Source organism: Massilia brevitalea (assembly GCF_030711405.1).
GTDB classification, from domain to species: domain Bacteria; phylum Pseudomonadota; class Gammaproteobacteria; order Burkholderiales; family Burkholderiaceae_D; genus Telluria; species Telluria brevitalea.
Window position 1 is genome coordinate 55666 of the sequence record NZ_JAULSI010000007.1, and the last position, 57305, is coordinate 112970.

Sequence of the window (57305 nt, forward strand, 5' to 3'; positions counted from 1 at the left end):
GTATTGATCTAACAAGCTGTTCGTGTAGAATCAATCCTCTTATGCGGTCGGCGCCTGCGTTGTGCAGCGTCGATGGCGGATCGAACACGGTAACTGGCATGTCACGCATTCAGCACGATCAGTCGTTCAATATCTCGTTCCAACACGGCGCGGCGCCTGCCCTTGCCGTTGCTGCTTTCCGCCTCGCGGCCACACGCTGTCGATTTTCTCCCAGCGCCGCCTGCGCCCGTATTTCCGAGCATCTCGCCCGGCTTGCCTGAGCTCGGCAGACAGCATCGCTGTCACGCCGGGCCTGCATCCACACCCTGTAGCCGGCCACGCCGGCCGGCATTATCAATCTTCGGCAGTGACTATCGGAGTCGCCAATGGATATCGTAGAGATGAACACGGAACCTAACATGCAACAAGAAAAAGCCACATCGGAACGAGGCGGATTCCGTCCGCGCCGCCGTATCGCCAAGCAGGTGGTCGAACGCGGCCAGCGCCTGCGCAACCGCGCCGGCGTGATCATCGGCGTGGCGCTGGGCTTGCTGGCCCTGGTCAGCGTGCTGGAATAACGCTTACTCTGGCAGGGGCATCGCCATCTGCGGGCTGTTGACGCCGGCGCGGTTGACTTCCGGCGTCACCTTGAACCACTCGAAGGCCTCGGGCGGCAGGGCGGCGTTGCGCGCCAGTTCGATAGCTGCGTCGGGCGCCAGGCCAGGGTCCAGCCACAAGGCGGCGTCGGCCGCCTCGAGCACGACCGGACGGCGGTCGTGGATGTCGAGCATGCCTTCGGCGGCATCGTCGGTAACGATCACGAAGCCGGCCTCGGCGCGGTTCTCCGTAAAGCTGCCGAAGTTGGCGATGGCCAGCATGAACAGCGGCGCACGGTCCTTGCGGTGGATGTGCCAGGGCTGCTTTTTCCCTTTTTCGCCGGTCCATTCGTACCAGCCTTCGGCCGGCACCACGGCGCGCCCGTTCTTCAGCAGCCGGCTCCAGTAGCGGTTCGTGAGCTTGTCCAGGCGGGCGTTGATGGTGATTGGCACCTTGCCTTCAGCCCATTTCGCGCGGTAACTCCAGAATACGTCGTCGACACGGCGCTCGCCGTCCTGCAGGTGCATGACAGGGCGGTAGCTGCCGGGCGAGACGTTGTAGGCTGGCGCCGATTCGCTGTCGTACACCGCGTCGGCCCAGCCGAATACGCTCGCGTAATAACGCGCCGTTTGGCTTTGGTCAAATCGTCCACACATGGGATGATGGTACTGCATAAACGCGGCCGCACGATTGCACACCTGACCCGGCTGTCGGGGCAGGGAGCCGAGGTGCTATGCTTTATCCCATTCGATTTGGAGGAAAGAATATGGCCGTAGCCTGGCTGAAGGTGTTGAAGGCGGTTCCGTGGAGCGAGGTCATCGCTGCCGCGCCGCAAGTGGCGAACGGCGCCCGCAAGCTGTGGGATACGGTCGGGCGCAAGGGCGGGCCGCCAGCCGGCATCGACGACGTGGCGATGGCGCCCATGCCCCGGGGCGAGGATGGCATGGCCTTGCTGGCCGCGCACATCGAGCAGCAGGACGCCGCCATCGCCCAGATGCACGGGCAATTGCGCGAAGCCTCGAAGCTGATCACCGAACTGGCCGACCAGAACGCCCAGCTGATCGCCAGGATGGAAGCGGCGCGCGGCAAGATCCAGGTGGTGGGCCTGATTGCAGCGGCATCGGGCGTACTGGGGCTGGTGTCGCTGGCCCTGGTGCTGGCGCGGACCTGAGACAGTAAGGATCATGATGAAATTTGTCCTGCTGCTGTTTTTCCTGTTTATTTTCGTGGCGATGCTGCTCAACTCCGGCCGCAAGCGCGGCATGCTGAGCAAGGATGCCGACAGGGCCGTTGCCGGCCTGGCGAGTGCGATGCGCTGGTTCCTGTTCGGCTTGCTGGCCCTGGGCGCGGCGGTGTGCGGCGTGCTGATCTACCAGGGCGCCTGATCCGGGCTGGCGCCCCATCATTCAAACCGTCAGGCCGTCAGTGCATCCGCGTGCCCCGGCAAGGCGGCAGGCGCCGGACGCACGCTTGCATCCATGCTGTCGAGCAGCCGGTGCAATTCGTCGATTGTGCGCCGGCGCCCTTGCGGCGGCCCGCGCCGGTAAAACACCTGGTCGCAATCGTCGCCCGCGCCGCGCATGCCGAGTTCGATAAATCCCATCTTTTCCAGGCCGCGCCGCGAGCGCAGGTTGTAGTCGAAGGCCTTGGCATAGCAGCCGCGCAGCCCATAGGCGCGTTCGCCCAGCTCCAGCAATAGCTCGCCGGCACGTGGCCCGAAGCCCTGCCCCTGGAAATCCTTCCCCAGCCAGTAGTAGAAGAAGCCGAGGCCGTGGTCCAGCGTCAGGCTGACGCAGCCGATGAATCCCCATTCGCGGTGCAGCACCGCAAATAGCAGCCGCCGGCCTTCGCGCCAGCGTTCGGCCAGCCAGCCGTGCCAGTCGAGCGCGTCGGCGAAGACCGGCAGGCAGCAGAGTTCGGCGATTGCAGGATCGCCGTATTGCCACGCAAAGTCGCGTGCGTGATGGTGGGCCAGCGGCTCGAGGCTGAGCGGGCCGCCGCCGGCCGAGAGGGGGAAGTGCCGGCGCCAGGCCAGCCAGGCGCGCAGTTCGGCGACGAGTTCGGCAAGCTGCGGCTGCTCGCGCGTCAGGGCCAGCGCTTCGCCGCCCTTGCCGAGTGCGCGGCAGGCGTCGATCAGGTGCAAGGTTTCGGCTGTGTCGAGCCTGGTGCTGGCGGCCAGGCGCGTGCCGGCAGCATGCACCAGCGGCCAGGCGCTCCATGCGGCAGCGTGCCCGAGCAGGCCGCGCAAGGCATTCTGCGGCAGGACACTTCCCTTGTCGCGCCAGATCCTGTGCAGCTCCGCAAGCCGGGCGTGGCGGTCGACAGGATGCAGCATACCGCCTCCGCTTCACGAATGATGGCAATCTATCGTAACGCCATGGCCCCTGGCTTGCGGCGGACGCCCGCTGCTGCTTGCCGCTTCCTTGCGCTTGCGCAGACGGGGTGACGCGGCGCCGAGACATTCCCGACCAACGTTGCCATCCCTGAATGCCAGCTTTGACACGGTGTTGCGCGGATCACGCAGACGACGAAAAAAGCGATGTTCATCCTGGCATCAAATCGCTGTGCGCGCGAAAAACCCCTCTAGAATTCGTTCATCCCATTGCCGCACGGCACTATCCAGAACCCGCCGCCGCGCTGCATTCACCCCAGTTTCGCGTCCAACCTTTGCCCTCAACAGAATGACTCATTCCGCTTCGCGGCTGATGCCGCTCGTCTGTCTTGCGCTGTTCTCGATGCATGTTTCCGCCCTCGCTACGGCGCCAGGCCCCGCCGAGGCGGTGTTTGCCGCGGCCGGCGAGGCCGCGTTTACGGCGAATGCCGGCGTCGCCAGCCAGTACGTGTGGCGCGGCCTGCGCCAGAGCGACGGCAAGCCCGCCGCCCAGGCCGGCGTCGATGTGGTGCACCCGAGCGGCTGGTCGGCCGGTACCCGCGTGGTCAACGTGGGCGACCGCACCATCGCCAAGGGATCGGTCGAGTGGGACTTGTATGGCGGCTACAGCGGCAAGGCAGACGCAATCGGCTACAGCCTGATCGGGCATTACGCCAGGTATCCAGGCGCCGCGCGCGGCCCGAACGGCGGGCGCTTCGACTATGGCGAGCTCTCGGCCGGCGTCAGCTACAAGGCGCTGTACGCCAAGTACAATTACACCGTCACCCGCAATTTCTTCGGCATCGCCAATGCGCGCGGCACCGGCTACCTCGACGGCGGCGCCAACGTCGACCTGGGCGCGGCTACCATGCTGAACCTGCACGCCGGTGAGGGCCGGGTGGCCGGGGCCGGCAACGATTACTGGAACTGGCGCGACGTGAAAGTCGGCCTGACGCATCGCCTGAACGGCGGCTGGAAGGTGGCCGGCGCCTACACCCGTGCCTTCGGCGCCACCCATGCCTGCGATCCCGGCACGAGCGGCATGCTGAATCGGAGCGAGCGGATCGGCTATACCGATCCGGGCAAGAATACGCTGGTGGTGTCGTTGAGTAAGACTTTCTGACGCAGCGGTGGCGAGCGGTCAGACGTTTCCTGCAGTCTGTCGGAATACGCCTAGGTCAAGACAGGGCGAATTTTCCTGGTGCGGCCCTTGTATGCCGGCGCGACGCCCTTATCATAAGCACTGTCTCCAACTCAGACCAACTGAGCGTTTGCCGCCGACGCACCCGATGCGACGGCGGCATTTTTTTGTCCAGTACCAGCCTTGCTTCGCCGCAGGCCGCGCCACATCGGATCATGGAAACGTCCATTTCTGCCACCTCCAGCGTCAAGCAAAGCCCGAGCATCGCATGCATGCCTGGTGGCAATTCTGTTCAGGCATAAACCAGCGGAATAGGGCGCGGCCCCGTGGCCGGAACCTTGTAGCTGGCTCAACAACTCACACTGAAGTTGCTGCACGGTGTACAATTCCCGCCGGCGCGGGCATGGCGGAACTGGTAGACGCATCAGACTTAAAATCTGCCGCCGTGAGGCGTGCCGGTTCGATTCCGGCTGCCCGCACCAACTCTTTTCGCATCTCCTGCAAAATCGGCCAGCCAGCTTTGGCTCAGCCATCGAATGGTCTAGAATGCTTCCCGGCGCCATGACGGCGCAACCAGAAGCCTAGGACCATACATTGAACATCACCATCAACGACGAGCTGCGTGCCTTCGTCGACCCGCTGACCGATATCGAATACGCCGCGCTGGAGCGCAGCCTGCTTGCCGAGGGCTGCCGCGACGCGCTGGTATTGTGGGGCGACGTCCTGATCGACGGCCATAACCGCTACGAAATCTGCCGCAAGCACCACATCGACTTCCGTACCGTCCAGAACAACAGCTTCGCGTCCATCGAGGACGTGATGCTGTGGATGATCGACAACCACCTGGCGCGCCGCAGCGTGTCGGACTTCCAGCGCGGCCTGCTGGCCCTGCGCAAGAAGGAAATCGTCAGCGCGCGCATGGCCCAGCGCATGGCCGAGGAGCCGCCCGAGCCGACTCCCGACGACATGGATTCGCGCCCGCCGCCGCCATGGAACACGCGCGAAGAGGTAGCGAAAGCGGCGCGCGTGTCGAGCAACACCATCAGCCAGATCGAACGCATCCAGAAGGCGGCCACGCCGCAACTGGTGGAGGCCGTGCGCGCCGGCACCATCTCGATCAATGCCGCCGCGAATGTGGCGCAATTGCCGCAAGAAGCGCAGATCGCGGCCGTGGCCGGCGGACGCAAGGAACTGCAGCAGGCCGCGCGTTCGGTGCGCGAGCAGAAGCAGGCCACCAAGCCGAAGAAAACCGGCCCGGACGGTGAGCCGGTCGACGAAAAGGCCGCCCTCAAGGCCGAGATCGCCGCGCTGAAGGACCGCATGGCCACCTTGCTGACCGAGAACGAGATCCTCAAGCAGAAACTGGTCCACGCCGGGCTGTAGCCAGCCAATCGAACAACAAGGAGACCTGCATGATCCTGTCGCGCCGCTTTGCCTCGACTTTTGCCTCGACCTTTGCCCTCTCTGCCTGCGCTGCCGCCTTCGCAGGCGTTGCCCCGGCCGTCGATGCCGCACCCGCGGCAAGCGTCAGCGAAAAGGCTGGCCATGCCGACCTGGCGCGCTGGCAGGGCACGGCGCAGCGCGTGACGATCATGCGCGACAAATGGGGCATTCCCCACGTGTTCGGCAAGAGCGACGCCGATGCGGTGTTCGGGATGATCTACGCCCAGGCCGAGGACGATTTCAACCGCGTCGAACTGAACTACATCAATTCGATGGGGCGCCTGGCCGAGGTCGAGGGCGAACGGGAAATCTGGCGCGACCTGCGCATGAAGCTCTACATCCAGCCCGCCGACATGCAGGCCAAGTTCGCGGCCAGCCCGGCCTGGCTGCAGGGGCTGATGGTTGCCTGGGCCGACGGCCTGAATTTTTACCTGCACACGCACCCCGAAGTGAAGCCGAAGCTGATCACCCGCTTCGAGCCCTGGATGGCGCTGTCGTTCAGCGAGGGCAGCATCGGCGGCGACATCGAATCGATCGAGCTGAAGGACCTGGAAGCCTTCTACGGCAAGCCGCAGCCCGCCGTCGCGATTAAAGTGGCGGACAATCGCAACGCCCTTGATGCCGAGCCGCGCGGCTCGAACGGCTTCGCCATCGCGCCCAAGCTTACGCAGGCAGGCCATCCGCTCCTGATGATCAACCCGCACACCTCGTTCTACTTCCGCCCGGAAGTGCACATGGTCAGCGAGGAGGGCCTGAACGCCTATGGCGCCGTGACCTGGGGCCAGTTCTTCATCTACCAGGGGTTCAACGAGCGCGCCGGCTGGATGCACACCTCGGGCGGCGGCGACGTCATCGACGAGTACCTGGAAACCGTGACCAAGCGCGGCGGCAAGTTCTACTACAAGTACGGGAACGAAGAACGCGCCCTGCGCGCGGTGCCGATCACGCTGCCGTACAAGACGGCCGGCGGCAAGCTGGCCAGCCGCACGGTGACGGCCTACTTCAGCCACCATGGCCCCATCGTGCGCGCGGAAAACGGCAAATGGGTGGCGGTGAAAATGATGGACGAGCCGATCAAGGCCCTGACCCAGTCGTATTCGCGTACCAAGGCGAAGAACTACGACGCCTTCTACCAGGCGATGCAGCTGCGCACGAATTCCTCGAACAACACGGTGTATGCCGACGCCGATGGCAACATCGCCTACTTCCACGGCAATTTCATTCCAAAGCGCGACACCCGCTTCGACTGGAGCAAGCCGGTCGACGGCAGCAACCCGGCCACCGAATGGCAGGGTCTGCACGACATCGAGGACACGATCACGCTGTTCAACCCGGCCAGCGGCTACATCAGCAATACCAACAACTGGCCGTTCAGCGCCTCGGGCGCGAACAGCCCGAAGCAGGCCGACTACCCGGCCTACATGTGGTCGCTTCCGGAAAACGCGCGCGGCATCCATGCCGAACGCGTGCTGCGCGATGCGAAAGCCATGACGCTCGACAGCCTGATCGCCGCCTCCTACGACAGCTACCTCACCGCCTTCGAGCCGCTGGTGCCGCAGCTGCTGAAGGATTACGAGGCCTTGCCGGCAAACGACGCTCGCAAGGCGGCGCTGAAGGAGCAGGTTGCCGCGCTGCGCGGCTGGAACCTGCGCTTCGGCGCCGACTCGGTGCCGACCTCGCTGGCCGTGTACTGGGGCCAGGAAATGGTGGCCGCGGCGACGCCGAAGGCGCGCGCCGCCGGCCTGCCGTCGGTCGACTACATCACTACCCGCCTGGGCCGGCAGGAACGCCTCGACGCCCTGGCGCGCGCCAGCGACAAGCTGGCCAAGGACTTCGGCACCTGGCAAACGCCCTGGGGCGAGATCAACCGCTTCCAGCGCATCAGCGGCGACGTCGACCAGCAGTACGACGACAGCAAGCCGAGCTGGCCGGTGGCGTTCACCTCGGCACATTGGGGTTCGCTGGCCTCGTTCGGCATGGTGGCCAAGCAAAAGACCAAGCGCATCTACGGTGACCGCGGCAACAGTTTCGTTGCTGCCGTCGAGTTCGGTCCGCGCGTGCGCGCGAAGAGCATCCTGGCCGGCGGCCAGAGCGGCAACCCGGCCTCGAAGCACTTTGCCGACCAGGCCGAGATGTACAGCCGCGGCGAGTTCAAGGACGTGCTCTTCTACCCTGACGACATCCGGAAAGCACTGGAACGCCAGTATCATCCAGGGCAATGAGGGGCACGGCGATGACACGCAGCGACAAGGACAAGATGCTGGCCGGCGAGCTGTACCACCCCAGCGCGCCCGAACTGCAGGTCGAGCTAGCCGCCTGCGCGGCCTGGCTGGCGCGCTACAACGCGGCCATGGGCGAAGCGGCTGACGTCTGGCGCGCTTTGCTGCGCGAACGGGCGGGATCGGTGGGCGAGGGCGCCATGCTGCGTCCGCCGTTCTACTGCGGCTACGGCTTCAACCTGCATATCGGCAAGCACGTCTTCCTGAACTACAACTGCGTGATCCTCGACACCGCGCGCGTGACCATCGGCGACGACACCCGTATCGGCCCGGCGGTGCAGATCTACACCGCCGACCATCCGCGCGACCCGGCAATCCGCCGCAGCGGGCTGGAGTGCGGCAAGCCGGTGACCATCGGCGCGAACGTCTGGATCGGCGGCGGCGCCATCGTGCTGCCGGGCGTGACGATTGGCGACAACGCCATCGTCGGCGCGGGCAGCGTGGTCAGCCGCGATGTGCCGGCCGGCGCCACGGTAGTCGGGAACCCGGCGCGGATTGTCTCGAAAAACTAGCACGGCAATCGACCACTGCTGAGCCAGATCAACATGCCATAATTTTAAGATTAATCGGATTGCAACACTTGCGGGAACGCGGTGTACTGGACCCTGGCACAGCCAGATCCCAGCACATCCATCCCTCAAGGAGAGCCATCATGCACAGCAAACCGCTTGCCCTGAAGAGCCTGGTCGCCGCCATGCTCTTGTGCGGCGCCGTCAACGCCAGCGCCCAGATCACGGTCTACACCGACCGCAACGCCTTCCTCGCCGCCGTCGGCGGCTACGGGGTCGACAGCTACGACGACCTCGACATCGACCTCTACGACAGCCCGCTCGGGCGCAGCGCCGGCGCCTACGGCTACACCGCCACCGCCCCGGGCGGCCTGTACGGCGCGGGCAGCGGCAGCGACGGCTGGCTGTCGACCAACGTCGACGGCGACGGCATCGTGTTCTCGAATTTCGCCCCCGGCGTCACCGGCTTCGGCGGCTACTTCTTCGGCTCCGACGTGCTCGGCAGCTTCCTGCCCGGCGGCTCCCTGCTGTTCACGGCCGCCAACGGCGGCACCCTGAACTACACGCTGAGCAATGCCACCACCTCGAGCTTCCTCGGTTTTGTTTCCAGCTCACCGCTGAGTTCGGTCACCATGACGGGCGGCGGCGACTACTGGGTGACGGCCAACGACGTCACCCTGGCCATGCCGGTGCCCGAGCCGGAAACCTATGCCATGATGCTGATGGGGCTGGGCCTGGTCGGCTGGATGCGCCGCCGCCGCGGCTAAGCGCGTTTACTTTCAGGCTGGTCCATGGGCAGCCAGCCCGGGTTCTGGCCCCGGCTGCCTGCCCACGCTATAATTGCCGCCATTTCAAATCCGGCAAGCAGGGCAGGGCAGTGGCAAAACTCTATTTCAGGTACTCGGCGATGAACGCCGGCAAATCGACTGCCTTGCTGCAGGTGGCGCACAACTACGAGGAGCAGGGCCAGCAGGTCAAGCTCTACACCGCCGCCATCGACGACCGCTACGGCGTGGGCCTGATCACCTCGCGCCTGGGTCCGCAGCGCCAGGTCGGCCTGTTCGATGCCGAGACCGATTTCCTCGCCGATGCGCCGCGCGTGGCCTGCATGCTGGTCGACGAGGCCCAGTTCCTCACGACCGCCCAGGTGCAGCAACTGCACCAGCTGGCGCAAGTACGCGGCGTGCCCGTTATCTGCTACGGCCTGCGCAGCGATTTCCGCGGCGAACCCTTCCCCGGTTCGGCCTATTTGCTGGCCCTGGCCGACGATATCGAGGAAATCAAAAACATCTGCACCTGCGGCAAGAAGGCGACCATGAACATCCGTGTCGACGAAGCGGGACGCCGCATCCGCGAAGGCGAACAGGTCAGTATCGGCGGCAACGAAAGCTACCGCCAGGCCTGCGGGCGCTGCTTCTACAGCAACTAAGCACGGCTGATCCGGCATGGACCTGCCCGCCGCCTGTGGGAGCCTTGCGCCGGTATTCCTGTGCACCCATGCCGACATCCTGGTCTACCTGCTGCCCTCGCTGGCGCTGGCCTTCCTGTTCTGGATGCTCTCCAGCGCCCATCCGGGCTTCTTTGTCCTCACCGCGGCCGGCACCCTGTGCCACGAGCTGGCCCATTTCGGCGTTGGCCTGCTGACCAATGCCGAGCCGGTCGGCCTGAACCTGATCCCGCGCCGCAAGGGGAAAGTCTGGGAGCTCGGTTCCGTCACCTTTGCCAACCTGCGCTGGTACAACGCTGCCCCGGCCGCGCTGGCGCCCTTGCTGGTCCTGCTCCTGCCGCTGCTGGTGGCGGCCTGGCGCACCCGGCCCGGCTGGCATTTCGAACCGCTCGATCTGCTGCTGGCGGTATTCCTGGCGCCGCAGTACCTGTCGTTCTGGCCGTCCCCGGTGGACTGGAAACTGGCCGCGCGCTCCTGGCCCTGGCTGGTGCTGGGCGCGCTGGCGCTGGCCGCGTGGGTCTGGCGCGCGCAACTGCCTGGACTCCTGCCGGCGTTCTAGCCGCGCATCAGCTCGTCCAGCACGGCGCCGGCCGTGGCGACCCGCGCATATTCGCCGTCCAGGTTCGCCAGCGCCATCAGGTGCACGTCCTCGGCGCTGCGCAGGGTGCCGCCATAGTCGCGCTTCTCGAAGGCAAAGCAGGCGTCGGCCACGACCGTAGCCATGAAGCCCAGGTTGCCGGCGCTGCGCGCACTGGCCTCGACCGAATTATTGGTGCTGACGCCGGCAAGCACGAGCCGGCGGATACCGCGCACATGCAGCCAGCGTGGTTCCCTGATCGCGATTCGGGAGCTTGAGATTTTGCAGCTCAGCCTAACATTCCTGACGACGGCGCGAGAAATTAACTGCTGTTTCAATTTGTAAAAATTTGCTCACACCCGCTTAAGGCGACCTTAAGCTGGCCCGCTCATCCTCGTTAAGCCAACTCTGCGCGCTTGCGCTATCCTGTAGAATGTTCTGCGCGGCCGGGATAAGCCTTGCACAGGTGTGCGGCGCGCTGGCAGACACCCAAGTACACGTTCGGAGAACGCATAAATGAAGAAGCAGATGTTGATGGTTGCGCTGGCCTTTGCCATGTCGACGCATGCGGTGACCGCACAGCCCGAAAAGGCAAACGCCGTCCAGATGAAGCCGGTCGCGGCCCAGGCCCAGGCTGCCCTGTGGGCCTCGCGCGTCCTGGCGCGCTACCACTACAAGGCGATGCCCCTGGACGATGCGATGTCCGAGAAGATCTTCGACAACTACTTCGAAGCGCTCGACGGCGAAAAGCTGTACTTCACCCAGGTCGATCTCGACCGCTACGCGCCGCTGCGCACCAGGCTCGACGATGCGATCAACAACGAAGACCTGAGCCAGCCCTTCGCCATCTACAACCTGTACCAGCAGCGCTTCGCCGAGCGCATGGCCTATGCGCGCAGCCTGCTGAAAACCAAATTCGATTTCACTGCCGACGAGAGCCTGCAGCTCGACCGCGAAAAAGCCCCGTGGGCGAAGAACGAAGACGAAGTCCGCGACCTGTGGCGCAAACGCGTCAAGAACGACTGGCTGCGCCTGAAGCTCGCCGGCAAGGACGACAAAGGCATCCGCGAAACGCTCGACAAGCGCTACGAGAACTACGTCTCGCGCATGAAAAAGCTGAACAACGAAGACGTGTTCCAGATGTTCATGAACGCGTATGCCACCGCGATCGAGCCGCACACCAATTACCTCGGCCCGCGCTCGGCCGACAACTTCGACATCTCCATGCGCCTGTCGCTGGAAGGCATCGGCGCCGTGCTGCAGACGCGCGACGACTACACCATCATCCGCGAAATCGTCCCCGGCAGCCCGGCCGACAAATCCGGCAAGCTGAAGGTCGGCGACCGCGTGGTCGGCGTGGCCCAGGGCAATGGCGCCTTCACCGACGTGCTCGGCTGGCGCATCGACGATGTGGTGCAACTGATCCGCGGCGAGAAGGGCTCGACCGTGCGCCTCGACGTGATCCCGGCCGACGCCGGCGTCGACGCCAAGCACATCACGGTGGCCATGGTGCGCAAGAAGATCAGCATGGAAGAGCAGGCCGCCAAGAAATCGATCATCGAGGTCAAGGAAAACGGCGTGAACCGCCGCATCGGCGTGATTTCGCTGCCGACCTTCTACCAGGACTTCGAGGCGCGCCGCAAGGGCGACAAGGACTTCAAGAGCGCCACCCGCGACGTCGAGCGCATCCTCGGCGAACTCAAGAAGGACCGTGTCGACAACGTCCTGATCGACCTGCGCAACAACGGCGGCGGCTCGCTGGTGGAGGCGGTGGAACTGACCGGCCTGTTCATCGACAAGGGCCCGGTGGTGCAGCAGCGCACGGCCGAAGGCCGCATCGAGGTCGAGGGCGACGTCAAGCCCGGCCTGGCCTGGGATGGCCCGATGGGCGTGCTGATCAATCGCGGCTCGGCCTCGGCCTCGGAAATCTTTGCCGCCGCGATCCAGGACTACGGCCGCGGCCTGGTGATCGGCGAACCGAGCTTCGGCAAGGGCACGGTCCAGACCCTGCTCGACCTCGACCGCTTCTCGCAGTCCGACAAGGTGCGCTACGGCGAACTGAAGATGACCATCGCCCAGTTCTTCCGCATCAACGGCGGCACCACCCAGCTGCGCGGCGTGACGCCGGACATCAAGCTGCCGGTGCTGTCGGATACCGAGCACTTCGGTGAATCTTCGTTCGGCAATGCGCTGCCATGGGTCTCGATCAAGCCGGCGACCTATGTCCCGCTGGGTAACCTGAAGGAACTGGTCGACCCCTTGCAGAAACGCCACGAAGCGCGCATCGCGAAGGACAAGGATTTCGCCGACCTGCGCGAAGACATGGCTGAAGTCATGAAGATCCGCAAGGAAAACGCGATCTCGCTGAACGAAGCCGTGCGCCGCAAGGAGCGCGATGCCCAGGATGTCCGTTCCAAGGCCCGTGAAGCGCGCCTGGCGGCAGGCAAGGATGCGAACCTGGACGAGCCGGCGGCAGCGCCGGGCGGCAAGGAGGCGCGCAGCAAGGTGCCGACCCCGACCAAGCCGGCCAAGGCCGTCGTTGCGGCGCGCAACACGCCGCAGCAGGACGACGGCCTGCAAGGCGACGAGCGTGCGCTCTCGGCCGAGCTGGCGGCGGAGAAGGCAGCCAAGGATGCGAAGGACGTGCTGCTCCAGGAAGCGGCCCACATCCTGGCCGACGAAGCCGGCATGCTGAAGACCGATACCCGCATGGCTTCGCGCGTCATGCCGTACATGGCGCCGGTCAAGCCATAAAACACAGGCGCCGCAGACTGGCGCCTTTCGTAGCTAAAACGCTATGCAGCAACGCCGCTCCGGAACGATCCGGACGGCGTTTTTTATTTCCTGGCAAACGGTAAAGCGAGGAAATAGGTATTGCCTCAGAAGCAATTTTCAGATCGGTCTATGTTAGCTAGCGCACATTCCAAAAGGAAAAAATTCCAATTGGAAAGGATTTTTTGTCATGCTCATTTCTTTTTGGAATGAATTTCAATTGAGACAAGCCCTTTTTATGGTTGTGATAGCATGATCTTGCTGTTGTAATATTTATCACAGTCACTCTCAATAAGAAGGAGCAATCATGCAAGTTCGTCACCTCGTCATTGCCGCCCTGCTCGTCAGCGCCGGTGCAGCACAAGCCCAAACCGCCCGCCATCCAGGCACCCTGACCGGCTGGGCAGTCACCGGCGGCGCCGTTGCCGCCTCGTCCAGCGTTGCTGCACCAAGCGTCACCGCGCCAAGCGTTACCGCACCAAGCGCTGCCATCGAAGTGCCAGTGCCAGCCGTGATCGCTCCGGTTGCAGCCGAGCCAGTCCAGGCGCCGGTCGCAGCCGATCCGGTCGTTACCGCACCGGTCGCTGCCGAAGTCCCGGAGCCATCGAGCATTGCCCTGCTGCTGGCAGGCGCAATGGGTGTTGGCGCACTGCGTCGCCGCCGCGCGAAGTAATCCGTTTTTACTGCAACAGCAAAAAGGGCGTTCCCCATCGGGAGCGCCCTTTTGTTGTTTTAACTGCCAGCGTTTCAGGTACAATCCTCTGTGAACGGTCGTGCTTTTTTGCGTCCGCGCGACAATAACAAGGAGACAGAATGGACCTGCATTACTCTGATGAAGACCTGACCTTCCGCAGCGAAGTACGGGCCTTCCTGGCCGCGAAGCTGCCGCCGGACCTGCAGCACAAGGTGCGCAGCCACCTGCGCCTGGGCAAGGAAGACAGCGTGCGCTGGCACAAGATCCTGGCCGCGCAAGGCTGGGTAGCACCGGGCTGGCCGGTCGAGTTCGGCGGCCCCGGCTGGACGCCGACCCAGCGCCACATTTTCGAGGAAGAATGCGCGCGCGCCGGCACGCCGCAGATCATGCCCTTCGGCGTGAACATGGTGGCGCCGGTGATCATGGCCTTCGGCAGCCCCGAACAGAAAGCCTATTACCTGCCGCGTATCCTGTCCTGCGAGGACTGGTGGTGCCAGGGCTATTCCGAGCCGGGCGCCGGCTCCGACCTGGCCTCGCTGAAGACCACGGCCGTGCGCGGCACGGACAGCGAGGGCGAACACTACATCGTGAATGGCCAGAAGACCTGGACCACGCTGGCCCAGCACGCCGACATGATCTTTTGCCTGGTGCGCACCGACACCGGGGTGCGCAAGCAGGAGGGCATTTCCTTCCTGCTGATCGACATGCACAGCCCCGGCATCACGGTGCGCCCGATCATCATGCTCGACGAAGACCACGAGGTGAACGAAGTCTTCTTCGACAACGTGCGCGTGCCGGTTGCCAACCTGGTGGGCCAGGAAAACCGCGGCTGGACCTATGCCAAGTACCTGCTTGGCCACGAACGCACCGGGATTGCCGCCGTCGGCCGCTCGAAGCGCGAACTGGCCTTCCTGAAGGGCCTGGCCAGGCGCGAAAGCAAGAACGGCAAGCCGCTGATCGCGGATCCGCTGTTCGCCGCCAAGCTCGCCAACCTGGAAATCGAACTGATGGCGCTGGAAATGACCGTGCTGCGCGTGCTGTCAAAAGCCGACAAGGCGCCGGGACCGGAAGCCTCGGTGCTGAAGGTGCGCGGCACCGAGATCCAGCAGATGCTCACCGAACTGATGGTGGAGGCCGTCGGCCCGATGGCCTTGCCGTTCGACCCGGCCTACCTCGAAGGCGCGAGCGAGCACAGCGTGTTCCGCGACGACGACGCGGCGCCGCTGGCCTCGTACTACTTCAACTACCGCAAGACCTCGATCTACGGCGGTTCGAACGAAATCCAACGCAACATCATCACCCAGATGATCCTGGGCCTGTAAGGAGAGAAGAACATGGACTTCAATTTCAATCCCGAACAGACCCAGTTCGCGGACGCCCTGAAGCGCTGGATCGCGCGCGACTACAGCTTCGAGGCGCGCCGCGCCATCGTCCACTCCGAGGCCGGCGTATCGAGCGCCGCCTGGGCCACGCTGGCCGAACTCGGCATGACGGCGCTGCCGGTGCCGGAAGCGCAGGGCGGCTTTTCCGGCAGCGCGGTCGACATGCTCGTGGTGATGCAGGAGCTGGGCCGCGGCCTGGTGGTCGAACCGTATTTCGCCACCGTGCTCGGCGCCGAGTTCCTGCGCCTGGGCGGGCAGCATGCCGGCCTGCTGGAGCAGGTGGCGAGCGGCGAGCTGACACTGGCCTGCGCACTGGGCGAGCGCCAGTCGCGCCACGACATGCGCGACATTACCACGCGCGCCGTGCCCGATGGCGACGGCTACCTCCTGAGCGGCGACAAGAAAGTCGTGCTGCACGGCGCGCAGGCCGGCATGCTGGTGGTCTCGGCGCGCACTGGCGGTGAGGCGCGCGGCGAGGACGGCATCAGCCTGTTCGTCGTGCCGGCGGACGCGGCCGGCCTGCGCAGCGTCGATTACCGCACGCTGGACGGCCTGCGCGCCGCCGACATCGTGTTCGACAAGGTGCGCGTGGATGGTGGCGCCGTGATCGGCACGCCCGGCGCGGGCTGGCCCATCCTCGACGCCGCCCTCGACTACGGCGCCGGTTTGCTGTGCGCGGAAGCCGTCGGCGCCATGGAAGCGATCTTCGACGCCACCCTCGACTACCTGAAGACGCGCCAGCAGTTCGGCGCCCCGATCGGCAAGTTCCAGGCGCTGCAGCACCGCATGGCCGATATGCTTATTCACCTGGAACAGGCGCGCTCGATGGCGCTGCTGGCCGCGGTCAGGCTGGGCTCGGAGGATGCTGCAGAACGGCGCCGCGCCGTCTCGGCCGCCAAGTACCGCATCAACCTGGCGGCGCGCTTCATCGGCCAGCAGGCCGTGCAGCTGCACGGCGGCATGGGCGTGACCGACGAACTGCCGGCCGCGCATTACTTCAAGCGCCTGGCCACCATCGAACTGACGCTGGGCGACGCCGACCACCACCTGGCGCGCTTCATCGCCCAGCCAGGTTTCATGGACGAGACGCAAGGAGCGGCGGCATGAGGACCGACCTGACGGCGGGCGACTGGTATTTCGAGGATTTCACGCCGGGCCAGGAGATCGACCTCGGCGCGCGCACGGTGAGCGAGGACGAGATCATCGACTTCGCGCGGCAGTTCGATCCGCAGCCCTTCCACGTCGACCCGGAAGCGGCCAGCGCGTCGATCTACGGCGGCGTGATCGCCAGCGGCTGGCACACCTGTTCCATGATGATGCGCATGGTGGTCGACGCCATGCCCTTCGCTTCGACCAGCATGGGTTCGCCCGGCCTGGACGGCGTGCGCTGGCTGCTGCCGGTCCGCGCCGGCGACACCCTGTCGCTGCGCCATGTGACGAAACAGGTCAAGGCCTCGAGCTCGAAGCCCGACCGCGGCGTGGTGTGGACCAGCTGGGTGGCGACAAACCAGCATGGCGAGACCGTGTGCTCGATCGAGGGGATGGCGATGTTCAAGCGGCGGCCGGCGGGAACGGCGAGCTGACGCCTGCTCGTTGCGGCCCGCGGCAGTAATCGTAGGGTGGGTGCGGCCGGCGTAGGCACCCCGTGCCCACCGTACAGTCGCAGGCCAGGAGACTCATTCGGGCCACCGGCCGGGACCGTAGGGTGGGCACTCCGTGCCCACGCGGTACGTGCGTGTCCGGTGGGCGGCTGCCCTGAAATGTCGCTCGCTGGCGCGATCGAAGCCAGGAACGGGAAAGTGGGTGTCGGACGCTTGAGCGCAGAGGCAAAAGCTACGTGTTGGGTACGGCGCGGTCAACGGAAGTGGAAACGTCCGTAACCGCGTGGGCACGGGGTGCCCACCGTACGATTACCGCCGCAGGCCAGATGACGATTACCACCGCATGCCAGATAACGATTACTGCCGCATGCCAGATAAGGATCACCGCCGCATGCCAGATAACGATTACCGCCGCATGCCAGATAATGGTTTCAGCCGCAGGGCAGAAGACTTTTCGGGGCCTGCCGGCAAGTTTGCTGGCTGCAAGCCGATCGCCCCATCTCACCCCGCCGCCACCCGATACCCGTTCCGTCCCGCCGCCTTGGCCTCGTACAGCGCCGCGTCCGCCGCGCGGATCAGCGCTGCGCTGGTCTGGCCGGCGGCCGGCACCACGGCGGCGATGCCCATGCTCGCGGTGAGCACCGGGCAGGTTGGCGAGGCGGCGTGCGGGATCGCCATGGCGGCCAGCTCGGCCAGCAGGCGCAGGGTCACGCGCTCGGCGCCGGCGATGTCCAGCTGGGGCAGCAGGATCGCGAATTCCTCGCCGCCGTAGCGCGCCACCAGGTCCTGGGCGCGGCCCGCGGTACGCGCCATGGCGCGCGCCACCTGTTCCAGGCAGGCGTCGCCGGCCTGGTGGCCGTAGCGGTCGTTGTACATCTTGAAGTGGTCGATGTCGGCCAGGATCAGCGACATCGGCAGCTGGGCGCGGTTGCAGCGGCGCCATTCGGACTCGATACGCTGCGAAAACGCGCGCCGGTTCGCCACCCCGGTCAGGCTGTCGGTCAGGGTCAGGGCGCGCAGGGCGTCGGCCTGGCGCTTCACCGTCAATTGCGTGCGCACGCGGGCGCGCACCACCGCCGCGTTCACCGGTTTGCTGATGAAGTCGGCCGCGCCGGCATCCAGGGCGCCGGTTTCGTCTTCCGGGCTGGAGAGGGCGGTCACGAAGATCACCGGGATGTCGCGCGTGGACGTCTCGGCGCGCAGGGCGGCCAGCACGCGGTGCCCGTCCATGTCGGGCATGACGGCGTCGAGCAGGATCAGGTCCGGGCGCTGGGCGCGCGCGAGCTCGAGGGCCCTGGCGCCGTCCAGCGCAAACAGGACCTCGTGCTCGTCCTGCAGCGCGGCGTGCAGGATCTGGATGTTTTCCATGGCGTCGTCGACGACCAGGATGCGCCCGTTCAGGGCCAGATCGGTCCAGCTCATGCGTCTCCTTTTGTGTCCAGTATAGCCTGCACCAGCCGCGCGGCCTGTTCGAAACGCAGCAGCCCGACCGCCTCGGCCAGCGCCGCCAGTTCGCCTGGCCCCAGCCGGTCCGCCAGATGTGGGCGCAGCGCCGCAAAAGCGGCCATCGCCTTTATGTTGTTATGCGCGAGGAGTTGGCGCAGGTCTGCCAGGGCCGCGTCCAGCGCCGCCTCGGGAAGCGGCGCAACCGTGTCCGGGCCGCCTTCCGGCCTCACGTCGTCGAGACCATTCGCTGTGGCCAGCACGATAGCCAGCGCTGCGTCGAGGGCGGCCAGGTGCGCGGCCGGGTCGGCGCTGTCGCGCAGGGCCTGCTCCAGCAACTCGGCCTGGCCGGCCACGGCATGTGCGCCGAGGTTCGCGGCCACGCCGCGCAGGCGGTGCGCCAGCTGGCCGGCTTCGGCGTGCCTGCCGGCGTCCAGCGCGGCGCGGATCGCGTCGACGGCGCCGCCCTGGGTCTGGCCGAAGCGCCGCAGCACCGAGGCAAAGGCGGCGACGCTGCCGCCGAAGCGCGGCAGGACGGCGCGCAGGTCGATGCCCGGCAGTTCCGCTGCAGGAAGGGCAGGAACGATGCAAGGGGCTGGCACGCGTTCGCTGCCTGCCGCCACGCCGTCCGCTGCGCGGCCCGTCACGCGCAGCAGCGTGGCCACCAGTTCGTCGACGTCGATCGGCTTCGGCAGGTGGGCGTCCATGCCTGCCTCGAGCGCGCGCTGGCGGTCTTCTTCCATCGCGTTGGCGGTCATGGCGACGATCGGCAAGTCCGTGAACCCCAGGGCGCGGATCGCGGCGCTGGCCTCGAAGCCGTTCATGACCGGCATCTGCAGGTCCATCAATACGGCGTCGTAATGCGCGCCGGCGGCCAGCCTGTCGACGGCGATGCGGCCGTTGGCGGCGGCATCGGCCATGGCGCCGGCGTGCGCCAGCACGTGGTGCGCGACTTCCTGGTTGACCGGATTGTCCTCGACCACCAGCACGCGCAGGCCGGCCAGGCGCGCCGAGAGCGGTTGTGACACAGGCGCCGGCACAGACGCGGGCGGCGCGCCTTCCGCTGCGGCGCAGCGCAGCACGGCCAGCACCTCGCGCAGGGCGCTGCGAGTGAACGGCTTGGCCAGCACCGGGTGCGCCAGGCCATCCTTGCCAGGGTCGCCCGACAGCAGGGCCGCCGGCGGCAGCGGGCAGCCGGCGGCCGCCTCGGCGCGCGCATAGGCGAGCAGGGTGGCGCCGTCGAGGTCGGGCAGGGCGGCGTCGATGAAGGCGAGGTCGAAGCGCGGCGCCTCGCGCAGCAGGGCCAGGGCCTCGATGCCGCCGGCGCTGCGCGCCACGTCCCAGCCGAAGCCGGCCAGCTGGTCCGCCAGGGCTGCGCCGGCGCTGTCGTTGCCGTCGGCGACCAGCACGCGCAGGTTGGCGCCGCAGGGCGGGGCCACCGGTTCGGCGATGCCGAAATCGAGCTCGAAGCTGAACACGGCGCCGGCCCCGGGGCTGCTCGCCAGCGCCAGCTCGCCGCCCATCAGGGCCACCAAACGGCGCGCGATCGACAACCCGAGACCGGCGCCGCCGTACTTGCGGCTGGTCGAGCTGTCGCCCTGGGTGAAGGGTTCGAAGATCTCGCGCTGCACGCCGTGCTCGATGCCGATGCCGGTGTCGCGCACGGCAAAGCGCAGGCGCAGGCAGGTGTCCTGCTGGCGCACGATCTCGACCGCGAGCACGACCTCGCCGCGCGCGGTGAATTTCACTGCGTTCCCGACCAGGTTCTGCAGGATCTGCTCGAGGCGCATCGGGTCGCCCAACAGCTGCTCGGGCATGCCGGGCGCCACCGCGAACACCGGCTCGACGCCCTTGCTCCAGGCCTGCGGCGCGGCCAGCCGCGCCACGTTCTGCAACGTCGTGTCGAGGCGGAACGGCAGGCGCTCGAGCGCCAGTGCGCCGGACTCGATGCGGGCGTAGTCGAGCAGATCGCTGAGCAGGGCCAGCAGCGACTTCGACGCGGCCGTGATGTGGGCCACGTGGCCGCGCTCGCGCGCGCCGAGCGGCGCCTTCTCGAGCACTTGCGCCAGGCCCATGATGGCGTTCAGCGGCGTGCGGATCTCATGGCTCATGTTGCCGAGGAATTCGGTCTTCGCGCGGTTGGCGCCCTCGGCCTGGCGCAGGGCCAGCACCAGGCGGCTCTCGGTGCGCTTCAGGTCGGTCACGTTCATGTGCAGCTTGTAGGCGCCGCGCACGCGGCCGTCGGCGTCGAAGTCGGGCAGGTAGCTGCCCCAGACGTGGATCGCCTCGCGCTGCGGCTGGCCGGCCGGCGTCGGCAGTTCGCATTCGAAGCGCTGCGGCTGCCCGGCCAGCACGCCGTCGAGGTAGGGCGCGAAGCAGGCCATGTGCTCGGGCGCAATCAGTTCCCCAGCCTGGCGGCCAAGGGCGTCTCCTTCAACGCATCCCAGCCAGTCGAGGCAGGGCCGGTTGGCAAAGCGCAGCCGCCCATCGGCGTCCCAGTAGCTGACCAGGGCCGGCAGGTTGTCGGTGACGGTGCGGATGAACTGCTCGCGCTCGCGCAGCTGGGCGCTGGTCGCACGCAGGGCGGCGTCGGCGGCCACGCGCGCGCTGATGTCGCGGATCGTCACCTGCATGATGCCGCGCCCGCCGACGTCGAGGGCGGTGAGCTTGATGTCGGCATGGAAGTTGCTGCCGTCGCGGCGCCGGTGCACCCATTCGAACTGGATGCTGCCCTGGTCGAGCGCCTGGCGCATCAGTTCCGGCGCCATGTCCTCGGAGCGGCGCCCGTTCGGCTGGAACTCGGGCGAGGCGCCGGCCGGCGACAGGTCGAGGAATTCCTCGACCGTCTCGTAGCCGAACAGGCTGGCCGCCGCCGGATTCGCGCTGATGAAGTTGGCGTTGTAGGCGAGCAGGGCCTGGGCGTCGCCGGAGGCTTCGAACAGCACCCGGAACATCTCTTCGTTGTCGCGGTTGCGCCGTTCCAGCAGCTTGCGCTCGGTGATGTCGATCACCACCGCATTGATGCCGACCAGTTCGCGCGCCGTGCCGAACACCGGGTAATAGCTGGTCAGCCAGGCACGCGTCACGCCGGGCTGGGCCGGCACCTCGCCGCTGGTCTCGATGTCGCGCAGCGGACGCAGGGTTTCGCGCACGCGGCGGTAGGCATCCTCGAATTCAAGGCCGATGTCGCCCAGCAGCTCGGGCAGGGTGTGGCCGATGTGGTCGGCCGCCGGCACCGCGTTGATCGAGGGTTGGGGCGGCACGGTGTGCCGCTCCTCGCATGGTAGCCGAGCATCTATTCATGGGGCAATAAAGTTTCCCTCAAGAAACTCAGATGGTGAATGAATGTCGCCATCTGGCAACATACAATGTCACAAATTTATGCGTATTTGGCAAGCTCCAGCTTGGCGATGGCATTCCGGTGCACCTCGTCCGGGCCATCGGCCAGGCGCAGGGTGCGGTTGCCGGCCCACTGGTAAGCCAGCGGGAAGTCGTCCGACACGCCGCCGGCGCCGTGGGCCTGGATTGCCCAGTCCAGCACCTGCTGGGCCACGGTCGGACCCAGTACCTTGATCATGGCGATCTCTGCCTGGGCCCCCTTGTTGCCAACCTTGTCCATCATCCAGGCGGCCTTCAGGGTCAGCAGGCGCGCGGTGTCGATGCGGATGCGCGACTCGGCGATTCGTTCGCGCCACACGCCCTGTTCCGAAATCTTGCGCCCGAATGCGACCCGGCTGTCGAGGCGCTTGACCATCAGTTCCAGCGCGCGCTCGGCCACGCCGATCGAACGCATGCAGTGGTGGATGCGGCCCGGCCCCAGGCGGCCCTGGGCGATCTCGAAGCCGCGGCCTTCGCCGAGCAGCATGTTCGACGCCGGCACGCGCACGTTCTCGAAGGTGATCTCGCAGTGGCCATGCGGGGCGTCGTCGTAGCCGAACACGGGCAGCGGACGCCGGATGGTCACGCCCGGGGTGTCGGCCGGGACCAGGATCATCGACTGCTGCTGGTGGCGCGCCGCATTCGGGTCGTTCTTGCCCATCACGATGAAGATCTGGCAGCGCGGGTCGCCGGCGCCGGAAATCCACCATTTGTGGCCGTTGATGACGTATTCATCTCCGTCACGCTCGATGCGGGTGGCGATGTTGGTCGCGTCCGACGACGCGACGTCGGGTTCGGTCATGGCAAAGGCCGAGCGCATTTCGCCGCGCAACAGCGGTTCCAGCCAGCGCGACTTGTGTTCCTCGGTGCCGTAGCGTTCCAGGGTTTCCATGTTGCCGGTGTCCGGCGCCGAGCAATTGAACACTTCCGGCGCCCAGGACACGCGGCCCATGATTTCGCACAGCGGCGCATAGTCCAGGTTCGACAGGCCTTCCGGCGCACGCGGCGACTTCGGCAGGAACAGATTCCACAGGCCCTGTTCGCGCGCCAGCGGTTTCAGTTTTTCGATGAGTTCGGTCGGCACCCAGCGGTTGCCGGCGGCGCCGTTGCGGTCGACTTCTTCCTTGAAGGTTTTTTCGTTCGGATAGATGTGCGCGTCCATGAAGGCGAGCAGGCGGGTCTGCAGTTCCTTGCAGCGGTCGGAATAATCGAAATCCATGGGGCTCTCTCAGTTGGAGGACAAGGGGCGGTTCGCGAATTGCCAGGCCATCTCGGCCATGGGACGGGCGGCTTTGCCGTTCTGCAGCGCCTGCGCGCTCGACGCCGTGCCGTCGACGTAGCGCTTCATGATCCCCTGCATGATGCCGGCCAGGCGGAACATGTTGTAGGCGAGATAGAAATTAAAATCCTCGGGGCGGATGGTCTTGCCGGTGCGCTCGCAGTAGCGGCGCACGTAGTCTTCCAGGCTCGGGATGCCGAGCTCAGTCAGGTCGAGGCCGGCGATGCCGCGGAATTTTCCGGGCTGGATGTGCCAGGACATGCAGTGGTAAGAGAAGTCCGCCAGAGGGTGGCCCAGGGTCGAGAGTTCCCAGTCGAGCACGGCCAGGATGCGCGGCTCGGTCGGGTGGAAGATGATGTTGTCCAGGCGGAAGTCGCCGTGCACGATGGACGTGTCCTCGCCGGGCGGGATATTCTGCGGCAGCCATTCGATCAGGCGGTCCATGGCCTCGATCGGCTCGGTTACGGACGCCTGGTATTGCTTGGTCCAGCGCTCGATCTGGCGCGCAAAGTAGTTGCCGGGCTTGCCGTAATCGGCCAGGCCGATGGCGGCGTAGTCGATCGTGTGCAGCTGGGCGATGACGCGGTTCATTTCGTCGTAGATAGCGCCGCGTTCGCCTGGGCTCATGCCGGGCAGCGATTGCTCCCACAGCACCCGGCCTTCGACGCATTCCATCAGGAAGAAGGCGCGCCCGATCACGGATTCGTCGGTGCAGAGCACGATCTGGCGCGGCACCGGGAAGCCGGCGCCGTGCAGGGCCTGCATCACGCGGAATTCGCGGTCGATGGCGTGGGCCGATGGCAGCAGTTTCGCGGCCGGGCCGGGCTTGGTGCGCAGCACATATTGCTGGCCACCCGCGCGAAGCTTGAAGGTCGGATTCGATTGCCCGCCCTTGAATTGTTCGACCTCGAGCGGGCCGTCCGGGAAGCCCGGGGCGTGCGCGCGCAGCCAGGCGGCCAGCGCGTCGACATCGAATTTCTGGCCCTCGGAAACCGGTTTGGTGCCCATCATTTCTTCGTACACTGGCGTCTCCTCCTGTGTTGTTGTCGGATGATTCTAGCCGATGAAATGCACGATCGTGCTATTTGTTTTGTTATTTTTTCACGCGTTTTGCCAGGCGAACCGGCGCGCTAGCGTGCGCGCCCGTATTGCATGAACAGCTGCTCCATCGTGGTCAGGCGTGAACCGAGTTGGAGCGGGGCAGGGGGCACGTGGTTCACGAAGCGCACTACCCAGTCGCGGCTGTCCTGGCCTACGTCAAGCGCGTTGATGCAGCCGGCCGTCTGCGCCAGGCCGCCCAGGAACAGGCGCTGGCCGGTGAGGGCGAGCGAGAGGATGGCGCAGTTGACGCCGCCGTGCAGGACCAGCAGCACCGTGTCCCAGTCCGGGTCGGCGCGCAGTGTTTGAATAGCCGGGTGCACGCGGTCCATCATCTCGCCGACGGATTCTCCGCCGAGGAAGCGCTGCTCTGGATCGACCAGGCCTTCGAAGACGCCGGTGAAGGCGCGCTTCAGATCGGCGGAGGGGATGGTGGAGAGGCGGCCGCCCTTGATTTCGTGGAGCTCGGGCCGGATGTCGAGGGTGATGTCTTGCCCAGTGACGGCGAGCACGCGTTGGGCGGTCTCGACGGTGCGCGGCAACCCGGAGACGATGACGCGGTCGAAGCATACGTTGGCGGCGGCAAAGGCGGCGCCGGCGGCATCGGCCTGGGCGCGGCCTTCGTCGTTGAGGGGAACCTGCTCGGGCAGGACGGGTTTGCCGGCGGCGTCGAAGTAGGTGACGCTGCCGTGGCGCATCAGGAAAATGCGGCGGCGCGCATTGGTGGGTTCTGACATCTGCATCCTCTATCGTTATTCGTGGACGTGGCGCATGATGACGTACGGTGGGCACCCTGTGCCCACGCGGTTACGTGCCTGTGCGTGCATCGTTCGCCGTGATGACTTGCTCGGGAACGTCAAGCCCGGACACGGCATTGTTGTCCGATGCATGCGTTTCGAGCGACATTTTGCGGCAGCGGACTCGCGGACCCGTGCGTAACCGCGTGGGCACGGGGTGCCCACCGTACGGGACAAGCATCAGGCAAGATCAAGCGATACCAAAGCGCTAACTCTTGCTTATCTTACACGTAACAAACCGCTGAGCGAGGCATCCCGGCCACAGAAATAAATTCCATCGGTAAATATTGCCCGGTTCTGCCTTAGAATGACTCCCCATTTCCAGATCAATCGCAAGGGATGACATGGCACGGCCGGAAAAGATTCGACTTGGTGAAGTACTGATCCAGCAGAAGCTGTTATCGGAAGAGCAGCTGAACCAGGCGCTGGCCGACCAGAAGCGGACCGGACGCAAGCTGGGCCGGGTGTTCGTCGAGAACGGCTTCGTGACCGAAGAGCAGATTTCCGGCGCCCTGGCGCGCCAGCTGGACATCCCCTACATCAACCTGAAGTTCTACAACATCAGCGACCAGCTGGTGCGCCTGCTGCCGGAAACGGCCGCGCGCCGCTTCCGTGCGCTGGTGCTGGAAGACCGCCCGAACACGGTGCTGGTCGGCGTGTCCGACCCCACCGATTTGTTCGCCTACGACGAAATCGCGCGCCTGCTGAAAAAAGGCGTGGAGCTGGCCGTGGTCAACGAGACCGAGGTCCTGCACACGATCGACCGCATCTACCGCCGCACCGGCGAGATCACCGACTTCGCCAAGGAAGTCGAGGCCGACATCGGCGACGCCTTTGTCGACTTCGGCGCCATGACCGCCAACCCGGGCCTGGAAGAAGCGCCGGTGGTGAAATTGCTGCAGTCGGTGTTCGACGATGCGACCCAGGTGCGCGCCTCCGACATCCACATCGAGCCGCAGGAAGGGCGGCTGGCGATCCGCTTCCGCATCGACGGCGTGCTGCACCTGCAGACCGAGGCCGACATGAAGATCGCCACGCCGCTGGCGCTGCGCCTGAAGCTGATGGCCGACCTGGATATCTCGGAAAAGCGCCTGCCGCAGGATGGCCGCTTTGCCATGAAGGTGAAGAACCAGCGCATCGACGTGCGTATCTCGACCATGCCGACCCAGTACGGCGAATCGGTGGTCATGCGTCTCCTGAACCAGGCCGGCAACACCCTGCGCCTGGAATCGATCGGCATGCCGCGTAAACTGCTGGAGCGCTTCCGCGCCGTGGTGCAGCGCCCGAACGGCCTGGTGCTGGTGACCGGTCCCACGGGTAGCGGCAAGACCACCACGCTGTACAGCGCGCTGGCCGAACTCAACTCCGTCGAGAAAAAGCTGATCACCGTCGAAGACCCGGTCGAATACCGCCTGCAGGGCATCAACCAGGTGCAGGTGAACGAGAAGATCGAACTGAGTTTCGCGCGCGTGCTGCGTTCGGCCCTGCGCCAGGACCCGGACATCGTGCTCGTCGGCGAGATGCGCGACCAGGAAACCGCCCAGATCGGCCTGCGCGCCGCGATGACGGGCCACTTGGTCCTCTCCACCCTGCACACCAACGATGCCGCCAGCACCCCGCTGCGCCTGATGGACATGGGCGTGCCGCGCTACATGGTGGGCGGCTCGCTGCAGGCCGTGCTGGCCCAGCGCCTGGTGCGCGTGGTCTGCGAAAGCTGCAGCACGCCCTACGCGCCGACGCCGGCCGAGCGCACCTGGCTGCGTCCGGAGCTGGGCGACTTCGCCGAGCAGGCCCAGTTCTTCCACGGGAAAGGCTGCCCGCACTGCAACGGCACCGGCTACCGCGGCCGGACCGGCGTGTACGAACTGCTGGAGATGACGCGCGCCGTGACCGACGCCGCGAATCACCCGGACCCGGCCCACTTCCTGAAAGTGGCGCATGCCGAGATGGCCGGCGAAACCCTGCGCCGCCACGGCGTGCAGCTGGCGGTGCAGGGCCGCACCACGGTGGCCGAGGCGATGCGCATCAGTAACCAGCTGGAGGATTGAGTTGCCCTTCTATGCCTACAAGGGCCGCAACACGCGCGGCGAACTGATGCAGGGCGTGCTGGAAGCGGCCGACAGCGGCGCCGTGGCCGACCAGTTGTTCGGCACCGGCGTCACGCCGGTCGAGATCGTGCCGACCACGCGCAAGGCCACGAGCAACAGCGGCGCCCCGGATTCCTGGTGGGGCCGCCTGCGCGAAAAGCCGGTGCGCTCGATGGACGTGCAGCTGTTCAGCCGCCAGATGCACACCCTGCTGAAATCCGGCGTGCCGATCATGCGCGGCCTGGGCGGCCTGCAGGAATCCTCCACCAGCCCCGCCTTCGGGCGTGTGATCAAGGACCTGCGCGAGTCGCTCGATTCGGGGCGCGAGCTCTCGGCCGCCATGCGCCGCCACCCGGAAGCGTTTTCCACCTTCTACCTGTCGATGGTGCGCGTGGGCGAGATGACCGGGCGCCTGGAAGAAGTGTTCCTGCGCCTGTTCGACCACCTCGAATTCGACCGCGACATGAAGGACCGCGTGAAGGCGGCGCTGCGCTACCCGAGCTTCGTGGTGATTGCCATGGTGCTGGCGATGATCGTGGTGAACGTGTTCGTGATCCCGGCCTTTGCCAAGGTGTTCGAGAGCCTGCACACCGAGCTGCCGCTGATGACGCGCATCCTGATGGCGACCTCGCGCTTCACGCTCGACTACTGGCCGCTGCTGCTGGCGATTGCCATCGGTGGCTTCTTCGGTTTCCGCGCCTGGGTCGGTTCGGTAAAGGGGCGCTACGACTGGGACCGCTACAAGCTGCGCCTGCCGATCGCCGGCAAGATCATCCACAAGTCGACGATGTCGCGCTTTGCGCGCAGCTTTTCGCTGTCGATGCGCTCGGGCGTGCCGGTGGTGCAGGCCCTGACCGTGGTGGCCCAGACCGCCGACAACGCGTATCTTGCCGCGCGCATCGAGCAGATGCGCGACGGCGTCGAGCGCGGCGAAAGCATCCTGCGCACCTCGACGGCCGCCAACGTGTTCACCCCCATCGTGCTGCAGATGATCGCGGTGGGCGAGGAAACCGGTTCGCTCGACGATTTGATGGACGAGATCGCGCTGATGTACGAGCGCGAGGTCGACTACGAACTGAAGACCCTGTCGGCCCAGATCGAACCGATCCTGATCACCTTCCTCGGCGTGATGGTCCTGATCATGGCGCTCGGGATCTTCCTGCCGATCTGGGACCTGGGGCAGGCCGCCCTGCACCGGCAATGAGCGCGGCACGGCACAGGGGCATGGCGCAGGCGCGGGGCTTCGCGCTGCTGGAACTGGCGGTCGCCGCTGTCGTGTTCAGCCTGGTAGCTGGCGTGTTGCTGAATCGCCTCGTTCCGTATGTGGGCGAATCCGAGTACGTTGCGGCGAAACAACTCATCGGTTCGCTGCGGACGGGCTTGGCTGTGCGCTCGGCGCGGGCGGTATCGCAGGGCGGGCAGGGCGCTTTATTGGCGGTCGCACAAGAAAGCCCCATGAATTGGTTGGCAGATCGGCCAAAAAACTACCTCGGTGAATATTATTCTCCCAACGAATCCGAACTTCGGAAGGGGAATTGGTACTTCGATAAGGCAAATTCGACCCTGGTTTACCTATCGGCATCATCAAAAAGTTTTTCTGCTGAAACACCGAAATTTCTCAGGTTCAAGGTAGAATTGCTTCGCGTGCCCAATCCGGTTAATCCAGAAATACGGAGCGAGGTCACCGAAGGCCTGGACCTGGTCGAAATCGACAGCCAGCCGGCCGCTGAAGTAATGAATTAAGCAGCTTTATACCAGCGGTTCCCCCGCACTTTTTTAACTCGGAGAAAACGGAATGAACAAGAGCATCAAATCGGCCCAAGGCGGCTTCACTCTGATCGAACTGATCGTCGTGATCGTCATCCTCGGCATCCTGGCTGCGACCGCACTGCCGCGCTTCACCAACCTGAGCGGCGATGCCCGCCTGGCCAGCCTGAACGCCGCAAAGGGCGCCCTGGCCGCGACTGCTGCCATGACGCATGGCCGTCACCTGCTGACTCCGAACGCTATCCAGAACGTCGAAGGCGCTTCCGTGTCGATGGATATGAACTCTGGCTACCCGGCCATCGTCAACGCCGCCGGCACGCAAGCCACTGACGGCCTGATGCAAGCCGCCGGCCTGTCGACCGACTACACCGTGTACACTGTCGGCGCCGCGACCGACAAGCGTCCGGTGGTGGCGACCGGTTCGATCGCGATCGTCCCGAACAGCTTCAAGGACAGCGCGACCGCCGTCAAATGCTACGTGACCTACACGCCTGCCACCGCTGTCAACACGGCGCCGACCCTTGCTGTCGTCGGCAGCGTCAACGACTGCCAGTAATCCCTGCGTAAAGTGGCTGGCGTGCACGTCGAGCTGAACCGCGCATCCAGCCACCGCCGCCATGGCTTCACCATGGTGGAACTGATCATCGTGATCGTCCTCGTCGGCATCCTGTCGGCGCTGGCGATCACGCGCTTTTTCGACCGCTCGGTCTACGACGTCGAAACCTCCACCGAACAACTGCGCAACATCCTGCGCTACGGCCAGAAGACGGCGATTGCCCAGCACCGCGACGTGTTCGTGATCCTTGGCCCGAACAGCGCCGCCCTGTGCTTCGCGAACCAGGCCGCGTGTACCGCCGCCAACCAGGTCCAGGCCCCCTCCGGCCAGAACAGCGATACCGCCGTGACCCGCGCCGCCTGCAACAATGCGCGCACCTGGATGTGCGAAGGCCGACCGGCCAACATCGTCGGCAGTTCCAACAGCAACGTCACCTTCTTCGGCTTCAATGCGCTTGGACAGCCCTTCAACACGCCCGGCTCGACTGCCTTCAACAGCCTGACCATCACGCTCACCAGTGGCGCCAGCAGCCGTTCGGTAAACGTCGCTCCCGAAACCGGTTATGTATTCTGACGCCGCCCTCACGCAGCCGCGCCAGCGCGGCGTTACCCTGATCGAGCTGATCATGTTCATCGTGATCGTCTCGGTGGCGCTGGCCAGCATCATCGCCGTGATGCGCATCACCACCGCCAACAGCGCCGATCCGCTGCGCCGCAAGCAGGCGCTGATGATCGCCGAAGGTCTGCTCGAAGAGGTGCGCTCGGCCGGCTTCACGCGCTGCGATCCGAGCGACCCGGCGGGCGACGATCCGGCCAACCCGGCCTGCACGATTCCCGAGAACTGGGGGCAAGTGGCGCCGGAACCGGTGAATCCTCGCCCCTTTGACAATATCAACGACTACGTGGCCCAGCCGAACGTGGCGGTCGCCGCCTTCAACAACGCCGCCGGGGTGCTGGTCGATGTCTCCGGCCAGCCGGTCGGCGTCGACGGCTATACCGCCACGCTGATGGTATCGCCGGCCCAGTTGGGCGGCTTCGGCGTGGCGGGCGGCAGTGCCGCGAATACCGACGTGCTGCGCATCCGCGTCAGCGTCGCCTTCGGCGGCGATGCCCCGGTCGTGCTCGACGCCTACCGCATGCGCTACGCGCGCGGGTTCCAGTGATGCGCCGCCAGCCATTCCCGGCCCAGCGCGGCTTCACCCTGGTCGAGGCGATCATGGTGATCGCCATCATCGGCATCCTGGGCGCGATCGTCGCGGTCTTCATCCGCGCGCCGATCCAGGGCTACGCCGACGCCGTCGCCCGTGCCGAGGCCTCCGACGAGGCCGACATGGCGCTGCGCCGCATCGCCCGCGACATCCGCCTGGCGCTGCCGAACAGCGTGCGGGTCAATCCCGGCGGTACCGCCATCGAATTCCTGCTGACCAAGACGGGCGGGCGCTACCTGTCGGCCGAGGACGACGCCAGCAGCGGCACGCCGCTCTCGTTCGACCCCGCCAATCCCGGCGCGCAGTTCACGGTCGTGGGGCGCTTGAGCGAGGCAATCGTGGCTGGCCAGGACATGATTGCCGTGTTCAACCAGGGCCTCCCCGGATCGGACGCTTACGAAGCGGGGAGCACGGTCCTGTCGCCGGTTAGTGCCGGTGCGGCGGCCGGCGCCGATACGCCGCTGATCACGCTCAACCCCAACCGCTTTGCCATGGCAGGCGCCATGCCGTCGCCGGATGCGCGCTTCCAGGTGGTCAGCGGCCCGGTATCGTATGTCTGCGAACCGGCGCCGGGCGGCAGCTTCATGTTGCGCCGCTATTCGAACTATGCGATCAATGCGAACCAGGCCGTCCCGCCGGCGAATGCCCGGGTGGCCATGCTGGCGGCGCGCGTCGCCACCTGCACCAACCTGTTCCGCGCCGACACGGTGGCTGCCAGCCGTGCCGGGCTGGTCGTGATGTCGCTGTCGCTGCGCACCCGTAACCTTGCCGATCCCGCCGTGCGCCTGGTGCATCAGGTTCGCGTGGACAATACGCCATGACCAGGTGCGCATTCCCTTCCGTACAACGCCAGGCCGGTGCCGGCCTGGTCACGGCCATCTTCCTGCTGGTGGTGCTGGCAGGCCTGGCCACGGCCCTGGTGTCGATCTTCGGCGCCCAGCGCCAGTCGGGCGCGCTGGACGAGCAGGGCGCGCGCGCCTACCAGGCTGCGCGCGCCGGCGTCGAATGGGCGATTTTCCGGCGTTCGACCGATGCCGCCAATTATTGCCCGGCGGGCGGCACGACTGCCAGCCGCACCGATTCCTTTGCCCTGCCTGCAGGCTCGACCATGGCCGGCTTCGTCGTCACCGTCACCTGCACCATGGTGCCGGGACCCGCCTCGGACAATCCCGACATGGCGCCTTTCTATCTGTCGCGCTGGACCATTCGCGCCAGCGCCTGCACCACCGCGGGCAACACCTGCCCGGCGCCCACCAACAGCCGCGACTACGTCGAGCGCGTAATCGAGGTGCAGCTGTGAGCGCGCTACGCCAGCCATTGCGGCAGCTGGCGCAGCTGCTGCTGCTGCTGGCCGCCGTGCTGCTCGGTCTGGCGGCACCGGCCCGCGCCGACACCGCCGTCGCGCTGTCGAAGACCTTCAACGGCGCGGTGAATTTCACCGGCACCCAGGTGACGATCCGCGCCTACAGCAACAGCTGGAATGCCTGCACGGTGTACGCACCCACCGTCAACCGCACCGCGTCGCTGACCATGCCGGCCGGGGCCACGGTCCTCTCGGCACAGCTGTACTGGGCCGGCTCCGGCAACACGGCCGACAACACCGTTACCTTCCAGGGCAACTCGGTCAGCGCGTCGCGCAAGTACTCGTCCACCACGGTGGGCGGCGGCATCAACTTCTTCGGCGGGGCGGCCGATGTCACCGACATCGTCAAGGCCAAGGGTAGCGGTACCTACAGTTTCTCTGGACTGTCGGTGTCGTACGGCAGCCCCTGGTGCGCCTCCGAGGCGGTGCTCGGCGGCTTCGCCCTGCTGGTGGTGTACGGGCATCCGGACGAGGACGAGCGCATTCTCAACCTGTACGAGGGTTTTCGCTACATGCAGAACAGTTCGTATACGGTGACGGCCTCGAATTTCGGCTGGCCCAAGCCGGTGCTCAGCACCCGCGAAAAGGCCCGCGTCGGCTACATCAGCTGGGAAGGCGACTCGACCCTGCAGTCGGACGGGGAAGCCCTGATCTTCGAAGGAAAAGAGCTGTACGACGACATGAATCCGGCGGGCAACCAGTTCAACTCGCGCAGCAGCGTCAACCGTGACTATTACTCCTACGGGATCGACTTCGACGTCTATGACACCGAGGTGATCCATTGCATGACCTGCAAGCCGGAGGTGACCACGGCCTATCGCGCCGGACAAGATCTGGTGATCCTGAATGCCGAGATCCTGCTGGTGCCGACCTTGCCCGTGTCGGACCTGTCGATCTCGATGACCCGCGGCGGATCGCTGCAGGTGGGCCAGACCGTCAGCTACGCCCTGGCGGTCAAGAACAACGGGCCCTATACCGACGCTGGACCGATCACCGTGACCGACACCCTGCCGGCCGGGATGAGCTATGCGTCGAGCAGCGGCACCGGCTGGACCTGCTCGGCCAGCGGCCAGGTCGTGACCTGCACCTCGAAGACCGCGCTGGCGCCGAACGCCACGGCGCAGATCCTGACCATCAACGCCACCGTCAACGGGATCGGCTCGCAGACCAACAGCGCCACCGTGGCCGGCACCGCCGACGGCAACGCCGCCAACAACACGGCGACCGATACCGCGACCACGGTGGCGGCGCCGGTGTCGACCGCCGGCTATCGCTTCACCACGACCGCCTGCAAGGCAGGCGAATTAGTGCCTTCGACCAACTGCAAGCTGTATGACACGAATTTCGCCGGCGGCGCCAGTACCCAGATCTACATCACCGCCGTGAGCAGCGCCGGCAAGGCGGTGGCGCCGAGCACGACCCAGGCCACCGACGTGGCGATGCGCTTCAGCCTGACCTGCCAGGACCCGGCCGGCAGCACGGTGAAGGCCAGGTACGGCGATGTCGATTTGCCCGAATGCAGCAAGGGCGGCACGACGAGCGACGTGAAAGTCAACTTCAAGGCGAACACGCCTTCCGCGACCCTGAGCAACTTCAGCTATGCCGATGTCGGCCAGATCCAGTTGAACCTGCTCGTTGGCGGCAAGCCCGAGTCGACCCAGCCCTTCGTCGCGTTGCCGAGTTCGATTGCGTTCAGGAGTTACACCGCGCAGGACGGCACGCCGAATCCCGGCGCTTCCTCGCCCGCCGACCTTGCCTTCGCCAGGGCCGGCGAGGACTTCAACCTGGTGGTGGGCGCGCGCCTCGCCGACGGCAGCTGGGCGCCAAGTTTCGGCAAGGAGGCACAGCCGGTGAGCGTGTCGGTCGCCAGCGCCAAGGCGGTGCCGGACCAGATGCCGAGCGAGGTCCAAGCGACCTTCCGCGCCCCCGTGAACGCCAGCGGCGGCTATGCCGTGGCCGGCAACTACGCCGACGTCGGCATCCTGAACCTGACGCCGTCGATCAACGATTACCTGGGCGTCAGCGCCAGCAACAACGTCAACACGATCACCGGCAAGACCGACAAGGTCGGCCGCTTCATTCCGGCCTACTACACGACCTCGGTGGAATCGCCGCCGTTTTCCTGCCTGGCGCTGATGGGCTGCGACGCCGCCCCGGCCCTGGTCGACGGCGCAGCGTATTCAGGCCAGCCCTTCGGTGTCCAGGTCACCGCCTACGATGCCGGCGGCAACCCCCTTGCCAACTACAACGACACCACGTTCTGGCGCAAGGAGATCACCCTGAGCGCGGTGACGGCGCCGGGCAAGGCCCTCGTCACGCCCAGGCTCGTGGGCGATACGGGCAGCGGCATGTCGGCGGGCAAGGAATCCAGCGGCGCCTGGGCCATGGAAAAGGATGTGTCGTACTCCCTGGCTAGCGGCTACAACGTCGACTCGACCGCCACGGCGACCGCGCCGGCGCCGATCTACCTGCGCGCCGAATCGACCGAGACCTTCCCCCCCATTACAGGCACCGCTAACAGGGCGGGCAAGGTCAGCTCGCTGCGCGCCACGCCGGACGATTCCCAGGAGGCCGGCATGATGATCGTCAACGGCCGCCTGAACGTGGGCAGCGCCCAGGGCACGAATATCCGCCGCACGCCGCTGGCGCTGCAGGCGCAATACTGGAGCGGCAGCGCCTGGATCAACCACAGCTGGTCCGATTCCGATACGCCGCCAATCGCCACCATGGCGCCGGCTGCGGCCACCTACTCCTCGTGCCGGCGCAACCTGAAGCGCACCGCCGCCGAGCCGGCGTCGAACGCGACCAACATCGACAATTGCAGCATCGGCAGCAGCGGCGTGGTGAAAGCCGGATCGAGCGCAGCCATCACGCTCGACAACCGGGGCACCGGCACGTTCTGGCTGGCCGCGCCGGGCGCCGCGAATGCCGGCAGCGTCTGGGTGCAAATGGCGTCGCCGCCCTGGCTGCCGAGCACCCGCGGACGGGTCAGCTTCAACGCCACGCGCACGCCGATGATCTACCTGCGCGAGGTGTACTGACCGCTCGGTGCGGAAACGGGCGGCCCGGCGCCGGCCGATAATTTTTTTGTATCGCTTTGTTTCCGTACTTGAATATAATCAAGCCTTTATTGGCGACACCTTCGGCAACACCTGAAGCCAGTGTCAACATCGAACCGGACCCGCATGCGTTTTTTTAGAAGAGCAAAGAAAAGAGAAGGGTGGCTGGCGATCAGCCTGCAGCGCGACGGCATTGCCGCCGTCAGCATGCAGACCGCGCCGGACATCCGTCCGCAGGTGCGCCAGGCGGTGTTTTACCCAGGGAAGGTGACGCCGGAACTGCTGGAAAAGCTGGGCCGCGAGCTGCACGCGAATGCCTACCAGTGCAGCACCGTGCTCGCCGCCGGCGAATACCAGATCCTGTCGGTCGACGCACCGAACGTGGCGGCCGACGAACTCAAGACCGCGGTGCGCTGGCGCCTGAAGGACATGCTCGACTTCCACATCGACGACGCCACGGTCGACGTGCTCGATTTGCCGGTCGACGAAGGCGCTGCGACCCGCGCCCAGCACTCGATGTTCGCCGTCGCCGCGCGCAACAGCATCATCGAAGGCCGCCAGAAACTGTTCAGCGGCGCCAAGATCGACATGGCCGTGATCGACATTCCCGAGATGGCGCAGCGGAACATCGCGAAGATGGTCGAGCCGCCGGGCCGCGGCGTCGCCATGCTCTCGTTCGGCGAAGACGGCGGCCTGCTGACCGTGTCGTACAAGGGCGAGCTGTACCTGACGCGCCGCATCGACATCGCGCTCGAACAACTGCTCGACGCCGACCACGAGCGCAAGCACGCCGGCTTCGATCGCATCACGCTGGAACTGCAACGCTCGCTCGACAACTTCGAGCGCCAGTACTCCTTCATCAGCGTGGCCAAGCTGGTGCTGGCGCCGTCCGCCATCAGCGGCCTCGAAGAATACCTGTCGAGCAACCTCTACATGCCGGTCGATAGTCTCGACCTGGCGGCGCTCTTCGATTTCGCGCGCGCGCCGGAACTGGCCGACAAGACCTTGCAGCAGCGCTTCCTGGTGCCGCTCGGCGCGGCCCTGCGCCATGAGGAGACTGTGCTGTGAGCCAGCAGATCAACCTGTTCAACCCGATCTTCCTGCAGCAGAAGAAGATCTTCTCGACCCGCACCATGGCCCAGGCCCTGGGCGTGCTGGTGCTCGGCGTGGTGGCGATGGGGCTGTACGGCAGCGCCCGCGTGTCGACGCTGCAGAAGCAGGCCGATGCCGGCGCCGCCCAGCTGCAGGCGCGCCAGGCGCGGCTGGTGGCCGTGAACGCGGAATTCCCGCCGCGCCAGAAGGATCCAACTTTGGCGGAGGCCGTGCTGGAAGCCGAACGCCAGCTCGGCACCCTGCGCGAAGTGTCCCGCGTGCTGCAGGGCGGTGAACTCGGCAACACGCGCGGCTATGCGGAATACTTCCGCGCGCTGGCGCGCCAGCACGTGGACGGCCTGTGGCTGACCGGGCTGACGATTACCGGCGCCAGTACCGATATCGGCGTGCGCGGCCGCGCCCTCGATCCGGAAAGCGTGCCGGGCTTCCTGACCCGCCTGACGCGCGAGCCGGTGATGCAGGGCAAGGGCTTTGGCAGCCTGCAGATGTCGGAAGGATCGCGCGAGCCGCAGGACGGCGCACCGGCGCCTGCCTCGCCAGCAACTGCGGCACCGGCCGGCCCGGCGCCCTACGTCGACTTCAGCCTGCAATCGAACAGCGAGGCGCCGCGCACATGAAACAACAATGGATCAAGCTGGCGACGCGCGTCGACGCCCTCAGCCTGCGCGAACGGATCATGGTGTTCGCGGCCTGCGCCGCGGCCATCGTCTTCCTGATGCACTTCTTTGCGCTCGGGCCGCAGCTGCGCAAGCAGGACGCGCTGAACGCGCAGATCACCCAGCAGCAGAACAACATCGAAGGCATCGACAACGAAATCCGCGCACGCGTGGAAGCGGCCCAGAACGACCCGGACGCGGCGGTGCGCACCCGCCTGGCCGCGGTGCGCAAGGAAACCGAGGAGCTCAGCGGGCAGCTGCGCGCGATGCAGAACGGCCTGGTGGCGCCGGAGCGCATGGCGCCGCTGCTCGACAGCATCCTGCGCGCGAACGGCCGCCTGGCCCTGGTGTCGGTGCGCACGCTGCCGGTGGAGTCGGTGCTGGAAGCAGGGCGCCGCGCGGCAGCCTCGGCGCCGGACGCCGCCGTGGCAACGGCGCCGGCGGCGCCTGCCCAGCCCCTGTCGAATAATGGCGGTCTGCTCTACCGCCACGGCGTGGAGATCACCGTGCGCGGCAACTACCTCGACATGATCGCCTACATGAATGCGCTGGAAGGCTTGCCGACCCAGCTGTTCTGGGGCCGTGCGCAGCTCGAGGCGGAAACCTGGCCGTCGTCGCGCCTGACGCTGACCCTGTACACCCTGAGCCTGGACCGCAAATGGATGAAGCTATGAAGCGCGCCTGTCTTGCCGCACTCGGGCTGGCGCTGGCGGCGGCCTGCTCCCTGCCGGCCGCGGCGCAAGCCCTGCGCGACCCGACCCGGCCGCCGGCCTCCCGGGTCCCGGGCGGCGCCGGCGCACGCGCTGCAAGCCCGGCATCAAACGGGCCGCAGCTGCAATCGATCCTGATCGCGCGCCAGCCCGGCGGGCGCCACGTGGCGGTGATCGATGGCGAGACGGTGCGTCTCGGCGACAGCTACAAGGGCGCGCGCGTGGCGCGCATGACCCCGAACGAAGTCGAGCTGGTGCGCGGGAGCGAACGTCGCGTGCTGAAACTGAATGCGCCTGGAAACGCGCTGCCGTCCGGCGGCATCGAACGCGCCCGCAAGGACTGATACCAAGATGACGATGAACAAACGCACCCTCCATTCCACCTTGCTCCTCGGCGCCGCCTTCCTGGCCGGCTGCCAGGCCACGCCGCCGCACGCCACCTACGACACCATCAAGCGCGAGGTGGCCAAGGCCAGCGCTGCCGGCGCCCCGGCGCCCGGCACGGCGGCGACCGGCGACGCCGTCGCCGATGCGCTGCTGCCGCCGGCCGCCACCCTGGCACGCGAACTGCCGAAGGCGCGCCCGGCCCTGGAGGAACGCTTCAACGTCGCCTTCAACAACGTGCCGGCGCAGCAGTTCTTCCGCTCGATCGTGGCCGGCACCCGCTACAACATGGTGGTGCATCCCGAGGTCAGCGGCAGTATTTCCGCCAACCTGAAGGACGTGACCCTGGCCGAGACCCTGGACGCGATCCGCGACATGTATGGCTACGACTACCGAATCGACGGCACCCGCGTAACCATCCGCCCGCTGACCATGCAGACCCGGATGTTTCGCGTGAACTACCTGGTCGGCAACCGCAGCGGCAGCTCGAACCTGCGCGTGACCTCGACCTCGGTGTCCGACAGCGGCAACAACAACAACGGCAGCGGCAATGGTAGCAACCAGGGTTCCGGCAACAACAACCAGAACAACCGCAACAACAATAACAATAACAACAACCCGAACGACCCGAACGGCCAGAACAGCAACGGGGTCCAGAGCAGCGACGTCAACACGATCTCGAACAACGACTTCTGGCGCGACCTGGCCCTCTCGCTGGAAGCCATCATGGGCGGCAAGCAGGGCGGGCGCAGCCTGGTGGTCAGCCCGCAGTCGGGCGTGATCGTGATCCGCGCCATGCCGGAAGAACTGCGCAACGTCGACGCCTACCTGAAGGCGACGCAATTGTCGGTCGACCGCCAGGTGATCCTGGAAGCGAAGATCCTCGAAGTGGAGCTGAACGACCAGTTCCAGAGCGGGATCAACTGGGCCTCGTTCGCCTCGATCAAAAGCTCGCACCCGAACCGCGTGTCGGGCGGCCTGATCTCGCCGGGCACCGGCCTGGCGCCGCTGCCCTACACGGGCGGCCAGCCGCCGCTGATCGCCAACGGCACGGGTCTCGCAGCCAGCACCGGCTTCTCGCTGTCGAATGCCGCGAATGCGGCCGGCTCGCTGTTCGGCCTGGCCGTGCAGACGAATAACTTCGCGGCCCTGATTTCCTTCCTCGAGCAGCAGGGCACCGTGCATGTGCTGTCGAGCCCGCGCATCGCGGCGGTGAACAACCAGAAGGCCGTGCTGAAGATCGGCACCGACGAGTTCTATGTGACCGGCGTGCAGACCAACATCAGCAGCAACGCCACCGGCGACACCGTCACCCCCAGCGTGACGCTGCAGCCCTTCTTCTCGGGCGTGGTGCTGGACGTGACGCCGCAGATCGACGACGCCGGCAACATCCTGCTGCACGTGCACCCGTCGGTCAGCCAGGTGACCACCGTGACCAAGGGCGTGAACCTCGGTTCGGCCGGCAACCTGAGCCTGCCGCTGGCGGCATCGAGCACCTCGGAACTGGACAGTATTGTCCGCGGCCAGGACGGCCAGGTGGTGGCCATCGGCGGCCTGATGCGCCAGGCCTCGACCGACGACACCAGCCAGCTGCCGGGCGCCGGCCGGGTGCCGGTGCTGGGCGCGCTGTTCCGCAACAAGAACAAGATCAACCAGAAGCGCGAGCTGGTGGTGCTGATCAAGCCGACCATCGTCGACAGCGCCAACAGCTGGAACCAGGACCTGCTGGACGCCACGCGCCGCATCGACCAGCTCGACCCGCGCCAGCTGGAGCGCCGCTGATGTACGAAGCGCATTTCGGCCTGCGCGAGCTGCCGTTCGGGATCACGCCGGACACGAGTTTCTTCTTCGGCAGCCCGCGCTCGCAGGAAGCGCTGAACACCCTGCTGGTCGCGGCGCGCAGCGGCGAGGGCTTCATCAAGATCACGGGCGAGGTCGGCACCGGCAAGACCCTGTTGTGCCGCAAGTTCATGGCGACCCTGGGCGAGGATTTCATCACCGCCTGGATCCCGAATCCCTATCTTGAGCCACGCAGCCTGATGCTGGCCCTGGCCGACGAGCTGGAGCTGGCGCTGGACCGCGAGGTGGACCAGCACCAGCTGCTCAAGACCATCACGCACCACCTGCTGCGCCTGGCCGGCCAGGACAAGCGCGTGCTGCTGTGCATCGACGAAGCCCAGGCGCTGCCGCTCGAGACCATGGAAGCGCTGCGCCTGCTGACGAATCTTGAAACCGAGAAGCGCAAACTGCTGCAGATCGTTCTGTTCGGCCAGCCGGAATTGAACCGCAAGCTGGAAGACGCGTCGATCCGCCAGCTGGCCCAGCGCATCACCTTTCACTACCACCTCGGCCCGCTCGGGCGCGACGACCTCGATTACTATGTGGCGCACCGCCTGCGCGTGGCCGGTTTCGACGGCGCGCGCCTGTTTTCCGCGTCCGCCATCTCGCGTTTGTACCGCGCCAGCGGCGGCATTCCGCGCCTGGTGAACATCCTTGCCCACAAGGCGCTGATGCTGTGCTACGGCCAGGGCCGGCAGCAGGTGTCGGCCGCCCACGTGGCCGCCGCCGCGCACGACACCCTCGCGGCCCGGCGCCGCGCCTGGCCCTGGGTGGCCGGGGTAGGCGCCCTGGCCGCGATGGCCGCAGGACTTGCCTGGACCTTTGTACGATGAGCCTGATAAATAAAATGCTGCAGGACCTCGATGCGCGCGGTAATGCGCGCAGCCGGGAGATGTCGTCCGACGTGAAACCCGTGGCGCCGGAAGCAGCGCTGCGCTCGAAGCGGCGGATTGCCGCCATCACCGCCGGCCTGATCGCCGTGGCGCTCGGCGTGACCGGCTGGGTGGTGCTGCCGCTGAAGGGCAAGAGCTTCGATGCGAAGCCGGTGCCTGCACAGGTGGTGGCCGCAACGCCGCAGCTTGCGGCAGAAACGCCTGCTCCGGTGCCGGCCGACCCCGCGCCGGTTGCCGTGGCCGAGGTGGCGCCAGCCGCAGATACGGCCGCACCAGCCGACCCTGCGCCGGCGCCGCAAGCAGCCGAACCTGAAGCGGCGCCGCAGCGCAAGCGTGCCGACGTGGCCGCGCCCGCGGCAGCGCAGCGCCTGCCGGCCGCTGCGCCTTCGACCACCACCTGGGCGCAGGCGAATGCCCGCGCCCAGGCCGAGCAGGCCCGCCTGGCGCGCCGCTGGGCCGCCGAGGACGCCCGCATCGCCGCGCTGCCCGCCGGCGAACGCGGCGCCGCCGCAAGCCGCTTGCAGGCCGAGCAGGAGCGGGCGGCTGTTACCGCACGCCGCGACGCAGCCTGGGTCGCGGCCCTGAAGCGCAAGGAAGGCGCCGCCGGCGCCGCACTGCTTGACGCCGAGACCCCGGCGGCTGCCGCGAACGGCGCCCAGGGCCGCAGCGAAACCGGTGTCCAGCGCGCCGACAATACCTATCGCCGCGCCCTGGCCAACCTGCAGGAAGGCCGCGTCAACGAAGCGATTACCGGCCTGCAGCAAACCCTGCGCACGAATCCGCGCCACGACGCCGCGCGCCAGACCCTGGTCGGCCTGCTGGTCGAGAACAAGCGCAGCGACGAGGCGGTGCTGGAGCTGCAGGGCGCGCTGGCGCTCGACCCGCGCCAGCCGGCGCTGGCGATGCTGCTGGCGCGGTTGCAGATCGAACGCGGCGGCAATGGCATCGAGACCCTGCTGCGCACCCTGCCTTACGCGGGCGGCAACGGCGAATACCAGGGTTTCCTGGCCGGCGCCCTGCAGAGGCAAGGCCGCCACCGCGAGGCGATCGACCAGTACAGCGCCGCGCTGCGCGGCGCGCCGAACAACGGGGTGTGGTGGATGGGCCTGGGCCTGTCGCTGCAGGCCGAGAAGCGCAATGCCGAGGCGGCCGATGCTTACCGCCGCGCCGAAGCGAGCGGCACCTTGTCGGGCGAACTGCAGGATTTCGTGGCGCGCAAGCTGCAGCAAGTGGCGCGCTGAGGATGTTTCCAGTCAGGTGACAATCTGCGGATCAAGAGCAGGATTGTCGCCCATCCGTTGACGATCCGTTTCGCCCTTGATGCAGTTTCAAAGCCGCGCCAGGCGTTCCAAAGCCAGTGCAAGTGTATCGTCCTGCTTGGCAAAGCAGAAGCGCACGATGCCCGATTCCCGAGCCTGGCTATAGAAGGCCGAGACCGGAATCGCCGCCACCTTGCACTCGCTGGTGAGCCACTGCGCGAACTCGGCTTCCGGCAGATCGGAGATGGCGCTGTAGTCGACGCACTGGAAATAGGTGCCGTCGGCCGGCAGCAAACGCAGGCGGGTCCCGGCCAGGCCGGCGCGGAACAGATCGCGCTTGCGCTGGTAGAAGGCCGGCAGTTCCAGGTAGGGCGCCGGGTTCGCCATGTAGCGCGCCAGGCCATGCTGCATCGGCGTGTTCACCGTGAACACGTTGTATTGGTGCAGCTTGCGGAACTCGGCGCTCAGCGGCGCCGGCGCGGCGAGATAGCCCACTTTCCAGCCGGTCACGTGGTAGGTCTTGCCGAAGCTCGACACTACGAAGGCGCGCTCGGCCAGCACGGGGTGGCTGGCCACCGAGGCGTGGCGCCCGCCGTCGTAGACCATGTGCTCGTAGACCTCGTCCGACAGGATCAGGATATCGGTGCCGGCGACAATCTGCGCCAGGCGTTCGAGATCGGCGCTGCGCAGGATCGAGCCGGTCGGATTGTGTGGCGAATTGATGACGATCAGCCGGGTGCGCGGCGTGACGGCGGCAGCCAGCTTGTCCCACGGCATGCTGTAGCCTTCCGTGCCGACTTCCATGCAGACCGGCACCGCCACGCCGCCGGCCAGGGCAATGGCCGGCGCGTAGCTGTCGTAGGCCGGTTCGATGACGATGGCTTCGTCGCCGGGATGCACGCAGCACAGGATGGCGGTCGTGAGCGCCTGGGTGGCGCCGGCGGTGACCGTGATCTCGGTCTGCGCGTCGTAGGCGCGGCCATACAGGCGCGCGATCTTGGCGGCAATGGCCTCGCGCAGGGCGGGTACGCCCGGCATCGGCGGATACTGGTTGTGGCCGGCGCGCATGGCCTCGTTCACGTGGTCGGGCAACAGCGGGTCGCAGCCGAAGTCGGGGAAGCCCTGGCCCAGGTTCACGGCGCCATGTTCGAGGGCGAGGGCCGACATGGTGGAGAAGATGGTGGCGCCGACGGCGGGCAGGCGCGACTGCAGTGCGGGAGTGCTCATGGTCTTCCGGAATGGTTGCGGGTTTGGCTACGAACTGCCTATTCTAGCTGGCTTGCGGCCTGCGCCTTGACCCAGGCTTCAGGCAGCATGATGCGGAACATGCCGGCCTGCTGGGTCTTGCGGCCGAGCTTCAGCAAGGCTTTGTCTTTCGTGACCAGGATGGCGGCGTTTGCGTCGCGCGCCAGCTCCAGGAATTTCTGGTCGTCGCGGTCGCTGCACACCGGCAGGCGGATCGGCTTGCTGTCCGGCGCCACCACGGCGATCAGGGCATCGAAGCGGGCGGCGGCCTGTTCGCGGCTGGCTTCATCGAGCGGCAGGTGGGGGTAGTGCAGCACGATCCGGTATTCGTCGCGGCAGTCGGCGCGCGTGACGGCCTGGACGGCGCCACGTTCGAGCGCCTCCAGCAGGCTGTCCCAGCGTTTGTCGCGAAAGACGAACAGATCCAGGCAGACATTGGTGTCGAGGACGATGGTTGGTGCGGAAGCGGGTATCATATAGGAAATATTAATTGCTTTTGCGTTTGCGCTGTTAGGTTTCTATGCTGCTTGTCATTTCGCCCGCCAAATCCCTCGACCTCGATACCCCGACTCCCACCCGGGAGCACACGCTCCCCGCTTTCATCGACCGCGCCAGTCAATTGATTGGCGTACTGCGCGATTTGTCGCCCGGCCAGGTGGGCGATCTGATGCACATCTCCGACGCCCTCTCGGCGCTGAACGTGGCGCGCTACGCCAGCTGGACCGCGGACCACGCCGACGGCCACCAGGCCGTGATGGCCTTCGACGGCGACGTCTACGCCGGGCTCGACGCGCGCAGTCTGCCGCTCGACGCCATCGATTTCGCCCAGCGCCACCTGCGCATCCTGTCGGGTCTTTACGGTCTGCTGCGTCCGCTCGACCTGATGCATCCCTACCGGCTGGAGATGGGAACGAAGCTGGCGAACCCGGGCGGAAAGGATTTGTACACCTTCTGGGGCGAGACCATTACCCGCGCCCTGAATGCCGAGCTCGAGAAAACGGGATCGACGGCGCTGGTCAACCTGGCCTCGGAAGAGTACTTCAAGTCGGTCAAGCCGAAGCTGCTTGCGGCGCCGGTCGTCACGCCGGTGTTCGAGGACTGGAAGAACGGGAGGTACAAGATCATTTCCTTCTACGCCAAGCGGGCGCGCGGGCTGATGGCGCGCTATGCGATCGAGAACGGGGTCAATGATCCGGAGGCGTTGAAGGCGTTCGATGTGGATGGGTATGCATTTGTACCCGAAGAATCGAAAGAGCGGACCTGGGTGTTCCGGCGCAAAATGGACGCCTGATCGCGGCTAGCGGCCCCAACCGTAAGGTGGGCACCCCGTGCCCACCCTACGGATCGTGGCTGGGCGATACGTCAACGATGTTCCGCGAACACGGCCGATGCCACCACCACCCGGCCGTGGCCGCATCCCAACGATGTTCACATCACCGCGCAGCGGTGATTATTTTGCCACCACATCCTTCGGCGCCGGCTTCGGACCCGACTTCGACCAGAACTTCCACCATGGCGCATCGCCGCTGGCGTTCGGGTTGATGAAGCGGCTGTTCGGGTAGTTGCGCAGCAGCACGCGCTGGGTGTCGTCGCGCAGGTCGAACATGCCGAGCTTGTCGTAGGAGCGGCTCATGATGAACAGCGCTTCCTCGCGCGACGGCGATTCGCTGTAGTCGCTGACCGCACTCTGCGCGCGGTTCAGGGACGCCATGTAGGCGCCGCGGCGGAAGTAGTAGTTCGCCACGTGCACTTCGTACTGGGCCATCGCGTTGATCAGGTAGTTCAGGCGCGCGACCGCGTCCGGCACGTACTTGCTGTTCGGGTAGCGGTCGACCAGCGCCTTGAACGCGGCAAAGGCCTCGCGCGTCGCACGCGGGTCGCGTTCCGACGGGTCCTGCGACCAGATCACGCTCAGGAAGCCGATCTGGTCGTTGAAATTGATGAGGCCGCGCAGGTAGTACATGTAGTCGACCTGCGCATGGTTCGGGTGCAGCTTGATGAAGCGCTCGACCGCAGCCAGCGCCTCGGCCTGGTCCTTCGCCTTGTAGTGGGCGTAGGCAATTTCCATCTGCGCTTGCGTGGCGTAAGTGCCGAACGGATAGTTCGATTCCAGGCGCTGGAACAGTGTAATCGCCGCTTCGTACTGGCCGGCGCTCATCTCTTCGCGTGCCTCAGCGTATAATTTCTCCGCTGACCACTTCTTGGTCTCGTCGGTTTTCGACGGCAACATGCCGCAACCGGACAGGGCCAGCAAGGCACTCGTAGCAACCACCACCAACAATTTTTTTTGCATAGCTTTTTGCAGAAAAGTTTTACCTAGATTCAACGAACGGCTGATTATAGCCGATGGGACTGACGTGATATTAACTCCTGCGCCGAATTCGGCGGAATTGCCCCTGGACCCCGAGTTCGACGACGACATCGTTGCCGAGTTCCCTCCTGCGACCGGCATCGACCTCTCTCCAATCACCCTGCACCTGGACGCCGACGCCTGCGGCCAGCGCCTCGACAAGGTCGTCGCCGCGCTGGTGCCGCAGTTCTCGCGCAGCCGCCTGCAGCTGTGGTTCGAGGGCGGCCACGTGCTGGTCGACGGCAAGCCCGCACGCGGCAAGAACACTGCCTACGGCGACGAAACCGTGCTCGTCGAGCCGCAGCCGGCGCCCGAGGACACCGCCTTCGCACCCGAAGAAATCGCCCTGAACATCGTCCATGAAGACGAGCACATCATGGTGATCAACAAGCCGGCCGGCCTGGTCGTGCATCCGGGCGCCGGCAACTGGTCGGGCACGCTCTTGAATGGTTTGCTGGACCACGCGCCGCAGCTGGCCTCGGTGCCGCGCGCCGGCATCGTGCACCGCCTCGACAAGGATACCAGCGGTTTGATGGTTGTCGGCAAGACCCTTGCCGCCCAGACCGACCTGGTGCGCCAGCTGCAGGCACGCACCGTGAAGCGCGAATACTTTGCGCTGGTGTGGGGCACGCCGAACCTGTCGGGCACCATCGATGCGCCGATGGGCCGCCATCCGAAGGACCGCGTCAAGATGGCGGTCTCGACCGGCATGGGCGCCAAGCCGGCGATCACCCATTACGAGCGCGTGGCCGAGGGCATGCTGGACCGCCGTCCGGTCAGCCTGGTGCGCTGCTCGCTGGAAACTGGCCGCACCCACCAGATCCGCGTGCACATGCTGTCGATCGGCTATGGCCTGGTTGGCGATTCGGTGTACGGCAAGACCCACCTGAGCCCGGTGTTCCACCGCCAGGCCCTGCAGGCGCGCCGCCTTGGCCTGACGCACCCGGCCACCGGCGAGCATTGCGAATGGATCGTGCCGCTGGCCGCCGACTTTGCCGAGCTGATCGCCAAGGCCGGCATCGACGAGCCGCCAAGCGCATGATGGACCCGGCCAGCCTGATCGTTCCGGAGTGGCCGGATGCGCCGCCGAATATCGGCGCGCTGGCCACCACGCGCGCAGGAGGCGTGTCGCAGGGCCCGTACGACGACGGCCTCGGCGGCGGCGGGCTGAACCTGGGCCTGCACGTGAACGACGACCCGCAGGCCGTGGCCGACAACCGCGCGCGCCTGCAAGCCTGGCTGCCGGGGCGGCCGGCCTGGATTGCGCAGGTGCACGGCAACGGCGTGGTCGATGCGGCGACGGTCGGGCCGGAGCAGCCGGTACGTACAGGTGATGCCAGCATCGCCGTGCAGCCGGGCGTGGTGTGCGCCATCCTCACCGCCGACTGCCTGCCGGTACTGTTTGCCGACCGCGGCGGCAAGGTGGTGGGGGCGGCGCATGCCGGCTGGCGCGGCCTGGCCGGGGGCGTGCTGGGCGCAACCCTGAAGGCGATGCGCGCGGCCGGGGCCGGGGAGATCACCGCCTGGATGGGCCCGGCAATCGGCCCGCTGGCCTTCGAGGTGGGACAGGACGTGTTCGACAGTTTTGCCGCGGCGCTGCCGGGCGTGGACATCGGCTTTGCCTTCCGCCGCCAGCCCGAACTCGGCGGCAAGTACCTGGCGGATATCTTTGCGCTGGCGCGCCTGATGCTGGAGCGCGATGGGGTCATCAGCATTGCCGGCGGCATCCATTGCACCGCTACCGAACGCGACCGTTTTTATTCGTACCGCCGCGATGGCGTGACGGGGCGCCAGGCGAGTTTGATCTGGCTCAAGTGAGGCTGGTCGGCGTCGCCAATACTTGGTCAGTCGCCGCCGCCTCCACCGCCTCCACCGCCTCCATCGCCACCGCCGCAGTCACTGCCGCCACCGCTATCCGCACTGCCGCAATCGGCACTGTCGGACGAGTGGATGAAGAAACCCTGGCTTGCCAACGGCAGGCTGGCGTCGGCGCCGTCGGGCGCTGCTCTTGAGCTTGCATTTCCGTAAGTCGATGCGTGGGCGCGACGCTGACGCCGCTTTCCCGCCCCGGCGATATAAAAAAGTATAGACAGGGGCAACACGCAATAGCCGAAAAAAGTCATAATTCCGGCGATCACCGAGGTTTCGGTTGCCGCCATCAGGATGACGACATACGTCCAGCCGACAGCAACGATCCACATGCGTTATTCTCCAGTTGAACACCGATTCTAAACAACGGACGCCGACATGAACATGCCCGACCCTCACGCTTTTGCCGCTTCCTGGATGAACCAGCTGACCGATCCGTCGGCCTGGCAAGGGTGGCTCAAGATGCCGGCCGTGAATGGCGCCCCCGCCAACCCGCTGAGCGGCGCCGCGCTGGGCGCGAACCCGCTGGCCGGCATCCTGAAGGACTTTCAGGTTAGCATCGCGCCGGCCCGCCTGGAATCCCTGCGCAAGGAGTATTTGCAGAAAGTCGGCAAACTCTGGCAAGAGACGATGCTCGGCAAGACGCCCGAACTGCACGACCGCCGCTTCTCGGCCTCGGAATGGACAGCGAACCCGTTCTCGGCCTTCTCTGCCGCGTCCTACCTGCTGAACGCCGAGTTCATGCTGGCACTGGCCGACGCCGTCGAGGCGCCGCCGCGCGAGCATCAAAAAATCCGCTTCGCCGTGCAGCAGATGGTCGACGCCATGTCGCCGGCCAACTTCCTGGCGACGAACCCGGAAGCGCAAAAGAAGATGCTCGACACCAAGGGCGAAAGCCTGAACCAGGGTCTCCAGAACATGCTGGCCGACATGCAGAAGGGCCGCATCTCGCAATCCGACGAGTCGGCCTTCGAGGTCGGCAAGAACGTGGCCACCACGCCGGGCCAGGTGGTCTACGAGAACGAACTGTTCCAGCTGATCCAGTACAGCCCGGCCACGCCGACGGTGCGCGCAGTGCCGCTCTTGATGATCCCGCCCTGCATCAACAAGTTCTACATCCTCGATCTGCAGCCGGAAAACTCGGTCGTGCGCTACGCCGTGGAGCAGGGCAATACCGTGTTCATGGTGTCCTGGCGTAACCCGGACAAATCCATGGGCGCGCTGGGCTGGGACGACTACGTCGAGCGCGGCGCCATCGAAGCGATCGACGTGGTGCGCGACATCACCGGCCAGCCCAGGACCCATGTGTTCGGCTTCTGCGTCGGCGGCACGATTGCCGCCACGGCCTTGTCGGTGCTGGCGGCGCGCGGCCAGCAGCCGGCGGCCAGCCTCAGCCTGCTCACCACGCTGCTCGATTTCGACGACACCGGCGTGCTGGAAGTCTTTGTCGACGAAACGCAAGTGGCGCTGCGCGAGCAGAACCTGGCCAAGGGCGGCATCATGCCGGGCCGCGACCTGGCGACCACCTTCTCGGCCCTGCGTCCGAACGACCTGGTGTGGAACTATGTGCAGCAGAACTACTTGAAGGGCAAGACCCCGCCGGCTTTCGATCTGCTGTACTGGAACGCCGACAGCACCAACCTGCCGGGACCGATGTTCTGCTGGTACCTGCGCAACACCTACCTCGAAAACAAGCTCAAGCGACCGGGGGAGCTGACCGTGTGCGGCGAACAGCTCGACCTCGGCCGCATCGACGCCCCGGTATTCATCTACGGCTCGAAGGAAGACCACATCGTGCCCTGGAGCGCCGCCTTTGCCTCGATGAACCTGCTGAACCCGAAGAAGGCCAAGGCGAACCGCTTCGTACTGGGGGCGTCGGGCCACATCGCCGGGGTCATCAATCCGGCGTCGAAGGGCAAGCGCAGCTATTGGATCAATGAAAAAAATGGCAAGACCCGCCCGCGCACGCCGCAGGACTGGTTTGCCGGCGCGGTCGAGCACAAGGGCAGCTGGTGGCCGGAATGGGCGCGCTTCCTGCAGGAAAACGGCGGAGCGGAAGTGCCGGCGCCGAGCCAGGCCGGCAACGAGCAGTACCTGCCGTCCGAGCCGGCGCCGGGGCGTTACGTCAAGGTCCGTGCAGACTAAGCACATACTGATGAGCGTGCAGGTATTGCTTAGAAATAAATTGGGTGGTAAAACCATTAATTGCTGCACCTGCACCAGCGATGTCACATTGCTGGTCCTGTAGAGCAATTCGGAGACAGCAGGAACCGGTGCATACCGGCTGTATGGTCATCATTCAAAAGCGCGGCCGACGAAGCCTGCGCAACACATGGAACTTGAGATGAGTAGTGCAAAAAACAGTACTGAACGCCTGATCAAGAAATACCCGAACCGTCGACTGTACGACACCCAGACCAGCTCCTACATCACCCTCACGGACGTGAAGCAGCTGGTGCTCGATGCCGACGAGTTCACCGTGGTCGACGCCAAGTCGAGCGAGGACCTGACGCGCAGCATCCTGCTGCAGATCATCCTCGAAGAGGAAGCAAACGGCGTGCCGATGTTCTCGAGCTCGGTGCTGGCCCAGATCATCCGCTACTACGGCCACGCGATGCAGGGCATGATGGGCTCCTACCTGGAAAAGAACGTCCAGGCGTTCACCGACATCCAGAACAAGTTCACCAGCAACGCCGCCGGCGCGATGGAGGGCAAGCCCTTCAGCCCGGAAATGTGGACCCAGTTCATGAACGTCCAGGGCCCGATGATGCAGGGCATGATGAACAACTACATCGACCAGAGCAAGAACCTGTTCGTGCAGATGCAGGAGCAGATGCAGAACCAGAGCAAGGCCCTGTTCAGCGCCTTCCCGTTCCCGCCGGTGCCGCCGACGGACAAGAAATAAGCCTCGTTTCCCGCCAGGCCCGGGCAGGCGCGCTTCTCCTGGCGCCTGATGCATCCTTCCGGGGCCGGCCGCTTCATGAAGACCATGCTGTCGATTGACACGAATACGGCGCAGGACGCTTTACCGGGTGCGCCGCCGGATATGCAGGCACGGCCTGCGGAAGCGGCTGCGTTTGCGCCGCGCTGCATTTCCATCGACCTCGAAGTCGGTGTCACGGACAACACGATCCATGCCTTTGCCGGCGTGCTCGGCGACACCGGCAATGCCTGCGTGTTCCGTCGCGGCGACTTGGCCCAGGCCCTGGCAAAGCTCGACGAATTCGCCGGCGCGGCGGCATTCGTCCTTGGCCACAACTTCATCGCCTTCGACCGGGTGCACCTGGCGGCAGCCAGTCCCGACCTGAAGTTGTTGCAACTGCCGGTGGTGGACACGCTCTGCCTGAATCCGCTGGCCTTTCCGCGCAACCCTTACCACCGCCTGGTCAAGCATTACCAGGACGGGCAACTCCAGCGCGGCCAGCTGAACAACCCGGAACTCGACGCCCGGCTGACCTTGCATGTCTTGCGCGACCAGCTGGCGGCACTGCAGGACACGGCGCGCAGCGACCCCGACCTCCTGGCCGCCTGGCACTGGCTGACCACGACCGATACCACGGTATCCGGCCTGAACGCCTTTTTCACGACGATCCGGCGCCTGCCGCGTCCATCCGACGACACAGGGCGCGCCGCGATTGCACGTTATCTCGATGGCCTGGGTTGCGCCACGCAGGCGGGTCGCTGCATCGAGGAGGCGCACGTGCTGGGCTGGCCGCTCGCCTATGCGCTCGCCTGGCTGTCTGTGTCGAGCAGCAACTCGGTGATGCCGCCCTGGGTGCGGCACCAGTACCCGCAAGCCGGCGACATCGTGCGCAGGCTGCGCGACACGCCTTGCGGCGATCCCGCCTGTGGCTGGTGCGCCGAGCGCCACGATGCCCGCAAGGAATTGCAGCGCTGGTTCGGATTCGAGGCTTTTAGGCCGGAGCCGGCGGGCGACGACGGCAAACCCCTGCAGCAAACCATTGTTGAGGCCGCCATGGCGGGGCGGCATGTGCTGGGCATTTTGCCAACCGGCACCGGCAAGTCGCTGTGCTACCAGATTCCCGCCCTGTCGCGCTATGACAAGACCGGCGCATTGACGGTCGTGATCTCGCCGCTGGTGGCGCTGATGGCCGACCAGGTCGCCGGTCTCGAAGTGCGCGGAATCGCCAGCAGCGCGGCCATCAATGGACTGCTGTCCTTGCCGGAACGCGCCGATATCCTGGACCGCGTGCGCCTGGGCGACGTCGCGATCCTGATCGTGGCGCCCGAACAGTTGCGCAGCAAGGCGGTTCGCAAGGTCTTGTCGCAGCGCGAAATCGGGATGTGGGTGCTGGACGAAGCGCACTGCATCTCGAAGTGGGGCCACGATTTCCGTCCCGACTACCGCTATGTCGGCCGTTTCATCCGCGAATCGGCGCAGGGCGCCGCACCGCCGACCATCCTGTGCCTGACCGCGACCGCGAAACCCGAGGTGGTGCAGGACATGGTCGGCCATTTCCGCGACAAGGTCGGCGTCGACCTGCAGGTCCTGAACGGCGGCGCGCGCCGCGATAACCTCGCATTCGAGTTCTTGCCGACGACGCCGGCGGCGAAGTTCGCCAGCGTGCACGGCTTGCTGGAGCAGGAACTGCCGGCCGGCGCGCCCGGCGGCGCCATTGTCTACTGCGCCTCGCGCAAGCAAACCGAGGAGATCGCGCGCTATCTGCAAGAGAAGGGGGTGGCCGCCGCCTATTTCCACGCCGGACTCGCCGCCGAGACCAAGAAAACCACGCAGCAGCGTTTCATCGGCGGCGAGCTGCAGGTAATCGCCGCCACCAACGCCTTTGGCATGGGCATCGACAAGCCCGACGTGCGCCTGGTCATCCATGCCGACATGCCCGGCTCGCTCGAGAACTACCTGCAGGAAGCCGGCCGCGCCGGACGCGACCGTGCCCATGCGCGCTGCGTCCTGCTGTATTCGCCGCTCGATGTCGAGCGCCAGTTCGGCATGTCGGCCAGGTCCCGGCTCACGCAACGCGAGATCGGCTCGGTCCTGCGCGCCTTGCGTGCGCTCGAGCGCAGGAAAAAGGACGACGGGGAGGTCATCGCCACGCCGGGCGAGATCCTGGCTGAGGACAGCGAAGGCGTGTTCGAACGCGACAAGACCACCGACGACACCCGCGTGCGCACTGCGGTGTCGTGGCTGGAAGAAGCGGGCCTGCTGTTGCGCGAGGAAAACCACGTCCAGATGTTTCCCTCGTCGCTCAAGGTGCAGTCGATCGAGGAGGCGCGCCGCAAGCTCGAGGACATGTCCCTGTTCGACAGCTACCGCAATGCCCTGCTGGCGCTGGTGCAGGCGATGCTCGGCGCCGACGCCGACGAGGGCATCTCGACCGACGAGCTGATGGGCCTGTCCGGCCTGAATGCGCAGAAACTGCGCGCCGCCCTGTACGACCTCGAGCGTCTTGGCATCGCCAGCAACGACACCTTGCTGACGGCCTATGTGCACGCGGGCGTGGCCAGCGCGTCGCTCAAGCGCCTGGACGATGCCGTGGCGCTCGAAACCACGCTGATCGAGGCCTTGCGCAGCGCCGCGCCGGACCTGGAGCGCGGCGCCGCTTCGGTGCTGCACTTGCGCCAGGCAACCCAGGCCCTCAAGGATGCGGGAAACGCCGGCGCCTTGCCCGAGAAAATCGTCCGCCTGCTCAATGGCCTGGCCGCCGACGGCCGCACCGAGGATGGCGGCATCGGCAGCCTGCGCCTGCGCCGGCTGGATGCCGAGCACATGCAGGTGACGCTGCAGCGCGAATGGGGCAAGCTGGTACGCACCGCCGAACTGCGGCGGCAAGCGGCCAGCCTGGTGCTGCGCCACTTGCTGTCGACCTTGCCAGCGGGCGCGCGCGGCACTGACCTGCTGGCCGAAACCAGCCTTGGCCGGCTGCATGCCGCCTTGAAGGAAGATGTCGTCCTCCTGGCGGAGATCAAGGATTCCGGAAAACTGCTCGACCGGGCCTTGTTGTGGCTGCACGAGCAGGAAGTGATCCGCTTGAACAAGGGGCTGGCCGTGTTCCGGCCGGCAATGACGATCCGCCTCGCGGCCGAGCGCCGCAATTTCGTAAAGGCCGACTTTGCGCCCCTGAAGATGCATTACGACGAGCAGGTCGTCCAGATCCACGTGATGGCCGAGTTCGTGCGGCGCGGCCTGCAGGCCGTTGCGCAGGCCCTGCAGCTGATCGTCGATTATTTCAGGCTGGACCGGGACGCCTTTTTGCGTCTCTGGCTGCCGGCGACGCAAAAGGAACTCGAGCGGCAGACCACGCCGGCGTCCTGGACCGCCATCGTGGAGAGCCTGAACAATCCGCACCAGCAAAAGATCGTTGCCGACGACCGCGAGCAGACCAATGTGCTGGCGCTGGCCGGCCCCGGCTCAGGCAAGACGCGGGTGCTGGTGCACCGCATCGCCTACCTGGTGCGGGTCCGGCGCGAGAACCCACATGGCATCCTGGCACTGGCCTACAACCGGCATGCCGCGATCGAGATCCGGCGCCGGCTGAACGAGCTTATCGGCGACGACGCGCGCGGCGTGATGGTCATGACCTGTCATGCATTCGCCATGCGCCTGACCGGCACGAGTTTTCGCAAGCACGCCGCGCAGCACGAGGATGCCTTCGAAGAGGTGATGCGTGCCGCGGTGGCCCTGCTGCAGGGCGATGGCGCCGCGCCCGACGAAGCCGATGCCCAGCGCGACCGCCTGCTCGCCGGCTTTCGCTGGGTGCTGGTCGACGAATACCAGGACATCGGCCCGGGGCAGTACGCGCTCATTTCCGCCATCGCCGGCCGTACCCGGTCCGACGAGGACGGACGCCTGAGCCTGTTCGCGGTGGGCGACGACGACCAGAACATCTATGCCTTCGGCGGCGCCAGCGTCGATTTCATCCGGCGTTTCGAGGCGGACTACGATGCCAGGCCAGCCTTCCTGGTCGAGAACTACCGTTCCACGCACCATATCGTCGATGCCGCCAACCGCATCATCGAGCCGGCCGCAGGCCGCATGAAGACCGGGCACCCGATCGGCGTCGACCGCGCCCGCCTGCGCGCCGCACCAGGCGGCAGCTGGCAGGAGATCGATCCGCTGGCGCAGGGGCGGGTGCAGGTGCTGCGCACCGGCAACGGGGCAGGGCGCCAGGCGCTGGGAATCATGGGCGAACTGCGGCGCCAGGCCAGCCTCTCGTCCACCTGGAGCTGGAACCGCGTGGCGGTCATCGCGCGCGACTGGAAAACGCTGGAACCCGTGCGCAGCTACTGCGAAATGAACGGCATTCCGGTGCAGATGGCCGACCAGGAGATGCTGCACTGCTGGCACCTGCGCGAAACGCGCCAGCTCGTCGCCAGCCTGCGCGCGCGGCCGGACGGCCTGCTACGCGCCAGGGACATCCAGGACGCCATCCTGGCGCAGGGTAGCGGACCATGGTGGGAGGTGCTGCGCGACGCCGCCGGACAGTACGCACTCGATACCGGCGGGGCCGAGCTGCCGGGCGAGCACTTCGTCGAATGGCTGGCCGAGTGGGGCCGGGAGTTGCGCCGCCGCCAGGGCGGCCTGCTGCTGCTAACGGCGCACCGCGCCAAGGGGCTGGAGTTCGACCATGTTGCCGTGCTTGATGGCGGCTGGGGCCGTTCCAGCCCGAACGAGGACCCGGACGCGTCGCGCCGCCTGTTCTATGTTGCCATGACACGGGCACGCCACACCCTCATGCTGGCCGACACGGACAGCGGCCACCCTTACCTCACGCGCCTGGCCGATGCTTCCTGCGCGCTGCTGCGCACGCTGCCCACGCAAGCCTCGCCCTTGCCGCGGGAGCGGCGCTACCTGCGGCCGACGCTGGCCGACATCGATCTTGGCCATGCCGGGCGTTACGGGAAGGCCGATCCGGTCCATGCGGCCATCGCGGCACTCGGGGCCGGTTCCCCGTTGCTGCTGGCGCGAGGTTTGCGCGGATGGGAGCTGCACAACGCGGCAGGCCAGGTCGTGGGCCGCCTGGCCAGGTCGTTCCAGCCGCCGCCCGGCATGCGTTGCATACAGGCCCACGTGCACGCCGTCGTCACCCGCCGGCGCAAGGACACGGACCCGGACTACCTCGACCGGGTCCGTTGCGACGACTGGGAAGTGATCGTGCCGGAGCTGGTTTTCGAATCGGCGGCACGCCATGAAACGCCGATGCGCGACCGCGCACAGGCCGGTTGAAGGACTCGCCCTGTTGCGCTGGCGGTAACAGGGCCTGCCCGAGGGCTGCCAAGCTTGCCCCGCTTCGGGTACAATCTCCGATTGCCCCGAACATTTGCCGTCTTCCTCCATGACCGAACTCCGTCGTAATCCTCTCCCCACCAGTCTCGATGCCGTCACCGGCGCGCAAGTCGCCCCGAAGGTCGGCTTCGTCTCGCTCGGCTGCCCGAAGGCGCTGGTCGACTCCGAGCAGATCCTGACCCAGCTGCGTGCCGAGGGTTACCAGACCGCCAAGTCCTACGCCGGCGCCGATTTGGTGATCGTCAACACCTGCGGCTTCATCGACGCCGCGGTACAGGAGTCGCTCGACGCCATCGGCGAAGCCCTGGCCGAGAACGGCAAAGTGATCGTCACCGGCTGCCTGGGCGCGAAGAAGGATGCCTCGGGCCAGGACATCATCACCAAGGTACACCCGAAAGTACTGGCCGTGACCGGCCCGCATGCCGTGGCCGAAGTCATGAACTCGGTGCACACCCACCTGCCGAAGCCGCACGACCCCTTCGTCGACCTGGTGCCGGACCACGGCGTCAAGCTGACCCCGAAGCACTACGCCTACCTGAAGATTTCCGAAGGCTGCAACCACCGCTGCAGCTTCTGCATCATCCCGTCGATGCGCGGCGACCTGGTCTCGCGCCCGATCCACGAAGTGCTGACGGAAGCGGAAAACCTGTTCAAGGCCGGCGTCAAGGAACTGCTGGTCATTTCGCAGGACACCTCGGCCTACGGCGTGGACGTCAAGTTCCGCACCGGCTTCTGGAACGGCCGCCCGATCAAGACCCACATGACGCAACTGGTGGAAGCCCTGGGCCAGCTGGCGCGCCAGTACGACGCCTGGGTGCGCCTGCACTACGTCTACCCCTACCCGCACGTCGACCACGCGATCCCGCTGATGGGCGACGGCCACGTGCTGCCTTACCTCGACATCCCGATGCAGCACGCGCACCCGGACGTCCTGAAGCGCATGAAGCGTCCGGCCAGCGGCGAAAAGAACCTGGACCGCATCCTGGCCTGGCGCAAGATGAACCCGGACCTGACGATCCGCTCCACCTTCATCGCCGGCTTCCCGGGCGAAACCGAAGAAGAGTTCGAATACCTGCTCGACTTCCTGCGTGAAGCGCAGATCGACCGCCTCGGCTGCTTCGCCTACTCGCCGGTCGAAGGCGCCACCGCCAACGAGCTGGCCAATCCGGTGCCGGAAGCCGTGCGCGAAGAACGCCGCGCCCGCGTCATGCTGCTGCAGGAAGAAATCTCGGCCAAGCGCCTGCAGGCGAAAGTCGGCAAGACCATCCGCGTGATCATCGACGAAGTCAATCCGCGCGAAGCCATCGGCCGCTCGGCTGCGGACGCCCCGGAAATCGACGGCGTCGTCCACATCAAGCGCTCGCTGGTGCCGGGCAAGACCAAGCTCGCCGTCGGCCAGTTCGCCGACGTCATCGTCACCAAGGCCGACGCCCACGACCTCTGGGCCAGCGTCGCGTAAGAGGCTTGTCGTGGCCTGGGTGCTGAATGTGACCGGGTTTACGTAGGGTGGGCACTTGTGCCCACGCGGTCCAGCACCGTAGCATTGCCGGCCACTGTTATCACCAACAGCGCCGGCATTTTCATATCCGTCATTTGAAAGTGCCCCCATGACCAAGAAGTCCCTCCAAACCACGCTCATCCACACCGACTACACCGCGCCCGCCGGCTTTGACGCCTACCCACCCGGCATCCACCGCGCCTCCACCGTCCTGTTCGAGAACGTCGCCGCCCTCCGTTCCGGCGACTGGAAAAACAAGACCGCCTACACCTACGGCCTGCACGGCACGCCCACCACCTTCACCCTCGAAGCCCGCCTGGCCGAGATCGAAGGCGGCGCCCACTGCCTGCTCGCCCCGTCCGGCCTGTCCGCGATCTCGATGGTCGACTTCGCCCTCCTG

At 66.2% G+C, this 57305-nt stretch carries 52 protein-coding genes and 1 tRNA gene (1 of these 53 running past the window's edge); 41 read left to right on the plus strand and 12 right to left on the minus strand.

What is annotated here, in order from left to right; all coding sequences use genetic code 11:
• Window positions 1-98 precede the first annotated feature (98 nt).
• Window positions 99-260, plus strand: coding sequence for a hypothetical protein (locus QWL29_RS05950; RefSeq protein ID WP_305821965.1), 162 nt, complete (start codon window positions 99-101; stop codon window positions 258-260).
• A 138-nt stretch (window positions 261-398) separates the two neighbouring features.
• Window positions 399-557, plus strand: a complete 159-nt coding sequence (locus tag QWL29_RS05955; protein ID WP_305821966.1) for a hypothetical protein — start codon at window positions 399-401, stop codon at window positions 555-557.
• A gap of 3 nt (window positions 558-560) precedes the next feature.
• Here the strand turns inward: QWL29_RS05955 and QWL29_RS05960 are convergent, their stop codons facing one another.
• The gene (locus QWL29_RS05960) at window positions 561-1232 is read right to left on the minus strand and encodes an SOS response-associated peptidase (RefSeq protein WP_305821967.1); all 672 of its coding nucleotides are present in this window, start codon (window positions 1230-1232) and stop codon (window positions 561-563) included.
• 110 nt (window positions 1233-1342) lie between these two features.
• On the opposite strand from QWL29_RS05960, the gene QWL29_RS05965 reads away from it, so the two are divergent.
• Together QWL29_RS05965 and QWL29_RS05970 are read left to right on the plus strand one after the other, a co-directional pair.
• Complete coding sequence (locus QWL29_RS05965; RefSeq protein ID WP_305821968.1) at window positions 1343-1747, plus strand: hypothetical protein; 405 nt, start codon at window positions 1343-1345, stop codon at window positions 1745-1747.
• A gap of 13 nt (window positions 1748-1760) precedes the next feature.
• A complete protein-coding gene (locus tag QWL29_RS05970; RefSeq protein WP_305821969.1) occupies window positions 1761-1961 on the plus strand; it encodes a hypothetical protein in 201 nt (66 codons plus the stop codon).
• Window positions 1962-1990: 29 nt separating this feature from the next.
• Here QWL29_RS05970 and QWL29_RS05975 read toward each other — a convergent pair whose 3' ends face one another.
• Entirely contained in the window at window positions 1991-2911 is a 921-nt protein-coding gene (locus QWL29_RS05975; RefSeq protein ID WP_305821970.1) for a GNAT family N-acetyltransferase, read from the minus strand.
• A gap of 400 nt (window positions 2912-3311) precedes the next feature.
• On the opposite strand from QWL29_RS05975, the gene QWL29_RS05980 reads away from it, so the two are divergent.
• From QWL29_RS05980 to QWL29_RS06015, 8 genes are all read left to right on the plus strand, one after another.
• Window positions 3312-4070, plus strand: a complete 759-nt coding sequence (locus tag QWL29_RS05980) for a TorF family putative porin (protein WP_305821971.1) — start codon at window positions 3312-3314, stop codon at window positions 4068-4070.
• A 415-nt stretch (window positions 4071-4485) separates the two neighbouring features.
• Window positions 4486-4570: transfer RNA gene (locus tag QWL29_RS05985), tRNA-Leu, on the plus strand.
• A 112-nt stretch (window positions 4571-4682) separates the two neighbouring features.
• Window positions 4683-5471: a hypothetical protein gene (locus tag QWL29_RS05990; protein WP_305821972.1), complete on the plus strand. Its 789-nt coding sequence runs from the start codon at window positions 4683-4685 to the stop codon at window positions 5469-5471.
• 29 nt (window positions 5472-5500) lie between these two features.
• A complete protein-coding gene (locus QWL29_RS05995; protein ID WP_305821973.1) occupies window positions 5501-7753 on the plus strand; it encodes a penicillin acylase family protein in 2253 nt (750 codons plus the stop codon).
• Window positions 7754-7764: 11 nt separating this feature from the next.
• Complete coding sequence (locus tag QWL29_RS06000) at window positions 7765-8322, plus strand: sugar O-acetyltransferase (RefSeq protein ID WP_305821974.1); 558 nt, start codon at window positions 7765-7767, stop codon at window positions 8320-8322.
• Between the two features lie 140 nt (window positions 8323-8462).
• Window positions 8463-9086 carry a PEP-CTERM sorting domain-containing protein gene (locus QWL29_RS06005; RefSeq protein ID WP_305821975.1) on the plus strand — a complete coding sequence of 208 codons (624 nt, stop codon included), beginning with the start codon at window positions 8463-8465 and terminating at the stop codon, window positions 9084-9086.
• Window positions 9087-9196: 110 nt separating this feature from the next.
• On the plus strand, window positions 9197-9748 hold the full coding sequence (locus QWL29_RS06010; RefSeq protein ID WP_305821976.1) for a thymidine kinase: 552 nt from the start codon (window positions 9197-9199) through the stop codon (window positions 9746-9748).
• Window positions 9749-9764: 16 nt separating this feature from the next.
• Window positions 9765-10325 (plus strand): hypothetical protein, encoded by a 561-nt coding sequence (locus QWL29_RS06015; RefSeq protein WP_305821977.1) that lies wholly within the window; start codon window positions 9765-9767, stop codon window positions 10323-10325.
• Here the strand turns inward: QWL29_RS06015 and QWL29_RS06020 are convergent.
• Complete coding sequence (locus tag QWL29_RS06020) at window positions 10322-10579, minus strand: isochorismatase family protein (RefSeq protein ID WP_370663668.1); 258 nt, start codon at window positions 10577-10579, stop codon at window positions 10322-10324. The genes QWL29_RS06015 and QWL29_RS06020 overlap by 4 nt on opposite strands.
• Window positions 10580-10859: 280 nt before the next feature.
• On the opposite strand from QWL29_RS06020, the gene QWL29_RS06025 reads away from it, so the two are divergent.
• From QWL29_RS06025 to QWL29_RS06045, 5 genes are all read left to right on the plus strand, one after another.
• Window positions 10860-13097 carry a carboxy terminal-processing peptidase gene (locus QWL29_RS06025; RefSeq protein WP_305821978.1) on the plus strand — a complete coding sequence of 746 codons (2238 nt, stop codon included), beginning with the start codon at window positions 10860-10862 and terminating at the stop codon, window positions 13095-13097.
• 325 nt (window positions 13098-13422) lie between these two features.
• Complete coding sequence (locus QWL29_RS06030; RefSeq protein WP_305821979.1) at window positions 13423-13788, plus strand: PEP-CTERM sorting domain-containing protein; 366 nt, start codon at window positions 13423-13425, stop codon at window positions 13786-13788.
• 140 nt (window positions 13789-13928) lie between these two features.
• Window positions 13929-15131, plus strand: coding sequence for an acyl-CoA dehydrogenase family protein (locus QWL29_RS06035; RefSeq protein ID WP_305821980.1), 1203 nt, complete (start codon window positions 13929-13931; stop codon window positions 15129-15131).
• A gap of 12 nt (window positions 15132-15143) precedes the next feature.
• The gene (locus tag QWL29_RS06040; RefSeq protein ID WP_305821981.1) at window positions 15144-16298 is read left to right on the plus strand and encodes an acyl-CoA dehydrogenase family protein; all 1155 of its coding nucleotides are present in this window, start codon (window positions 15144-15146) and stop codon (window positions 16296-16298) included.
• A complete protein-coding gene (locus QWL29_RS06045; protein WP_305821982.1) occupies window positions 16295-16774 on the plus strand; it encodes a MaoC family dehydratase in 480 nt (159 codons plus the stop codon). Before QWL29_RS06040 ends, QWL29_RS06045 begins: the two co-directional genes overlap by 4 nt.
• A 519-nt stretch (window positions 16775-17293) precedes the next feature.
• Here the strand turns inward: QWL29_RS06045 and QWL29_RS06050 are convergent.
• The 5 genes from QWL29_RS06050 to QWL29_RS06070 form a co-directional block, all read right to left on the minus strand.
• Window positions 17294-18214, minus strand: coding sequence for a diguanylate cyclase (locus QWL29_RS06050; RefSeq protein ID WP_305821983.1), 921 nt, complete (start codon window positions 18212-18214; stop codon window positions 17294-17296).
• Window positions 18211-21498, minus strand: coding sequence for a response regulator (locus QWL29_RS06055; RefSeq protein ID WP_305821984.1), 3288 nt, complete (start codon window positions 21496-21498; stop codon window positions 18211-18213). Before QWL29_RS06055 ends, QWL29_RS06050 begins: the two co-directional genes overlap by 4 nt.
• A 116-nt stretch (window positions 21499-21614) precedes the next feature.
• Entirely contained in the window at window positions 21615-22832 is a 1218-nt protein-coding gene (locus tag QWL29_RS06060) for an acyl-CoA dehydrogenase family protein (RefSeq protein ID WP_305821985.1), read from the minus strand.
• A gap of 9 nt (window positions 22833-22841) precedes the next feature.
• Window positions 22842-23900 carry a phosphotransferase gene (locus tag QWL29_RS06065; RefSeq protein ID WP_305822065.1) on the minus strand — a complete coding sequence of 353 codons (1059 nt, stop codon included), beginning with the start codon at window positions 23898-23900 and terminating at the stop codon, window positions 22842-22844.
• 122 nt (window positions 23901-24022) lie between these two features.
• Entirely contained in the window at window positions 24023-24727 is a 705-nt protein-coding gene (locus QWL29_RS06070) for a histidine phosphatase family protein (protein ID WP_305821986.1), read from the minus strand.
• A 404-nt stretch (window positions 24728-25131) separates the two neighbouring features.
• Here QWL29_RS06070 and QWL29_RS06075 point away from each other — a divergent pair, with 404 nt between their 5' ends.
• The 16 genes from QWL29_RS06075 to QWL29_RS06150 all read left to right on the plus strand — a co-directional run bounded on the left by QWL29_RS06075 (window position 25132) and on the right by QWL29_RS06150 (window position 41662).
• Window positions 25132-26835, plus strand: a complete 1704-nt coding sequence (locus QWL29_RS06075) for a GspE/PulE family protein (protein WP_305821987.1) — start codon at window positions 25132-25134, stop codon at window positions 26833-26835.
• A 1-nt stretch (window position 26836) separates the two neighbouring features.
• Window positions 26837-28078 (plus strand): type II secretion system F family protein, encoded by a 1242-nt coding sequence (locus QWL29_RS06080; protein ID WP_305821988.1) that lies wholly within the window; start codon window positions 26837-26839, stop codon window positions 28076-28078.
• Window positions 28075-28617 carry a type II secretion system protein gene (locus QWL29_RS06085; protein ID WP_305821989.1) on the plus strand — a complete coding sequence of 181 codons (543 nt, stop codon included), beginning with the start codon at window positions 28075-28077 and terminating at the stop codon, window positions 28615-28617. Before QWL29_RS06080 ends, QWL29_RS06085 begins: the two co-directional genes overlap by 4 nt.
• 52 nt (window positions 28618-28669) lie before the next feature.
• Entirely contained in the window at window positions 28670-29197 is a 528-nt protein-coding gene (locus tag QWL29_RS06090) for a type II secretion system protein (protein WP_305821990.1), read from the plus strand.
• 21 nt (window positions 29198-29218) lie between these two features.
• On the plus strand, window positions 29219-29770 hold the full coding sequence (locus tag QWL29_RS06095) for a pilus assembly FimT family protein (protein ID WP_305821991.1): 552 nt from the start codon (window positions 29219-29221) through the stop codon (window positions 29768-29770).
• Window positions 29760-30359, plus strand: a complete 600-nt coding sequence (locus QWL29_RS06100) for a type IV pilus modification PilV family protein (RefSeq protein WP_305821992.1) — start codon at window positions 29760-29762, stop codon at window positions 30357-30359. Before QWL29_RS06095 ends, QWL29_RS06100 begins: the two co-directional genes overlap by 11 nt.
• Window positions 30359-31225, plus strand: coding sequence for a prepilin-type N-terminal cleavage/methylation domain-containing protein (locus QWL29_RS06105; RefSeq protein ID WP_305821993.1), 867 nt, complete (start codon window positions 30359-30361; stop codon window positions 31223-31225). The genes QWL29_RS06100 and QWL29_RS06105 overlap by 1 nt, the downstream gene beginning before the upstream one ends.
• Window positions 31222-31704 carry an agglutinin biogenesis protein MshP gene (locus tag QWL29_RS06110; protein WP_305821994.1) on the plus strand — a complete coding sequence of 161 codons (483 nt, stop codon included), beginning with the start codon at window positions 31222-31224 and terminating at the stop codon, window positions 31702-31704. Before QWL29_RS06105 ends, QWL29_RS06110 begins: the two co-directional genes overlap by 4 nt.
• Window positions 31701-34808, plus strand: coding sequence for a DUF6701 domain-containing protein (locus tag QWL29_RS06115; protein WP_305821995.1), 3108 nt, complete (start codon window positions 31701-31703; stop codon window positions 34806-34808). Before QWL29_RS06110 ends, QWL29_RS06115 begins: the two co-directional genes overlap by 4 nt.
• Before the next feature lie 144 nt (window positions 34809-34952).
• Window positions 34953-35894: a type IV pilus biogenesis protein PilM gene (locus tag QWL29_RS06120; RefSeq protein ID WP_305821996.1), complete on the plus strand. Its 942-nt coding sequence runs from the start codon at window positions 34953-34955 to the stop codon at window positions 35892-35894.
• Window positions 35891-36556, plus strand: coding sequence for a PilN domain-containing protein (locus QWL29_RS06125; RefSeq protein ID WP_305821997.1), 666 nt, complete (start codon window positions 35891-35893; stop codon window positions 36554-36556). The genes QWL29_RS06120 and QWL29_RS06125 overlap by 4 nt, the downstream gene beginning before the upstream one ends.
• Window positions 36553-37269, plus strand: a complete 717-nt coding sequence (locus QWL29_RS06130; RefSeq protein WP_305821998.1) for a hypothetical protein — start codon at window positions 36553-36555, stop codon at window positions 37267-37269. Before QWL29_RS06125 ends, QWL29_RS06130 begins: the two co-directional genes overlap by 4 nt.
• Window positions 37254-37649 (plus strand): hypothetical protein, encoded by a 396-nt coding sequence (locus QWL29_RS06135; RefSeq protein ID WP_305821999.1) that lies wholly within the window; start codon window positions 37254-37256, stop codon window positions 37647-37649. The genes QWL29_RS06130 and QWL29_RS06135 overlap by 16 nt, the downstream gene beginning before the upstream one ends.
• A 13-nt stretch (window positions 37650-37662) precedes the next feature.
• Window positions 37663-39471, plus strand: coding sequence for a pilus (MSHA type) biogenesis protein MshL (gene mshL, locus QWL29_RS06140; RefSeq protein ID WP_305822000.1), 1809 nt, complete (start codon window positions 37663-37665; stop codon window positions 39469-39471).
• Entirely contained in the window at window positions 39471-40361 is an 891-nt protein-coding gene (locus QWL29_RS06145) for an ExeA family protein (protein ID WP_305822001.1), read from the plus strand. Before mshL ends, QWL29_RS06145 begins: the two co-directional genes overlap by 1 nt.
• Window positions 40358-41662: a tetratricopeptide repeat protein gene (locus QWL29_RS06150; protein WP_305822002.1), complete on the plus strand. Its 1305-nt coding sequence runs from the start codon at window positions 40358-40360 to the stop codon at window positions 41660-41662. Before QWL29_RS06145 ends, QWL29_RS06150 begins: the two co-directional genes overlap by 4 nt.
• Before the next feature lie 87 nt (window positions 41663-41749).
• Here QWL29_RS06150 and QWL29_RS06155 read toward each other — a convergent pair whose 3' ends face one another.
• Window positions 41750-42907 (minus strand): pyridoxal phosphate-dependent aminotransferase, encoded by a 1158-nt coding sequence (locus tag QWL29_RS06155; RefSeq protein ID WP_305822003.1) that lies wholly within the window; start codon window positions 42905-42907, stop codon window positions 41750-41752.
• Window positions 42908-42945: 38 nt separating this feature from the next.
• The gene (locus QWL29_RS06160; RefSeq protein WP_305822004.1) at window positions 42946-43401 is read right to left on the minus strand and encodes a putative toxin-antitoxin system toxin component, PIN family; all 456 of its coding nucleotides are present in this window, start codon (window positions 43399-43401) and stop codon (window positions 42946-42948) included.
• 44 nt (window positions 43402-43445) lie between these two features.
• On the opposite strand from QWL29_RS06160, the gene yaaA reads away from it, so the two are divergent.
• The gene (yaaA, locus tag QWL29_RS06165) at window positions 43446-44216 is read left to right on the plus strand and encodes a peroxide stress protein YaaA (RefSeq protein WP_305822005.1); all 771 of its coding nucleotides are present in this window, start codon (window positions 43446-43448) and stop codon (window positions 44214-44216) included.
• A 159-nt stretch (window positions 44217-44375) separates the two neighbouring features.
• On the opposite strand, the gene QWL29_RS06170 is transcribed toward yaaA, so the two are convergent.
• Window positions 44376-45218, minus strand: a complete 843-nt coding sequence (locus QWL29_RS06170; RefSeq protein WP_305822006.1) for an outer membrane protein assembly factor BamD — start codon at window positions 45216-45218, stop codon at window positions 44376-44378.
• A gap of 64 nt (window positions 45219-45282) precedes the next feature.
• On the opposite strand from QWL29_RS06170, the gene QWL29_RS06175 reads away from it, so the two are divergent.
• Window positions 45283-46317: an RluA family pseudouridine synthase gene (locus QWL29_RS06175; RefSeq protein ID WP_305822007.1), complete on the plus strand. Its 1035-nt coding sequence runs from the start codon at window positions 45283-45285 to the stop codon at window positions 46315-46317.
• Window positions 46317-47093, plus strand: coding sequence for a peptidoglycan editing factor PgeF (pgeF, locus tag QWL29_RS06180; protein ID WP_305822066.1), 777 nt, complete (start codon window positions 46317-46319; stop codon window positions 47091-47093). Before QWL29_RS06175 ends, pgeF begins: the two co-directional genes overlap by 1 nt.
• A 26-nt stretch (window positions 47094-47119) precedes the next feature.
• Here pgeF and QWL29_RS06185 read toward each other — a convergent pair whose 3' ends face one another.
• On the minus strand, window positions 47120-47476 hold the full coding sequence (locus tag QWL29_RS06185) for a hypothetical protein (protein ID WP_305822008.1): 357 nt from the start codon (window positions 47474-47476) through the stop codon (window positions 47120-47122).
• A gap of 46 nt (window positions 47477-47522) precedes the next feature.
• Between QWL29_RS06185 and phaC the strand changes: the two genes are divergently transcribed.
• The 5 genes from phaC to QWL29_RS06210 form a co-directional block, all read left to right on the plus strand.
• A complete protein-coding gene (gene phaC / locus QWL29_RS06190; RefSeq protein ID WP_305822009.1) occupies window positions 47523-49289 on the plus strand; it encodes a class I poly(R)-hydroxyalkanoic acid synthase in 1767 nt (588 codons plus the stop codon).
• A 199-nt stretch (window positions 49290-49488) separates the two neighbouring features.
• Entirely contained in the window at window positions 49489-50049 is a 561-nt protein-coding gene (gene phaR, locus QWL29_RS06195) for a polyhydroxyalkanoate synthesis repressor PhaR (protein WP_305822010.1), read from the plus strand.
• 48 nt (window positions 50050-50097) lie between these two features.
• Window positions 50098-55347, plus strand: coding sequence for a RecQ family ATP-dependent DNA helicase (locus QWL29_RS06200; protein ID WP_305822011.1), 5250 nt, complete (start codon window positions 50098-50100; stop codon window positions 55345-55347).
• A 109-nt stretch (window positions 55348-55456) separates the two neighbouring features.
• Complete coding sequence (rimO, locus tag QWL29_RS06205) at window positions 55457-56866, plus strand: 30S ribosomal protein S12 methylthiotransferase RimO (protein WP_305822012.1); 1410 nt, start codon at window positions 55457-55459, stop codon at window positions 56864-56866.
• Between the two features lie 148 nt (window positions 56867-57014).
• A protein-coding gene (locus QWL29_RS06210; protein WP_305822013.1) for a cystathionine beta-lyase crosses the window boundary here: on the plus strand, window positions 57015-57305 show its start. Its footprint extends 873 nt past the window's final position; the window shows 291 of its 1164 coding nt (coding positions 1-291); its start codon is at window positions 57015-57017; its stop codon lies beyond the right edge, outside the window.

Bases quoted from the DNA above. Each gene is read 5' to 3' on its own strand.
- QWL29_RS05950 (WP_305821965.1), top strand. From the start codon at position 99: ATGTCACGCATTCAGCACGATCAGTCGTTCAATATCTCGTTCCAACAC.
- QWL29_RS05955 (WP_305821966.1), top strand. From the start codon at position 399: ATGCAACAAGAAAAAGCCACATCGGAACGAGGCGGATTCCGTCCGCGC.
- QWL29_RS05960 (WP_305821967.1), bottom strand. From the start codon at position 1,232: ATGTGTGGACGATTTGACCAAAGCCAAACGGCGCGTTATTACGCGAGC.
- QWL29_RS05965 (WP_305821968.1), top strand. From the start codon at position 1,343: ATGGCCGTAGCCTGGCTGAAGGTGTTGAAGGCGGTTCCGTGGAGCGAG.
- QWL29_RS05970 (WP_305821969.1), top strand. From the start codon at position 1,761: ATGATGAAATTTGTCCTGCTGCTGTTTTTCCTGTTTATTTTCGTGGCG.
- QWL29_RS05975 (WP_305821970.1), bottom strand. From the start codon at position 2,911: ATGCTGCATCCTGTCGACCGCCACGCCCGGCTTGCGGAGCTGCACAGG.
- QWL29_RS05980 (WP_305821971.1), top strand. From the start codon at position 3,312: ATGCATGTTTCCGCCCTCGCTACGGCGCCAGGCCCCGCCGAGGCGGTG.
- QWL29_RS05995 (WP_305821973.1), top strand. From the start codon at position 5,501: ATGATCCTGTCGCGCCGCTTTGCCTCGACTTTTGCCTCGACCTTTGCC.
- QWL29_RS06000 (WP_305821974.1), top strand. From the start codon at position 7,765: ATGACACGCAGCGACAAGGACAAGATGCTGGCCGGCGAGCTGTACCAC.
- QWL29_RS06005 (WP_305821975.1), top strand. From the start codon at position 8,463: ATGCACAGCAAACCGCTTGCCCTGAAGAGCCTGGTCGCCGCCATGCTC.
- QWL29_RS06015 (WP_305821977.1), top strand. From the start codon at position 9,765: ATGGACCTGCCCGCCGCCTGTGGGAGCCTTGCGCCGGTATTCCTGTGC.
- QWL29_RS06025 (WP_305821978.1), top strand. From the start codon at position 10,860: ATGAAGAAGCAGATGTTGATGGTTGCGCTGGCCTTTGCCATGTCGACG.
- QWL29_RS06030 (WP_305821979.1), top strand. From the start codon at position 13,423: ATGCAAGTTCGTCACCTCGTCATTGCCGCCCTGCTCGTCAGCGCCGGT.
- QWL29_RS06035 (WP_305821980.1), top strand. From the start codon at position 13,929: ATGGACCTGCATTACTCTGATGAAGACCTGACCTTCCGCAGCGAAGTA.
- QWL29_RS06040 (WP_305821981.1), top strand. From the start codon at position 15,144: ATGGACTTCAATTTCAATCCCGAACAGACCCAGTTCGCGGACGCCCTG.
- QWL29_RS06045 (WP_305821982.1), top strand. From the start codon at position 16,295: ATGAGGACCGACCTGACGGCGGGCGACTGGTATTTCGAGGATTTCACG.
- QWL29_RS06050 (WP_305821983.1), bottom strand. From the start codon at position 18,214: ATGAGCTGGACCGATCTGGCCCTGAACGGGCGCATCCTGGTCGTCGAC.
- QWL29_RS06060 (WP_305821985.1), bottom strand. From the start codon at position 22,832: ATGGATTTCGATTATTCCGACCGCTGCAAGGAACTGCAGACCCGCCTG.
- QWL29_RS06065 (WP_305822065.1), bottom strand. From the start codon at position 23,900: ATGGGCACCAAACCGGTTTCCGAGGGCCAGAAATTCGATGTCGACGCG.
- QWL29_RS06070 (WP_305821986.1), bottom strand. From the start codon at position 24,727: ATGTCAGAACCCACCAATGCGCGCCGCCGCATTTTCCTGATGCGCCAC.
- QWL29_RS06075 (WP_305821987.1), top strand. From the start codon at position 25,132: ATGGCACGGCCGGAAAAGATTCGACTTGGTGAAGTACTGATCCAGCAG.
- QWL29_RS06085 (WP_305821989.1), top strand. From the start codon at position 28,075: ATGAGCGCGGCACGGCACAGGGGCATGGCGCAGGCGCGGGGCTTCGCG.
- QWL29_RS06090 (WP_305821990.1), top strand. From the start codon at position 28,670: ATGAACAAGAGCATCAAATCGGCCCAAGGCGGCTTCACTCTGATCGAA.
- QWL29_RS06100 (WP_305821992.1), top strand. From the start codon at position 29,760: ATGTATTCTGACGCCGCCCTCACGCAGCCGCGCCAGCGCGGCGTTACC.
- QWL29_RS06105 (WP_305821993.1), top strand. From the start codon at position 30,359: ATGCGCCGCCAGCCATTCCCGGCCCAGCGCGGCTTCACCCTGGTCGAG.
- QWL29_RS06110 (WP_305821994.1), top strand. From the start codon at position 31,222: ATGACCAGGTGCGCATTCCCTTCCGTACAACGCCAGGCCGGTGCCGGC.
- QWL29_RS06120 (WP_305821996.1), top strand. From the start codon at position 34,953: ATGCGTTTTTTTAGAAGAGCAAAGAAAAGAGAAGGGTGGCTGGCGATC.
- QWL29_RS06130 (WP_305821998.1), top strand. From the start codon at position 36,553: ATGAAACAACAATGGATCAAGCTGGCGACGCGCGTCGACGCCCTCAGC.
- QWL29_RS06135 (WP_305821999.1), top strand. From the start codon at position 37,254: ATGGATGAAGCTATGAAGCGCGCCTGTCTTGCCGCACTCGGGCTGGCG.
- mshL (WP_305822000.1), top strand. From the start codon at position 37,663: ATGAACAAACGCACCCTCCATTCCACCTTGCTCCTCGGCGCCGCCTTC.
- QWL29_RS06145 (WP_305822001.1), top strand. From the start codon at position 39,471: ATGTACGAAGCGCATTTCGGCCTGCGCGAGCTGCCGTTCGGGATCACG.
- QWL29_RS06150 (WP_305822002.1), top strand. From the start codon at position 40,358: ATGAGCCTGATAAATAAAATGCTGCAGGACCTCGATGCGCGCGGTAAT.
- QWL29_RS06155 (WP_305822003.1), bottom strand. From the start codon at position 42,907: ATGAGCACTCCCGCACTGCAGTCGCGCCTGCCCGCCGTCGGCGCCACC.
- QWL29_RS06160 (WP_305822004.1), bottom strand. From the start codon at position 43,401: ATGATACCCGCTTCCGCACCAACCATCGTCCTCGACACCAATGTCTGC.
- yaaA (WP_305822005.1), top strand. From the start codon at position 43,446: ATGCTGCTTGTCATTTCGCCCGCCAAATCCCTCGACCTCGATACCCCG.
- QWL29_RS06170 (WP_305822006.1), bottom strand. From the start codon at position 45,218: ATGCAAAAAAAATTGTTGGTGGTGGTTGCTACGAGTGCCTTGCTGGCC.
- pgeF (WP_305822066.1), top strand. From the start codon at position 46,317: ATGGACCCGGCCAGCCTGATCGTTCCGGAGTGGCCGGATGCGCCGCCG.
- QWL29_RS06185 (WP_305822008.1), bottom strand. From the start codon at position 47,476: ATGTGGATCGTTGCTGTCGGCTGGACGTATGTCGTCATCCTGATGGCG.
- phaC (WP_305822009.1), top strand. From the start codon at position 47,523: ATGAACATGCCCGACCCTCACGCTTTTGCCGCTTCCTGGATGAACCAG.
- phaR (WP_305822010.1), top strand. From the start codon at position 49,489: ATGAGTAGTGCAAAAAACAGTACTGAACGCCTGATCAAGAAATACCCG.
- QWL29_RS06200 (WP_305822011.1), top strand. From the start codon at position 50,098: ATGCATCCTTCCGGGGCCGGCCGCTTCATGAAGACCATGCTGTCGATT.
- rimO (WP_305822012.1), top strand. From the start codon at position 55,457: ATGACCGAACTCCGTCGTAATCCTCTCCCCACCAGTCTCGATGCCGTC.